The sequence below is a fragment of the Oceanobacter mangrovi genome, assembly GCF_019740315.1.
Taxonomy (GTDB): Bacteria; Pseudomonadota; Gammaproteobacteria; order Pseudomonadales; family Oceanobacteraceae; genus Oceanobacter; species Oceanobacter mangrovi.
The window spans coordinates 1-57671 of sequence record NZ_JAHXZR010000008.1; the positions used below are offsets into that span (position 1 = coordinate 1).

Annotated in this window: 49 protein-coding genes (1 of these 49 running past the window's edge); 22 read left to right on the forward strand and 27 right to left on the reverse strand. The window is 54.8% G+C overall.

From position 1 onward, the window contains the following. Positions 1 to 235: 235 nt before the first annotated feature. Positions 236 to 502 carry a hypothetical protein gene (locus K6123_RS15825; RefSeq protein ID WP_221799479.1) on the forward strand — a complete coding sequence of 89 codons (267 nt, stop codon included), beginning with the start codon at positions 236 to 238 and terminating at the stop codon, positions 500 to 502. 50 nt (positions 503 to 552) lie between these two features. Here K6123_RS15825 and K6123_RS23515 read toward each other — a convergent pair whose 3' ends face one another. Beyond that, the gene (locus K6123_RS23515; protein ID WP_221799863.1) at positions 553 to 666 is read right to left on the reverse strand and encodes a SymE family type I addiction module toxin; all 114 of its coding nucleotides are present in this window, start codon (positions 664 to 666) and stop codon (positions 553 to 555) included. 368 nt (positions 667 to 1034) lie between these two features. Then, positions 1035 to 1235 (reverse strand): hypothetical protein, encoded by a 201-nt coding sequence (locus tag K6123_RS15835; RefSeq protein ID WP_221799481.1) that lies wholly within the window; start codon positions 1233 to 1235, stop codon positions 1035 to 1037. Positions 1236 to 1362: 127 nt separating this feature from the next. Between K6123_RS15835 and K6123_RS15840 the strand changes: the two genes are divergently transcribed. Continuing rightward, a complete protein-coding gene (locus tag K6123_RS15840; RefSeq protein WP_221799483.1) occupies positions 1363 to 1911 on the forward strand; it encodes a hypothetical protein in 549 nt (182 codons plus the stop codon). Between the two features lie 471 nt (positions 1912 to 2382). Here K6123_RS15840 and K6123_RS15845 read toward each other — a convergent pair whose 3' ends face one another. After that, positions 2383 to 2982, reverse strand: coding sequence for a YajG family lipoprotein (locus K6123_RS15845; RefSeq protein ID WP_221799485.1), 600 nt, complete (start codon positions 2980 to 2982; stop codon positions 2383 to 2385). Next, complete coding sequence (gene yaaA, locus K6123_RS15850) at positions 2975 to 3763, reverse strand: peroxide stress protein YaaA (RefSeq protein ID WP_221799487.1); 789 nt, start codon at positions 3761 to 3763, stop codon at positions 2975 to 2977. The genes K6123_RS15845 and yaaA overlap by 8 nt, the downstream gene beginning before the upstream one ends. A gap of 487 nt (positions 3764 to 4250) precedes the next feature. Between yaaA and purE the strand changes: the two genes are divergently transcribed. The 3 genes from purE to K6123_RS15865 all read left to right on the forward strand — a co-directional run bounded on the left by purE (position 4251) and on the right by K6123_RS15865 (position 6532). Further along, positions 4251 to 4745: a 5-(carboxyamino)imidazole ribonucleotide mutase gene (gene purE / locus K6123_RS15855; RefSeq protein ID WP_221799489.1), complete on the forward strand. Its 495-nt coding sequence runs from the start codon at positions 4251 to 4253 to the stop codon at positions 4743 to 4745. A gap of 150 nt (positions 4746 to 4895) precedes the next feature. Further along, positions 4896 to 5966 carry a 5-(carboxyamino)imidazole ribonucleotide synthase gene (locus K6123_RS15860; protein ID WP_221799491.1) on the forward strand — a complete coding sequence of 357 codons (1071 nt, stop codon included), beginning with the start codon at positions 4896 to 4898 and terminating at the stop codon, positions 5964 to 5966. A gap of 11 nt (positions 5967 to 5977) precedes the next feature. Further along, positions 5978 to 6532, forward strand: coding sequence for a DUF2058 domain-containing protein (locus K6123_RS15865; RefSeq protein ID WP_221799493.1), 555 nt, complete (start codon positions 5978 to 5980; stop codon positions 6530 to 6532). Positions 6533 to 6663: 131 nt separating this feature from the next. Here K6123_RS15865 and K6123_RS15870 read toward each other — a convergent pair whose 3' ends face one another. Continuing rightward, entirely contained in the window at positions 6664 to 6996 is a 333-nt protein-coding gene (locus tag K6123_RS15870; RefSeq protein ID WP_221799495.1) for a DMT family transporter, read from the reverse strand. 220 nt (positions 6997 to 7216) lie between these two features. Next, positions 7217 to 7981, reverse strand: coding sequence for a sulfite exporter TauE/SafE family protein (locus K6123_RS15875; RefSeq protein ID WP_221799497.1), 765 nt, complete (start codon positions 7979 to 7981; stop codon positions 7217 to 7219). Between the two features lie 70 nt (positions 7982 to 8051). Between K6123_RS15875 and K6123_RS15880 the strand changes: the two genes are divergently transcribed. Further along, positions 8052 to 8294 carry a glutaredoxin family protein gene (locus K6123_RS15880; RefSeq protein WP_221799499.1) on the forward strand — a complete coding sequence of 81 codons (243 nt, stop codon included), beginning with the start codon at positions 8052 to 8054 and terminating at the stop codon, positions 8292 to 8294. Here K6123_RS15880 and K6123_RS15885 read toward each other — a convergent pair. Then, positions 8269 to 8925, reverse strand: a complete 657-nt coding sequence (locus K6123_RS15885) for a riboflavin synthase subunit alpha (RefSeq protein ID WP_221799501.1) — start codon at positions 8923 to 8925, stop codon at positions 8269 to 8271. The two genes, K6123_RS15880 and K6123_RS15885, sit on opposite strands and share 26 nt — an antisense overlap. 167 nt (positions 8926 to 9092) lie before the next feature. Here K6123_RS15885 and K6123_RS15890 point away from each other — a divergent pair, with 167 nt between their 5' ends. Next, entirely contained in the window at positions 9093 to 10253 is a 1161-nt protein-coding gene (locus tag K6123_RS15890; RefSeq protein ID WP_221799503.1) for a patatin-like phospholipase family protein, read from the forward strand. Continuing rightward, a complete protein-coding gene (gene cobB / locus K6123_RS15895; protein ID WP_221799505.1) occupies positions 10234 to 10965 on the forward strand; it encodes a Sir2 family NAD+-dependent deacetylase in 732 nt (243 codons plus the stop codon). The genes K6123_RS15890 and cobB overlap by 20 nt, the downstream gene beginning before the upstream one ends. A 34-nt stretch (positions 10966 to 10999) precedes the next feature. On the opposite strand, the gene K6123_RS15900 is transcribed toward cobB, so the two are convergent. After that, positions 11000 to 12283: a tetratricopeptide repeat protein gene (locus K6123_RS15900; protein WP_221799507.1), complete on the reverse strand. Its 1284-nt coding sequence runs from the start codon at positions 12281 to 12283 to the stop codon at positions 11000 to 11002. A 105-nt stretch (positions 12284 to 12388) separates the two neighbouring features. Next, the gene (locus K6123_RS15905) at positions 12389 to 13519 is read right to left on the reverse strand and encodes a DNA alkylation repair protein (RefSeq protein ID WP_221799509.1); all 1131 of its coding nucleotides are present in this window, start codon (positions 13517 to 13519) and stop codon (positions 12389 to 12391) included. 175 nt (positions 13520 to 13694) lie between these two features. Between K6123_RS15905 and pgm the strand changes: the two genes are divergently transcribed. Beyond that, entirely contained in the window at positions 13695 to 15344 is a 1650-nt protein-coding gene (gene pgm / locus K6123_RS15910; RefSeq protein WP_221799511.1) for a phosphoglucomutase (alpha-D-glucose-1,6-bisphosphate-dependent), read from the forward strand. A 136-nt stretch (positions 15345 to 15480) separates the two neighbouring features. Here pgm and K6123_RS15915 read toward each other — a convergent pair whose 3' ends face one another. The 6 genes from K6123_RS15915 to K6123_RS15940 form a co-directional block, all read right to left on the reverse strand. After that, entirely contained in the window at positions 15481 to 17010 is a 1530-nt protein-coding gene (locus tag K6123_RS15915) for a DHA2 family efflux MFS transporter permease subunit (RefSeq protein ID WP_221799513.1), read from the reverse strand. Between the two features lie 6 nt (positions 17011 to 17016). Beyond that, the gene (locus K6123_RS15920) at positions 17017 to 18108 is read right to left on the reverse strand and encodes an HlyD family secretion protein (RefSeq protein WP_221799515.1); all 1092 of its coding nucleotides are present in this window, start codon (positions 18106 to 18108) and stop codon (positions 17017 to 17019) included. A gap of 8 nt (positions 18109 to 18116) precedes the next feature. Continuing rightward, entirely contained in the window at positions 18117 to 18617 is a 501-nt protein-coding gene (locus K6123_RS15925; protein ID WP_221799517.1) for a MarR family winged helix-turn-helix transcriptional regulator, read from the reverse strand. Positions 18618 to 18828: 211 nt separating this feature from the next. Continuing rightward, a complete protein-coding gene (locus tag K6123_RS15930) occupies positions 18829 to 20721 on the reverse strand; it encodes a TRAP transporter permease (protein ID WP_246624854.1) in 1893 nt (630 codons plus the stop codon). Between the two features lie 68 nt (positions 20722 to 20789). Beyond that, positions 20790 to 21722 (reverse strand): TAXI family TRAP transporter solute-binding subunit, encoded by a 933-nt coding sequence (locus tag K6123_RS15935; RefSeq protein WP_221799519.1) that lies wholly within the window; start codon positions 21720 to 21722, stop codon positions 20790 to 20792. A 257-nt stretch (positions 21723 to 21979) separates the two neighbouring features. Next, positions 21980 to 23128, reverse strand: a complete 1149-nt coding sequence (locus K6123_RS15940) for a PilT/PilU family type 4a pilus ATPase (RefSeq protein WP_221799521.1) — start codon at positions 23126 to 23128, stop codon at positions 21980 to 21982. A 279-nt stretch (positions 23129 to 23407) separates the two neighbouring features. Between K6123_RS15940 and hmuQ the strand changes: the two genes are divergently transcribed. Further along, positions 23408 to 23713 (forward strand): heme-degrading protein HmuQ, encoded by a 306-nt coding sequence (gene hmuQ / locus K6123_RS15945; protein WP_221799523.1) that lies wholly within the window; start codon positions 23408 to 23410, stop codon positions 23711 to 23713. A gap of 1 nt (position 23714) precedes the next feature. On the opposite strand, the gene K6123_RS15950 is transcribed toward hmuQ, so the two are convergent. The 3 genes from K6123_RS15950 to rlmKL all read right to left on the reverse strand — a co-directional run bounded on the left by K6123_RS15950 (position 23715) and on the right by rlmKL (position 28136). Then, entirely contained in the window at positions 23715 to 24065 is a 351-nt protein-coding gene (locus K6123_RS15950) for a hypothetical protein (protein ID WP_221799525.1), read from the reverse strand. Positions 24066 to 24328: 263 nt separating this feature from the next. After that, positions 24329 to 25540: an ammonium transporter gene (locus K6123_RS15955; RefSeq protein WP_221799867.1), complete on the reverse strand. Its 1212-nt coding sequence runs from the start codon at positions 25538 to 25540 to the stop codon at positions 24329 to 24331. A gap of 388 nt (positions 25541 to 25928) precedes the next feature. Beyond that, on the reverse strand, positions 25929 to 28136 hold the full coding sequence (rlmKL, locus tag K6123_RS15960; protein WP_221799527.1) for a bifunctional 23S rRNA (guanine(2069)-N(7))-methyltransferase RlmK/23S rRNA (guanine(2445)-N(2))-methyltransferase RlmL: 2208 nt from the start codon (positions 28134 to 28136) through the stop codon (positions 25929 to 25931). Between the two features lie 177 nt (positions 28137 to 28313). Here rlmKL and rmf point away from each other — a divergent pair, with 177 nt between their 5' ends. Next, complete coding sequence (rmf, locus tag K6123_RS15965) at positions 28314 to 28511, forward strand: ribosome modulation factor (protein ID WP_221799529.1); 198 nt, start codon at positions 28314 to 28316, stop codon at positions 28509 to 28511. A 181-nt stretch (positions 28512 to 28692) separates the two neighbouring features. Here the strand turns inward: rmf and K6123_RS15970 are convergent, their stop codons facing one another. From K6123_RS15970 to K6123_RS15980, 3 genes are all read right to left on the reverse strand, one after another. Beyond that, positions 28693 to 29715: a quinone-dependent dihydroorotate dehydrogenase gene (locus K6123_RS15970; RefSeq protein ID WP_221799531.1), complete on the reverse strand. Its 1023-nt coding sequence runs from the start codon at positions 29713 to 29715 to the stop codon at positions 28693 to 28695. Positions 29716 to 29781: 66 nt separating this feature from the next. Next, positions 29782 to 30009, reverse strand: a complete 228-nt coding sequence (locus K6123_RS15975) for a DUF2835 domain-containing protein (protein WP_221799533.1) — start codon at positions 30007 to 30009, stop codon at positions 29782 to 29784. 115 nt (positions 30010 to 30124) lie between these two features. Further along, a complete protein-coding gene (locus tag K6123_RS15980) occupies positions 30125 to 31000 on the reverse strand; it encodes a MurR/RpiR family transcriptional regulator (RefSeq protein WP_221799535.1) in 876 nt (291 codons plus the stop codon). 307 nt (positions 31001 to 31307) lie between these two features. Here K6123_RS15980 and K6123_RS15985 point away from each other — a divergent pair, with 307 nt between their 5' ends. From K6123_RS15985 to K6123_RS16005, 5 genes are all read left to right on the forward strand, one after another. Then, a complete protein-coding gene (locus K6123_RS15985; protein ID WP_221799537.1) occupies positions 31308 to 32378 on the forward strand; it encodes a polyamine ABC transporter substrate-binding protein in 1071 nt (356 codons plus the stop codon). Positions 32379 to 32462: 84 nt separating this feature from the next. Next, positions 32463 to 33605, forward strand: a complete 1143-nt coding sequence (locus K6123_RS15990; RefSeq protein ID WP_221799539.1) for an ABC transporter ATP-binding protein — start codon at positions 32463 to 32465, stop codon at positions 33603 to 33605. Beyond that, complete coding sequence (locus K6123_RS15995; protein ID WP_221799541.1) at positions 33605 to 34492, forward strand: ABC transporter permease; 888 nt, start codon at positions 33605 to 33607, stop codon at positions 34490 to 34492. The genes K6123_RS15990 and K6123_RS15995 overlap by 1 nt, the downstream gene beginning before the upstream one ends. A 9-nt stretch (positions 34493 to 34501) precedes the next feature. Then, entirely contained in the window at positions 34502 to 35341 is an 840-nt protein-coding gene (locus K6123_RS16000) for an ABC transporter permease (protein ID WP_221799543.1), read from the forward strand. A gap of 15 nt (positions 35342 to 35356) precedes the next feature. Further along, complete coding sequence (locus K6123_RS16005) at positions 35357 to 36475, forward strand: DmpA family aminopeptidase (protein ID WP_221799545.1); 1119 nt, start codon at positions 35357 to 35359, stop codon at positions 36473 to 36475. A gap of 44 nt (positions 36476 to 36519) precedes the next feature. Here K6123_RS16005 and K6123_RS16010 read toward each other — a convergent pair whose 3' ends face one another. From K6123_RS16010 to K6123_RS16020, 3 genes are all read right to left on the reverse strand, one after another. Next, positions 36520 to 37425, reverse strand: a complete 906-nt coding sequence (locus tag K6123_RS16010) for a DUF2799 domain-containing protein (RefSeq protein ID WP_221799546.1) — start codon at positions 37423 to 37425, stop codon at positions 36520 to 36522. Between the two features lie 331 nt (positions 37426 to 37756). Beyond that, positions 37757 to 38209, reverse strand: a complete 453-nt coding sequence (locus K6123_RS16015; protein WP_221799548.1) for an NUDIX hydrolase — start codon at positions 38207 to 38209, stop codon at positions 37757 to 37759. Positions 38210 to 38409: 200 nt separating this feature from the next. Next, the gene (locus tag K6123_RS16020; protein WP_221799550.1) at positions 38410 to 43269 is read right to left on the reverse strand and encodes an NAD-glutamate dehydrogenase; all 4860 of its coding nucleotides are present in this window, start codon (positions 43267 to 43269) and stop codon (positions 38410 to 38412) included. 213 nt (positions 43270 to 43482) lie between these two features. Between K6123_RS16020 and K6123_RS16025 the strand changes: the two genes are divergently transcribed. Genes K6123_RS16025 through K6123_RS16050 form a run of 6 tightly spaced genes read left to right on the forward strand, consistent with a single transcriptional unit; the run spans position 43483 to position 51020 of the window. Next, positions 43483 to 44442, forward strand: a complete 960-nt coding sequence (locus K6123_RS16025) for an AAA family ATPase (RefSeq protein ID WP_221799552.1) — start codon at positions 43483 to 43485, stop codon at positions 44440 to 44442. 30 nt (positions 44443 to 44472) lie between these two features. Continuing rightward, complete coding sequence (locus K6123_RS16030; RefSeq protein ID WP_221799554.1) at positions 44473 to 45534, forward strand: DUF58 domain-containing protein; 1062 nt, start codon at positions 44473 to 44475, stop codon at positions 45532 to 45534. Continuing rightward, positions 45531 to 46112 carry a DUF4381 domain-containing protein gene (locus tag K6123_RS16035; protein WP_221799556.1) on the forward strand — a complete coding sequence of 194 codons (582 nt, stop codon included), beginning with the start codon at positions 45531 to 45533 and terminating at the stop codon, positions 46110 to 46112. The genes K6123_RS16030 and K6123_RS16035 overlap by 4 nt, the downstream gene beginning before the upstream one ends. After that, positions 46112 to 47146, forward strand: a complete 1035-nt coding sequence (locus K6123_RS16040) for a vWA domain-containing protein (RefSeq protein WP_221799558.1) — start codon at positions 46112 to 46114, stop codon at positions 47144 to 47146. Before K6123_RS16035 ends, K6123_RS16040 begins: the two co-directional genes overlap by 1 nt. After that, positions 47146 to 49203 carry a vWA domain-containing protein gene (locus tag K6123_RS16045; protein WP_221799560.1) on the forward strand — a complete coding sequence of 686 codons (2058 nt, stop codon included), beginning with the start codon at positions 47146 to 47148 and terminating at the stop codon, positions 49201 to 49203. Before K6123_RS16040 ends, K6123_RS16045 begins: the two co-directional genes overlap by 1 nt. Next, a complete protein-coding gene (locus tag K6123_RS16050; protein WP_221799562.1) occupies positions 49197 to 51020 on the forward strand; it encodes a BatD family protein in 1824 nt (607 codons plus the stop codon). The genes K6123_RS16045 and K6123_RS16050 overlap by 7 nt, the downstream gene beginning before the upstream one ends. An 88-nt stretch (positions 51021 to 51108) precedes the next feature. Here the strand turns inward: K6123_RS16050 and ligA are convergent, their stop codons facing one another. The 3 genes from ligA to smc all read right to left on the reverse strand — a co-directional run. Next, a complete protein-coding gene (gene ligA, locus K6123_RS16055; RefSeq protein ID WP_221799564.1) occupies positions 51109 to 53169 on the reverse strand; it encodes an NAD-dependent DNA ligase LigA in 2061 nt (686 codons plus the stop codon). A 91-nt stretch (positions 53170 to 53260) separates the two neighbouring features. Continuing rightward, positions 53261 to 54664, reverse strand: a complete 1404-nt coding sequence (locus K6123_RS16060) for a cell division protein ZipA (RefSeq protein WP_221799566.1) — start codon at positions 54662 to 54664, stop codon at positions 53261 to 53263. A 78-nt stretch (positions 54665 to 54742) separates the two neighbouring features. Beyond that, on the reverse strand, positions 54743 to 57671 hold the 3' portion of the coding sequence (gene smc, locus K6123_RS16065) for a chromosome segregation protein SMC (protein WP_221799568.1). It continues 584 nt past the right edge of the window; the window shows 2929 of its 3513 coding nt (coding positions 585-3513); its start codon lies off the right edge, out of view — the gene reads right to left on this strand; it ends in the stop codon at positions 54743 to 54745.

Sequence of the window (57671 nt, forward strand, 5' to 3'; positions counted from 1 at the left end):
GAGCAACGGCTTCATCCTTAAATTCTTGTGGGTACTGTTTGTAACTGCGTTTCTGACTCATGGTTGGCACCTCTGGCTGAGAAGAGTTTATCTCTTCTTGAGGTGTCCGGGTTATTCAACCAGAACACTCAGTCTGTGACGGCTACAGTTTCAGGCAGTAGTTTGAGGTGGCCTTCAGGTGGCGAATGGTTTAAAGGGTTTCTTGGCCAAAGAATATTGAAGTAGGAGAGAGAGAGTGCTTGATTTCAGCTTTAGTTTTTTATTTCTTGGTTTAGGAGTAGTTATAGATATTGTATCTTGCCTACTCAACTCCAAGAAAGTTATAAAACATGGTGGAATGTCTGGCATACCAGTTGTTTCGCTTGTTATTTATTTATTGGTTTTTCTGTGGGATAAAGAGCTAATTATTCTTGCTAAGTTTGTTGACATTTTGCTCTTTGCTGGGATTCATATTTTATTGCAATACGGAATACCCATTTTTTTACAGAAATTTTATCGATGAAAGAAGCTTAGTACTTAAAGCCCTAGCCTAAAAACCAGGGCTTTTTAGTTTTACGGTTCGCTAGTCAATACCAAACACCCCTCCATGACTCTGACCTTCACAGACGAATCAATCTCAAATCCTGCTTTGATTAACCAATGGCCTTTAAGATGAATCTCACCGATGGGTGTGCGTTAGTGACAGTTCTGGCTAAGCTGATAGGAGTAGTAAGCCTCCCTGACTTTTAGCTGCCGTTGTTGCTTTTTAGTTTTAGCCCGGCGTAAAGCTTGTGTATCGTGGTTTGTAGTCATAATCGATAGTCTCTTATCGTTTGTGATTAGCTGGCTGGTTGGGCTGCAACCCTTCCAGTCAGCGCCTAAAAGTTATTTACTCTCCTTTAGCGGCAGTCTGACGTTGAATGGGCTGCTTGGCCTGATGCTTCAAAATCAACCCTTCCAGTACGCCCTGAGTGAGCTGTTTGTCTTCCTCATCAAATTGGCGGTGTCCAGAATCAGGCTGCCAAGTTTGTGCTGCTCAAGGAAATGACGGAAGTTTAGGATGGTGCTTTCGCCCGCAGAGCATCTGACAACATCAGCCAGGCTAACCGCCTCATGGACTCAATTTCATACCAGGCATCTTCCATCGCCGGCCTGGCCAAGGGAATCAGCTGATCCATTTTCTCCAGAAAGACTTCGCGGTGGGTTTTGCGCTTCTTGTTCTGGTATTCGAGTTCGGCGAAGGTCATCTGGGTCATGGTCAATCGTCCTGCTGATGGATCAGGCAATTATCGCTGATTCGAGCGAGTTTTTCAGAGGATATCCAAGTATAATCATGCAGATGTGTGTTATCACTATTACAAACTATAGGCGGTGATATTCAATATGAGCTACATTTTTACGCGTAAAGCACTAGTGCTTTCTTACTTATTTTTGGCGGGGTGTGTATCAAATTTTCCAACCGATTTGACGCTCGTTGAGATCAAAGAAATTCACACTAACACAAAAAACTTTGATTTACCTGATGACATGGGTAGCGCCTTGAAAGTGAAATTTAGCACTCGAAAAGATTTAGACACTTATATATCAGAAAATAGTTTTAATATGTCAAGTACTGCTTACTTTTGTAATCGTCCTGAAATAAGTGCGTTGATTTCATTTTCTAAGGTTTATTTTATAGATAAAAACAGTGAAGAAGGTGAAAATCGCTATTTTTATGAGAGCTATTTGAGTATCGAATGGAGCAAAAGCTCAGAAATTCCTTCTGCGCTCAAAAAATCCAAGGATCAAATGTACTATGTTTTGTACGATCTATCAGTTGATCCAGAGGATATATGCTTGCAGCTAAAAGGTGGTAACGTGTCCGGTAGAGGGTTTCAGTCAAATGTTGTGACGGTAAGTAAAGATCAATTGACCAAAGCCATTTCAAAGTGATTTTCCATCAGGGTTATCATGGGCTAACTACAATTGGGAAAATGGAAAAAACCACATTGTATTTGAACTTAATTTGAGAATCCCTGGTGGTTTAGCGGTTTCAGCAACAGAAGGCCTGAAGTCATGGCAATTTATGAAGTCATGGTAATTTATATAGCGCTAACATTGTCGATAACCTACATTGTGTTAGAAACAATATTTTCGGTAAGTCTGTCAAAATAGCCCGGGGCTAGAAGTAATTTCTATATATTTTGGTTAAAATTCCAACAATCCATAGCACTCCATCTTTGGATAATGAACTCCAGGCATTATCCAATAACCAAAAGCTTCAAAAAATCAAGAGTAACTATTATTAGCTTCAACCTGGCATTATTTACACTGATAATTACTCATATGATTTTTCAGCAAGTATTGAAAAATAAATTCTATAGCCCGCCTTGGCGGGCTATTTCCAACTATCTCACCCCGCCCTTACTGACTAACCCCAAGCTTCATCAGCAGCTCTTTATCCGCAAAAATATGACTCCAGAGCTTGTCGATGGATTCGTTCAACCATTGCTGGTTGTATTCCTGCGATGGTGAGGCCACTACCGAGCGGCTTTCACTCATGGTGTACGGCTTGTCGAATTTGCTGGCGCCGTCCATCACCTCGACAGACAGGGTCATGTCGAGGCGACATTCATTCACCATCACACCTTCATCACATTCATAGTCGAAGCTGTTGATATCCAGCTGCACTTTCAGAGCTTCCTGTTGGCTGCTGCCGCCGAATCCCAGTTGTGCCATGGTGCTGCGCAGGCGGTTGGTGAGTACTTCCTTGAGTGGCGTACTGGCCAGCAGCGGGGAGTTTTCCGGCATACGACCACCGCGATAACCGAGCAAATCCTCGTCAACACCACGTTTATCTACCACCCGTATGAGTGCATTGCGCGGCTGTTGCAGCTGTTGGCTGTCAATATTGGTTTGTTCATTCAGTTCGATCACTTGCGGCGACAGTACACAGCCGCTCAGGCCCAGTGTTACAACACTGGCGATGGCTGTGGTACGCAGCAGTCTGGACAGGTCAGGCATTTGGCAGATCCTTTTCGGCTCGATTGAATACCCAGGTATTACCTTTGGAATCTTCCGGGCAGTATTTGTATCCGGCCACATTGAAGGCTTTCAGTTCCTCCGGGCTGTCGATCTGATTATCAATCAGATAACGTGCCATCATACCGCGAGCCTTTTTGGCGTAAAAACTGATGATTTTGAACTTGCCGCTTTTCTCGTCCTTGAATACCGGGGTGATCAGTTCCCCTGCCAGCTTTTTCGGCTGTACTGATTTGAAATACTCGTTAGATGCCAGATTCACCACAAACTTGCTGTTGTGGCTGGCCAACTCGCTGTTGATCGCCTCGGTCAGCTTGCCGCCCCAGAATTCATAGAGGTCTTTGCCACGACCGTTAGACAGTTTGGTGCCCATTTCAAGCCGGTATGGGGCCATCAGATCGAGAGGTTTCAGCAAGCCGTATAAACCGCTCAACATACGAATGTGCTGTTGGGCGTAGTCCAGCCCAGTGTCATCCAGTGTTTCTGCTTCAAGTCCGGTATAGACGTCGCCTTTAAAGGCCAGAATGGCCTGTTTGGCATTTTGTTCGGTGAGCGGCAGCTGCCAGCTGGAATAGCGCTCAACGTTCAGTTGCGCCAGTTTATCGCTCAGGCTCATCAGACCGCTGATTTCCGCGGGTGAATATTCTCGCAGCACATCAATCAGCTCAGCGGAGTCATCCAGAAATCCGGGCATGCTGCTGCGGCTGGTCGTTGGCGGCGTTTCGTAGTCGAGGGTTTTGGCGGGCGATAACAGGGTCAACATGGCGGCATTCGTTCCATCAATCGAATTTGCCCTGATAATAGCTCCCCGCTACCAACAACCCAAGACCAGCAGGCTTATCCGTCTGATAGCGCCAGTTAATAGAAGCTGATTATTGATGGCAAGGTCTTGTTAGTTTTTTTAATGACTGTTTATTCAATAACCATATGCTACCATCCCTGCCCTTTCCAAAACCGGCCTCGCCAGAGACCGGCTCCTGATGGTCACCCGGCCTGAATCTTGACTCGGCAAGCAGCCGCGCAAGTCTCCCAATGCCAACCAGACCAGCCCGGACAATTTCCGTTGTCATGGGTCACGGAGTTATTTTTGCTGGCGAGAGAACAACACGTTGGCAAACCATGTAGAAACGCCAGCGTTAACGCAAATGGGTACAGACCTGCAGACACCCAGCAGAAGCAACTGCCAGTATGAAGGCAACTTGCCGCTAACCGTCGATTGGACTGGCCCAAGAAGCTAGAGGGTTTTCCCTATGACAGTACAAGTTGGCATCATCATGGGCTCCAAGAGCGACTGGCCAACCATGCAGCACGCAGCCGAGATGCTCGACAAACTGGGCGTCGCCTACGAAGTCAAGGTGGTATCGGCTCACCGTACTCCGGACTTGCTGTTTGAATATGCCAAAAGCGCCCACGACCGTGGCCTCAAGGTGATTATCGCCGGTGCCGGTGGTGCGGCGCATTTGCCAGGCATGGTTGCTTCCCAGACGTCCTTGCCGGTACTGGGTGTGCCAGTGCAATCACGGGCTTTGAAAGGTCTGGATTCACTGCTGTCGATTGTACAAATGCCAGGTGGCGTGGCCGTTGGTACACTGGCCATCGGTGATGCCGGTGCCAAGAATGCCGGTCTGCTGGCCTCACAGATTCTGGCCACCAGCGATGCCGCACTGATGAGTCGCATTGACGAATTCCGTGCCAAGCAAACAGAAACTGTTTTGTCAGAACCAGATCCACGCGACGCCTTCTGATTCAGCAGGTACAATTCGCGACCAGGTTCGCAATGAAGCAAAAGCGGCTGAATCAGCCGCTTTTTGTTTTTCAGGCTTTTATTTTGGAATCCTGCCCGGCCCCGGCGCGGACAGGTGTCCATCCGTATTTAAAGAAGGTATTTGCTAGATATGAAGATCGGTATTCTGGGTAACGGCCAGCTCGGCCAGATGCTGGAAGCCAGCGTCACTGACCTGACAGACCTCGACATCAGCCTGTATGACCTGCGGGCACACTCTGATGAAGCATTGGAAGCCTTTATTGCTGCCAATGACCTGATCTCCTATGAAACCGAAAACATTCCGGCTCATATCGTTGCGGTGCTGGAAGGCCACGCCGACAAGCTGGCTCCCGGCCTGAACGCCCTCAAGGTGTTCCAGAACCGCTTGTTGGAAAAGAATGCCCTGCGTGCTGCCGGTATTGCCACCGCAGACTTCTGTGCGGTCAACTCGCTGGCAGACGTCAAGGCGGCTGTCGAGCAGCTGGGTCTGCCGATCGTGCTGAAAACCACCACCGAAGGCTATGACGGCAAGGGCCAGTTTGTACTGCGCTCCCCGGATGATGCCGAACCAGCCTGGCAAGCCATCGGTGGCCGTGAGCTGATCGCTGAAGCCTTCGTCACCTTTTCCCGGGAAACCTCGGTGATTGCCAGCCGCAGCGCGGATGGCAAGGTAGTGATCTGGCCAATGACCGAAAACGTTCACCATGAAGGGATTCTGCGCTATTCACTGTACCCATGCGCGGGTTTGAGCGACGCCAAGGCCGAGCAAGCACGCACCTACATCACCGACCTGGCCAACAGCCTCAACTACGTGGGCACCATCACGCTGGAGCTGTTCGATACCGAAACCGGCCTGGTAGCCAACGAAGTGGCACCACGCGTGCACAATTCCGGCCACTGGTCGATCGAGGGCGCTGAAGCCAGCCAGTTCCGCAACCACATGCTGGCAATTTCCGGCAAGCCACTGGGCGCGACGGATGCACTCTATCCGGCCGTTGCCATGCTTAACGTGATTGGTGATGAAACACCAACGTCTGCCGCCGCCGGTCTGGACGGTGTGTATGTGCACTCCTACGGCAAGGAAGCGCGTCCGGCGCGCAAACTGGGCCACGTTACCGTGACCGCCCAAACCGTCGCCGAACGCGATGCTTCCATCACCAAACTGGCCGGATTGATGCCTGCAGGCGTCTGGAACCAATAAGGAACAAGATTATGGCAAAGTCACTGCAAGATCAGATGCTGGCTCTGGGTCTGACCAATCAGAAGAAGGCCAAGAAAAACGCCAAGGAAATGAAAAAGACCGCTCACGCCAAGCGTACCGGTAACGACGAAGGCCTTGAAGATACCGCTGCCGAAGCCGAAGCCGCCCGCAAGGACAAGGCAGCCCGCGACAAGGAACTCAACCGTCAGCGCGACGACGCCGCCAAACTGAAAGCCATTGCCGCCCAGATCAAACAGCTGATCAGCAGCAATGCCGTCGATGCCGCTGGCGACATCAAGTACAACTTCGTGCATGACAAGAAGGTCAAGCAGATGTACGTCAACCAGGCCGTCTGGGATCGTCTCAGCCGTGGTCAGCTGGCAATTATTCTGCTGGAAGTCGTAAAAGAAGAAGCGGTTTACAAGGTCGTCCCACTGCAGGTGGCCGAGAAGATCCGCGAACGCGGCCCGGACCACTTCATTATGATTGCCGATGCCTCCGGCGATGTGATGGATGAAGATGATCCATACGCGGCGTATCAGATCCCTGATGATTTGATGTGGTAAGTCCGGGCTCCGTCGGCCTACTCGTTCCCACGTTCCAGGTGGGAACGCTGCTCAAACAGGTAGGTTGGGCCATGCCCAGCGATTGCCGGGCAAGGTCCATCCTTCAAGAATGTTGCCGACTCCAGACGTTACTAATGCGCGCTGATTTTTGAAAACAGGTTAATCACCAGCACCCCGCCACCAATCATGGCAATGCCCGCCGCTGCAGGAGCATCCAGCTTCTGGCCAAACCAGACCCAGCCAATCAGGGTAATCGCCAGAATACCGACCCCCGCCCAAATGGCGTAGGCAATGCCCATCGGAATGGTTTTCAGCGACAGTGCCAACAACCAGAATGCGCCGACATAACCCAACACAGACACCACCGTTGGCAGCAGTTTGGCAAAGCCGTTGGATTGTTTCAGCGCCGAGGTCGCAACAACTTCAAGCGCAATGGCGATAGCCAGATAGATCCAGTGATTCATACTCAAGCCCTCACAACATCGTACGAAAAAACGTCAGACAGCCGTGAAGTATGCCTATCGGAGAAATTAGTAGGGAAGCAATTTCGTGTGCGGGAAACGCCGTTGCATGGTATGGACAGTGGGATACCTATTTAAAGGTAACCCATTGTTTCTAAAGTTATTTTATTGCCGCTTTCAGTCCTGAAAAGGTCGTAGTGAGAGCTTGCCAAAAGCCAGACTGTCAGAGCAAATCGCCAATCAGAAGCTTCAGCGCGACCACAAGGGTTACCGTCTCGTACAGGCGTTTGATGGTAATGTTACCCGCCTTGATGGACGTATTCGCACCCAGGTATCCGCCAATCATGGAGCCCAGCAGCAGAGCCGGAATCCAGCTCCACTGCACATCTGCTACGGTGCCCATGGTGATGGCTCCGGCACCGTTCCACCCCAGCCCAACCGCCACCAGCGTATGAGCCACCGCCAGCTTGTATTGGCAACCAAACCAGTACACCAGCCACAGGGTCACAAACAATCCGCTACCGGCTGACAAGGCGCCATTCATTACGCCAATCAGGAACAGCACCAGCGCACCGATAACATAGCCCATTGGCGTGCGATGCTTTGCCTGTTCCTGCAAGCCCAGCTCTGGCTTGAAAATCGAATAGGCCGACAAACACAGCATCAGCATACCCAGCGCGATTTCCGCGCTGCGATCATCAACACCAATAATAAACAGCGCGCCGCCCACCACCCCGGGAATGCCGCTGACGGCGACCAGGGCCAGCAGCCAGGGCATCAAATGCCCCTCGCGAAGATGACGGCCGGTAGCTCCAACACCCAGCGCGACCGTTGCAATCTTGTGGGTCGCCAGCGCCAGCGGGAACGGCAAGCCCAGAAAAATCAACATCGGCAACTGAATCAAACCGGCACCACCACCAGCCAATGCAGAAAACCAATTGGCGACAATTGCCAATACCAGCAGAATCAGTTGTTCAAGAAAATCCATGATGTTTACACTGTTGGGGTATACCGGAGCTGTTTACACAACTCCGCCAATGACCAGCCCGAGGAAGACTATGAAGTACTCGCTCTACTATTACGACATGTGCCCATTCTGCCAAATGGTGCTGCGCAGCCTGCCTGCCGTAAAAGTCGACGTTGAAAAACGCAATGTGTTGCAGAACCCGGCCTTTCGCAAACAGCAGCAACAGGCAACCGGACGCACCACCGTTCCCTGCCTGCTGATTGAAAATGACCAGGGCGAGGAACAGTGGATGTTTGAGTCGATGGATATTATCCGTTATTTGCAGTCGCTGTAAGACGCGCGGTCAACTCGCCCAGCAGCGCCGGATCAGCCAGTACCCGGGTGACGGTATCAACAATCGCCTGGGTCTGCGGATCCACTTCCAGATTGATCTTGTCACCTGGCTGTGAGGTTCCAAAGGTAGTGACTTCACGGGTTTCCGGAATCAGGTGTACCGAAAAACGATCTTCCTGCACTGCCGCTATGGTCAGGCTGCAGCCATTGAGGGCGACATAGCCCTTGTCGAGCAAATACGGCGCCAGTTCTGACGGCCGTTCGAACCACAACACCAGGTTATTCGCCGATTCGATCCGCTCCAGCACCGCCACCTGTGCCATCACATGGCCGGAAATCATATGGCCACCAATTTCGTCCCCCACTTTGGCCGCCCGTTCGATATTCACCTCTGTACCCTGTTCAACCGCTCCCAGGTTGGTGACTGCCAGGGTCTGGCCAATGGCATCAAAGCTGATCAGGTCGTTATCCATGGTCCGTACGGTCAGGCAGGTGCCATTCAGCGCAACCGAGGCCCCGAGTTTCAGTCCGGCTGCCAGTTCGGTCGGGAATTGTAATGTAAAGGTCGCAAAATCTGCTTTACGATCAACAGCATAGACAGGCAAACGGGTTTGGACGATTCCAGTGAACATGACGGCCTCCTCAAAGTCAGGCAAGCATTATGCACTATACTGAAAGCGCTGAAACACGACCTGTATCATCCGCTTTGATGGTGTCGGCGCAGCGCCGCTAACATCGCCATCCCGGATCAAACAGTCCTTGTCTGCCGGCATGGAGACAAATGGAAAGTGGAGATTCTATGAAAACGCAGCGAACCGGACTGATCCTGTCCGGTGGTGGTGCCAGGGCGGCCTATCAGGTCGGTGTACTGAAAGCCGTGCATGAAATCCTTCCGAAAGGGCACTACAACCCGTTCGATATTATTTCCGGCACCTCGGCCGGCGCCATTAACGGCATTGCCCTGGCCAGTTACGCCGCTGACTATCGCCGCGGTATTCGTCAACTGGAACGGATCTGGCGTCACTTCACCCCGGACCAGATTTACCGCACCGATTTCTGGGGCATTTCCAGTTCGCTGGCCAGGGTCAGTCGCAGCCTGTTCTTTGGACGCCGCGGCACCAGCGACCCGGCATCCCTGCTGGACAATTCCCCGCTGCGCGAACTGCTGGAGGAAGTCACCAATTTTGAACGGCTGCAGCAGGCTATCGACGACCAGCATCTGTATGCCATCGCGGTCAATTGCTCGGGTGTCGACAGCGGCGAATCCACCGCCTTTTTTCAGGGGCATCCGGAAATCGAAAACTGGCAACGGCAACGCCGGGTTGGCGTGCGCAGTCTGCTTTCCATCGACCATCTGATGGCATCATCAGCCATCCCGATGATTTTCCCGTCGGTTTTTCTGGGTGACCAGTTTTACGCCGATGGCGCCGTACGTCAGCTGGCTCCCATCAGTCCGGCGCTGCATCTGGGGGCGGAAAAAGTCATGGTGATTGGGGTCAGTGCCATCACCCATCGTAATAAACCCGCAATCCCCAATACCCGCTATCCGACGCCCGCCAAAATGATGGGCCATATGCTCAATGCCGCTTTCCTCGACAGTATGGAAAGCGACATCGAACGGCTGCAACGAATCAATCGTACACTGCAGCATATTCCCCGTTCGGTGCGCCAGCACTATGATATGGAACTGAAACCCATCCAGTTGCTGGAAATCAGCCCCAGTCGCTCACTGGATGAGCTGGCGGGCGAACATGCTGATGAAGTACCAAAAGCCTTGCGGCTGGTAATCAACGGCAACACTAACAGTCGTTCTAACGGCTCCGGCATTCTCAGTTACCTGCTGTTTTCAGAAGGTTACTGCCGCCGGCTTATTTGTCTCGGCTTTGACGATGCGATGGCCAAAGCCGCCGAAATCAGGGATTTTTTCAGGGACCATTTTGATGACAGCCAACTCAGCTAGCCAGGGCGAAGCTCACCGTTACCGCCGTATTGTGGTGTTAACCGGTGCTGGTATTTCCGCCGAATCCGGCGTGCGCACCTTCCGCGATAATGACGGCCTGTGGGAAAACCACCACATTGAAGACGTCGCCACGCCAGAAGCCTTTGATCGCAACCCGGAGCTGGTACAGCGTTTCTACAACGCCCGTCGGGCACAATTGAAAGAAGTTGAACCCAACAAGGCACATCAGGCACTGGCTGCTTTCGAACAAGCGTTCGATGGCGAGTTTTTGCTGGTTACCCAGAACGTCGACGATCTGCACGAACGGGCTGGCAGCCACAAGTTGCTGCACATGCACGGCGAATTGAAAAAAGTTCGCTGCCTGCAAACCCGCAAGGTGTTCGACTGGGATCAGGACATTACCAAAGAAAGCTATTGTGACTGCTGCGACCTGCCCGGCTTGAGGCCGCACATCGTCTGGTTTGGTGAAATGCCATTGTTTATGGATGAGATCTATCGGGCGCTGGAGCAATGCGATCTGTTTATCAGCATTGGCACCTCTGGCCACGTCTACCCGGCTGCAGGCTTCGTTCAGATTGCCAACGAAGCCGGTGCTCACACGATCGAAATCAATCTGGAACCCAGCCAGGTGAAAGACAGCTTTGCCGAACACCTGTACGGCAAGGCTGGCGATGTTTTACCCGGTTATCTGCAAGGCTTATTGTCAGCCTGACAGCCCGCTAAACGTTGAAAACAGCCGGGCAAGATTATTTGCCCAGCTGCTCCGACAAACTGGATGCCGCCATCAACAAGCTGGTGTCATTGGGGTTGAATTCCGCCGCCAGCTGCACCATTTGCAATGCTTCTGCCAGCGCGGCAGGCGTCTCATGCTGCTTGAGTTTTTCAGCTCGATCAGAGAGCTTCTCTGCGGCCCACTGTTGCCAGTTATCGGTCAAACCCGCCGCCATCAGATTACGCGCCCACTGCAAATGCTTCAGCGCGCTCTGATAGTTGCCACGACTGAACTCCAGCCGCGACTGAATCAGGTGCGGTTCAGGTTGCGCCGATGCCAATGCCAGCGCCTGCTCGACATACACTGCGGCAGCGGCCTTGTCACGATCAAAGAAATACGCCAGCCGTGCCAGCTCGTAACGGGTCTGCCAGCGACTGCCGTACTGCAACGACAGCTCCAGCAAATGACGGGCATGGTCACTACGTTTGGCTTTTAACTCACTGGTAGCAGCCTGTTCCAGCACGACCCCATACAGCCATTGCCAGTCCTGCGGTTTGGTTTGGCTGCCGACCAGCGCCTGCGCCAGTTCCAGCATTTGCTGATAGGAACCACCCTGCAGCGGGCTGGCGGAGCGCAGCACAGCATCAGCCAAAGCCGCAGAGCCGTTAAAGGAATGAATGATTTGCTGCGCCAGAGTCGCTTCTTCTTCACGCTGACCAAGATAATCATGCAGTTGCAATTGCAGGATCAGTGACGCAGAAGAGTCTGGTTTTGCGGCCAGCAGCTGCTGATTAATCACCATGGCTTGTGCCAGCGACTGGGCCATTTCATCAAGCGAAAACTGCCGCTGATTCACCGCCTTGCCAAACAGATACCAGGCTTTGGCCAGCCGTGGCGTGTGATTCTCTGGAGCCGATTTGATCCACAGGTCAAAGTCTTCTTCGGTGTAACTGGCTGCCGCCTGACGCCAGAGCTCAAAGGCATCCATTGCCTTGAGATCCTGCCCGGGATGCAAAACCGCCGCCTTATCAAGCTGTAAATAGGCCTGATTAAGGCCAGCAAAATCACGCTGGGCCAGCAATTCCAGTAATTGTGAGGCTTGCTGCTGTTCCAGCCGGGGGAAGTCATGCTGCACGCGGGTATCCGGTGCTGGCAGCTGATCCAGCCAGGAGCCTTGCTCAGGCTGAGGCTGGGCAGCCGTCGCCGGCAAGATGACTGAAGCACACAGGCACCCCAATAACCACTGCCGCCAGATTTTCAGATGCCTGGACTTCCAGTGTCGCCGACGGTCTGTTTGCTGAATGCATAAAGTACTCATACGATGTCCCTCTCCCGCCAGTAGCCGTGTTGCTACCAGTCTGTCTGACTGCCTTGTCCGTATTCTTGTATTAGCGCAGTAATGTTACCGTTCTGATACGAGTTGTTACGTGACCGACAAATCAAAACTGCCAACCGGGTAAGTTGTGCCATTTACGACCAGCTCCACCCGATGCTCCCCGGCGTACAATTTGCGGGTCGTCATCGGCACCAAAGCCAGACGCTTACTGAGCTGCAGCTGTTCTCCAGGGGAAATGGTGAGCTTTTTCAGCTTGAATACCCTGGCAGCCTGCTTGCCATTAGCTTTCAAAAACCATACCCGGAAATCGATCATTAGCTGAAGGTCGGACTGACTCTCTGACGCCCCGGCGGGCAGCCTGCATTGCGCCTGAATTTCAATCGAATCACCCAGCTGCACCCTCTGCTTATCGAGATTGGCAATGATTTCCAGTTCGTCTGCCGCTGCACCATATCCAAGCAGCGCCAACGCTTGTGGGTCACAGCGCTTGATTGCCGAACGCAAGGCGTGACGCACCAGCCAACGCCGATCTTCCGAACCATCTCGCCACCAGTCGCGGCAAATATCGACCAATAATTCAGGATGATCCTTGCCAATATCGTTGAGGTTATTGGCTACCGAGCGTCGTACGTACAATTCAGGGTCATCCTTCAGTCGTTGCAGCAATTCGACCACCGGAGCCGGATCATCAATAAACTGATACAGACGTTTGCCCCACGGCAGCCGCGGCCGGGTGCCTTCAGATACCAGCCGTCGCACATGGTGGTTGGCATCGGCGCTCCACTGGTGCAGTAATTCGAGGGTTTGCTGCGGATAGCGCTCAAGAAACGGACGAATACTGAATTCGGCCGTAAAACGCTGGGTCAGTTCATACTGGGCCCGCATGGATTGCTCAAAATGATCCAAACCGTATTCCGCAACAAAGCAGGTGTGTGGCAAATAATAGAAGGCTGACATCGAAAAACTGCGGTCAATGCTGAGCGGTTGGCCCAGCGAAGCCAGCAGGATCTCCACCGCTTGTGGGTAATCGGCGGGCAGAAATTTGCCCAGCCAATGACCAAGATGACGGCCACGATCCATCAGTTCAAGCGCGTCATAACCGTCACTGACAGCCGTCATAAAACCTTCGCGATCAAACTCCGGCCAGCTGGCTGTCAGCTGCTGCGCCAGCATTTCCGCCACTTCCAGGCCGTAACGATTTTTTAATGGCTCCGCCATACCTTTCTCCGCCAACGCCAATAACCATCAACCCGGTCATGCGACCGGCAAACAGTCCAAACAAACAGGATATACTGCTGCCACTTTGGCCTAACTGCCGGGCAATTGCATCACAGCCGATAATCCAGCAGCATGACGACCACGAGCTTTACATAACAATTGAAGGATACGACCTATGGCAACTCACCCGGATGCCGGCAAGCAAGCCCCTCGCGACACCCTGGTTAACGTTCCGGCCCTGATGGCCGCCTATTACCGTCATCAACCCGAAATTCTGGATAACCCTGGCCACAAGGTTGAATTCGGCACCTCAGGACATCGCGGTTCAGCTCTGAATACCACCTTCAATGAAAACCATATCGCCGCCATTTGTCAGGCGATTGCTGAATACCGCGCCGAAGCCGGTATCAAGGGCCCACTGTACCTGGGCAAAGACACCCATGCGCTGTCGGAAGCCGCCTTTGGCACAGCGCTGGAAGTACTGGTTGCCAACGACGTGCGTGTGCGTATCCAGGACGGCGATGGCTACACCCCGACGCCAGTGATTTCCCACGCCATTCTGACCCACAACCGTGACGCCGACGCCGATGACCTGGCCGACGGCATTGTCATCACACCATCCCACAATCCACCAGAAGACGGTGGTATCAAATACAACCCGGCCAAAGGTGGCCCGGCAGATACCGACATCACCGGCTGGATTGCCCAGCGCGCCAACGAGCTGCTGGCCAACGATCTCGAAGAAGTGGAGTGGATTCCGGCCGAAGCCGTTGATGAAAGCCCGCTGGTAGAAGATTTCGACTATATCTCCCACTACGTCAACGACCTCGGCAGCGTGGTTGATATGGAAGCCATCGCCAAAGCCGGCATCCGTATTGGTGTTGACCCGATGGGCGGTTCCGGCCTGCACTTCTGGAAACCCATTGCAGAAAAATATCAACTGGATATCACCGTGGTTAACGAAGCCGTCGACCCGACCTTCAGCTTTATGCCGCTGGATAAAGACGGCCGCATCCGCATGGACTGCTCGTCCCCATACGCCATGCAAAACCTGCTGGCAATCAAGGACCAGTTTGATATTTCCGTGGGTAACGACCCGGACTACGACCGTCACGGTATCGTCTGCAAAAGCACCGGCCTGATGAATCCGAATGCCTACCTGGCAGTGGCAATTGAATATCTGGCCACTCACCGGCCGCAATGGAAACAGGACATCAAGTTCGGCAAAACCCTGGTGTCTTCAGCCATGATTGACCGCGTCGTGAATGGCCTCGGCCGTGAGCTGTGTGAAGTACCGGTCGGCTTCAAGTGGTATGTCGACGGCATGTTCGACGGTGACATGGCCTTTGGTGGCGAGGAAAGTGCTGGCGCGTCTTTCCTGCGTAAAGACGGCAGCGTCTGGAGCACCGATAAAGACGGCATCATCATGTCACTGCTGGCCGCGGAAATTCTGGCGGTTACCGGCAAAGACCCGCAGGCGTTGTACGAAGAGCAGGTCGCCCGTTATGGCCGTCCGTATTACAAGCGTATCGACGTACCTTGTACTGCCGAGCAGAAAACTGTGCTGAAAGGTCTGAGCCCGGAAGCGGTTAAGGGCGATACCCTGGCTGGCGATGCCATCACCCGTATCCTGACCCGCGCGCCGGGTAACGATGCACCGATTGGCGGTCTCAAGGTCGAAACCGCCAACGGCTGGTTCGCCGCTCGTCCGTCCGGTACTGAAAACGTCTACAAGATCTATCTGGAAAGCTTCGTCTCGGAAGAGCACGTCAGCCAGCTGGAAACCGATGCCAAGGCACTGGTCGACAGCGTACTGGGCGCCTGATGCGATTGTAACGGCCTGATCAGAGCCACAATGTGTAAACCAAACAGCCCGCCAGGTCCGTGATCTGACGGGCTGTTTGGCAAGAGCGGGTTTTCCTGGAGCTGTTTGGGCAAGCCATGCCTTGCCCCTACGAGCACTAGCTTTGCATCTTCACCTTAGCCGGTGCTTTCAACAGCAACACCAGGGGTAACGCCGCCAGTGTCACCCACATCATCACCCGAAAATCCTGCAGATAGGCAATCGTCAGGGCCTGCCGGGTAACCTGATCATTAATCGCAATCAGCCCCTGTACCGTCGTTGGGTCCCAGCTGCTGACCTGTTCCAGCGCCTGACTAAACGGCGTCACCTGTTCGCTCAACACGGCATGATTGACCTGGGTGTTACGGCTTAGCAGCGTCATCATCCAGGAAATGCCAATACTGCTGCCCAGGTTGCGTAACAGGCTGAACATGGCCGTGCCTTCATTGCGATAGCGCGGTGCCAGCGTGGCAAAGGTAATGGTGCTCAGCGGTACAAAAATCAGCCCCAGGCCAAGCCCTTGGACGATACCGGTATACACCAGTGTGAGTTCACTGACTTCAGTGGTAAAAGCCGTCATTTGCCACAACGACAACGAGGTAAACAATAGCCCCAGCGTGATCATCAAACGGGTGTCCACCTTGCCGCTCAGGCGTCCGACCACCATCATGGATACCATGGTGCCAACACCTCGAGGGGCCAGCACCATGCCGGTATCCAGCACCGGATACCCCATTAATCCTTGCAGGAATGGCGGCAACAACGCCATGGTCGCCAGCAGAATAATGCCGATCAGGAAGATAAAGATCAGCCCCACCGAAAAATTGCGATCGAGAAACAGCCCGGGTTCGATAAACGGATGTTTGGCCGTGAACATCTGCACCAGAAACAGGTAAGCAAACAGCACCACCATCACGGCTTCAACAAGAATTTCCGGCGAGGAAAACCAGTCCAGCGACTGGCCCCGGTCGAGCAGCATCTGCATGGCACCAACCGCCAGACTTAATACCGCAAAGCCAAACAGGTCGAAGCGCCGGGAATTGTCTTTGGGGGTTTCCGACACAAAGGCAAAAATCCCCGCCAGCGCCATCAGGCCAAATGGCAGGTTAATAAAAAACACCCAGCGCCAGTTGTAGTACTCAGTCAGATAGCCACCCAGAGTTGGGCCCAGAATCGGCCCAACCATCACCCCAACGCCCCACATCGCCATGGCAGAGCCATGCTGTTCACGCGGATAGGTATCCAGTAGCACCGACTGTGACAGCGGCACCAGTGCAGCACCAAAAATCCCCTGCAACAAACGGAACAGCACCAGCTCCGGCAAGCTCGTCGCGGCACCACACAACATGGATGTCAGTGTAAAACCCGCTACCGACCACAGGAACAGGCGCTTGCGACCAAAACGAGCGGCCAGAAACCCGGTCATCGGCATCATGATGGCGGCCGCCACTATGTATGAGGTCAGCACCCAGGAAATCTGCTCCTGGGTGGCCGACAAGGTGCCCTGCATGTTCGGCAGCGCAACGTTGGCAATGGTGGTGTCCAGTGCCTGCATAATGGTCGCAAGCATGATGGAAATCGTGATCAGGCCACGTTTTGGTTCTGCCGAACGGGTTTCCGAAACCGGCGAAGCAGTCACAGCCGACATGGCATCTTATCCCTTGGCCGCGACGACAGAGTCACCTAACAGTTGATCGGCACGGCTATGGCCGGTATCAACTTCTACCACAGTGCTGGCGCCCGCCCGCAGTGGCAGAGCGTCCTGGCCCTGCTCAATGCTGATACGCACTGGCACTCGCTGTACCACCTTGACCCAGTTACCGGTCGAGTTTTGCGCTGGTAACACCGAGAATTCAGCGCCGGTCGCCTGACTGATGCTTTCGACATGGCCCTGCCAGGTTTTACCCGCATAGCTGTCGATATGAATATCGACCGGCTGACCCGGACGCATGTTATCCAGCTGGGTTTCCTTGAAGTTGGCTTCGATCCAGACATCGGTATCCGACACCAGACTCATCACCGCCTGACCGGATTCAATGTATTTGCCGGGCTTCGGCATATTACTGACAACACCGGCAAAAGGAGCCTGCACGCGGGTATGTTGCAGATCCAGTTCGGCCTGTTCGCGATTAGCCTGAGCCAGCAAGACTCGCGGCTGTTGTTCCAATGCCAGCTCCGGGTTGCCGCCAAGCCCGGCGCGCAAGGTCGCCAGCGCCTGACGCACGACCACAATCTGTTGTTTGGCACTGACCAATTGGTGCTTGGCCTGATCCAGCTGTGCCTGGGATGCCACATGCTGTTTGACCAGCTGCTGCTGACGACGGAACTCACTGTCGGCGTAGTCCCGGTCTTCAATCAACAGTGCCAGTTCATCCTGCTTTTGCTGATAACTGTGCATCAGCCCTTCGACTTCTGCACGAGTATCCAGCAGGGCTGCAACTGCCGCATCACGGGCAATTTCGTAGGGTCGCGGATCCAGACTAAACAACACCTCACCCTGTTCCACCCGGCTGTTCTCGCGGACCAGCACCTGATTAACCGAACCCTTAACTTCGGCGCTGATATTAACCTTGCTGGCTTTCAGATAGGCATTTTCAGTTTCGACATAACGACCACCCGCCAGATAAAAATAACCGCCAACCAGCAGCATCAGCAGTGGCCCGCCGATCAGCAAAGCCCGTCTTTTTGAGCCTCTGGAAGAAACAGGCTGGTCGGTCGTTGGCGTGTTTGATGCGCTGTTACTCATGGTGATTGTTACTCATGGTTATTTTTATCCTGATGACTCCTGACCGGGTTAGCAGCCCCGTCAGTGTTTTTGAGCTGGGGCTTTAGCAGATTGGTTTTCAGATCCTGTAGCAGGCTGACGATTTGCAACTGCTCGGCATTTGTCAGACCACCGAGGGCCTGCTGGCGGGTTTCTGCGCCACGGGACGCCATTTCATCCAGCAAAGGCTGTGAAGCAGGTGTCAGATACAGACGAGAGACCCGCCGGTCAGCCGGATCCCGCCGCCGTTCAACCCAGCCGGCCTGTTCCATCTTGTCGAGCTGGCGCGCCAGCGTGATCGGCTTGATTTCCAGCACGTCGGCCAGCGCCACCTGATTCATGCCTTCATTGCGGGATAAATACGACAGCGCCCGCCACTGGGCGATGGTCAAGCCCAGGTCCTGGGCACGGACTTCAAAATCCCGCCGATATAGACGGGCAACCTCATGAATCAGAATCCCGAGGTAACGGGTTGGATCGTCGTTTTCCATTGAATCTGGCAACACCGGCAATTAATAAGCTTTGCTTATTATATGTTTTACTTATCAATAGACAAGCCGACACTTTGCCGCAGCGCCTGACTTCTCGGTCCCGCCAAAATGCCAGCCAATAAAAAAACGCCCGTTGCAATCAATGCACCGGGCGTTTCAGAAGGGCCGTCAGCGACTGAATTTGAGCCGGAACGGAGCCTGCCAGCCGGACTCAAGCCACAGCTGTGGCCTTTTTATGGCGCACGATATCGAATACCACCAGTACCGAGACAATCGCCACCAGAATGATGCGATAGTCATTGGGGATAAACAGCATCACAACAGCCAATACCAGCAGCACAATACGCAGCATCTTACCCAGGCGGGTCGCCCACTGACCTTCAATCGCACCAGCAAACGCAACCACCAGCGCGATGGTGCCAATGACGGCTTCGGCGTAGCCCCAGATCGAATCACCTGCCGTCCAGATCAGAGGTGAAAACGCCATCATGGCGGGAATCAGGAAAAAGCCCTGCGCCAGTTTGAAGGCCTGTACGGCCGTTGGCATCGGCTTCGAGCCGGCAATACCGGCTCCGGCAAAGGCCGCTAGTGCAATGGGAGGTGTCACGTTGGAGGTCTGCGACAACCAGAACACAATCATATGGGCAGCCAGCAGGCTGACCCCCAGATCCATCATTGCCGGTACCGCCATAATCGACAGCACGATATACGCTGCGGTTACCGGCAAGCCCATGCCCAGCACAATTGCTGCTGCACCAATCAGCAACAACACCGACCACAGGTACCCCCCGGACATCGCCAGCAGGAACTGGGTGAATTGAAGCCCCAGACCGGTCTGGCCAACCACCCCCACCACAATACCGGCAGTGGCACAGGCGACTGAAATGGGCAGCGCCATCAGCGCACCTTCTTTCAGACCTTCAAAGAATTTCGCCACCGAAATACGGCTGTGAGCCCGTACCATGGCTGCGACCAGAATCGCCGCACAACCGGCGATGCCCACCAACACCGGTGAATAGGCCATTAACAGCAAGGTGGTGATCAGCACCAATGGCAACAGAAAATGCCAGCCCTGAGCCATGACAGTACGAATCGCCTCGGTCTGACTCATGCCTTTGAGATCGAGTTTGACCGCCATCAGATGGACGTACAGCAGCGTACAGGCGAAATACAGAATCGCCGGAATAATCGATACCAGCAGAATTTCGCTGTAGGCAATGCCGGTAAACTGCGCCATTACAAAAGCGCCAGCCCCCATCACTGGTGGCATGATCTGCCCACCAGTGGAGGCAGCTGCTTCAATACCAGCCGCCTGCTCCGGCTTGTAGCCGAGCTTTTTCATCATCGGAATGGTCAGGGCGCCAGTGGTGACGGTATTGGCAATCGCGGAACCGGAAATCGAACCCAGCGCCGCAGATGCCACCACACTGGCCTTGGCAGGGCCGCCACGATATTTCCCCGCCACCGCAAACGCAGCATCAATAAAGAACTGGCCTGCGCCGGTCACCTGCAGGAAGGCGCCGAACAGCACAAAGATAAACACCACCCCGGCAGCAATCGCCAGCGGCGCGCCATAGACGCCGTTGGTGGAGAAAATATGGAAGCGAATCATCTCTTCCAACGTAAAGCCCTTACTGGCCACGGCATCTGGCAAAGCATCACCAAACAGCGCGTAGACAATAAAGATCCCGGCGACCACCACCATGGTCATGCCCACCGTGCGACGCGTCGCTTCCAGCAGCAACACAACCATCAAAGTGCCAGCAATCTGATCTGTCAGTTGCAGGCCATCGAGCAAAAAGCCGATATCGTCGTAATCAAACACGGCAATGCGGGCCGCCGCCCAGCCACTGGCAACCACCAGCAGCAGATCGAACAGCCGACTGACCACAAATAAACTGGAGTTAACATGATCCCTGGGCAGCAACGGATACATCAGGAATACCAGCACCAGCACCCAACCCAGGTGAATGGTACGAAACATGGGGGCAGACAGTTCGGCACTGATCCCCTGCCAGATCTGAAAGACAGATAATCCAACCGCCAGAATGGTGGCCAAGAGCAATAGCAAGCGCAGCGGGCTGCTCATCTTCTCGGTGGACATTAAGATCTCCTCTAAACACAAACGCCCGCCGGTTTATGCCGACGGGCGCTCGAAAAGGTTGGCGATGATTACTTGTTGCGCTGTTCGTTCATGTAACGCAGGGCGCCAGGATGCAAAGGCACGCCTTTCAGGATATCCATGTTTTCCAGCGTGGTGTATTTGGCGTCACTGATTGCACGACGGATTTCGTCCATATGATCAAAAGCAACCTTGGTCATTTCATAAGCCAGCTTATCGTCCAGATCCTTGTTCACCACCAGCACGTTCCAGATCGCCGCGGTAGTGAACGCAGGTACCTTGTTGTAGCTGTTGGCAGGCGCATCAAACTTCATGTAGGCAGGCGCGGCGGCTTCGATTTTGGCCAGTTCATCAGCAGAGAAAGACAGGATGCGAATATCACGGGTCAGTGCCAGTTCAGTGATCGCGCCAACCCCCAGGCTGCCGACAATCACACCGGCATCAATCTGACCGTTAGCCAGCGCTTCAGTCGTCGCGGTGTAGTTCAGTGACTGTGCCTTGATATCATCCTCCTTGACGCCAAGGATATCGAGAATATTGGTAGCACTGACGCGAGTACCGGAGCCTGGTGCTCCCAGAGAGACTTTTTTGCCTTTCAGCTGGGTAACAGACGTAATGCTGGAATTGGCTGGCACCATAAACTGCACCACGTTCGGATACAGCGCAAACAGTACAGCGGCAGGCATCTGGCGCGGGAACGGCTTTTCACCCTGCTCGGCTTTCAAAGCCACGTTGCCCATGGCGATACCGGCAATCTGCTTGTTGGTCGAAACCTTGATGATGTTTTCAACCGAGGCAGCTGTCACTTCAGCACGAACGTTCATGCCCGGAATGTTTTCACTCCAGATTTTCCCCAGAATGCCACCTAACGGATAATAGGTTCCGCTCTGACTGCCGGTACCGATGGAATAATTTTCAGCGCTGGCTGGCAGCGACAGCACAAAGGCAAAAGCCAGCAGGGTCTTACCGAGGAATTTTTTCATACCGTCTCCGGATCATCGACTTGTGATTATTGTTGTACAGCTGATTGAATCTCATTATGGCATGGCTGCCAGAGCAGGCCAGCATACCAAAGTTACATCCCAATAATTGGCCGGATTCGGCACCTTAATAGTGGGAGTTGGGTGTTCTGCGGGCCACGCAGGCTCGAGTGTCAGGAGTTAGCCGCACAGGCTTATAAGTTGGAGGGATGTGTCTCTGCAGCCGCTGCAGGCCACAGAGACAGGATTTCAGCTAACGATCAGGATTCTTCCTCTTTCTCATCGTCATCCATCATCAGGCTCAGCCCAGCCAGAACAGAACCTGATTTGCTTTCATCCGGCAAATTACCATCATTTTCAGCCAGTTTGATTCGCAGACGCAGGTTGTTGGGCGAGTCGGCGTTTTTGATAGCTTCTTCCAAAGAAATACGACCTTCGCGATAGAGTTTGAACATAGCCGCGTCGAAGGTTTGCATGCCAAGGTTTTCCGACTTTTCCATCACTTCCTTAATTGAAGGAATGTCTCCCTTCATGATCATATCTTCAATGGTTTTGGTACCCAGCATGACTTCCACGGCAGCACAACGCTTACCATCAACCGTGCGCAACAAACGCTGGGAGACAAACGCCCGCAGGTTCTGGCCGAGCCCCATCAATAATTGCTGACGACGCTCTTCCGGGAACATGTTGATAATCCGCTCCAGCGCCTGGTTGGCGTTGTTGGCGTGCAGAGTCGAAATCGCCAGGTGGCCGGTTTCAGCGAAAGCTAACGCATGTTCCATGGTTTCGCGGTCACGAATCTCACCAATCAGAATTACGTCCGGCGCCTGACGCAGGGTGTTTTTCAGCGCGGCATGGAAGCTCTTGGTATCGGTGCCGACTTCGCGCTGATTAACAATGCACTTCTTGTGCTTATGCATGAACTCCACCGGGTCTTCGATGGTAATGATATGACCACCGGCACTGGCGTTACGGTGGTCGATCAGTGCTGCCAATGAGGTCGACTTACCTGAGCCGGTCCCCCCCACAAACAGGATCAGGCCACGTTTCGACATCACCACTTCCTTGAGGATCGGTGGCAGATTGAGCTGTTCCAGATTGGGAATTTCGGTATTGATGTTACGGGCAACAATCGATACCTGATTACGCTGACGGAAAATGTTGATACGGAAACGACCGAACGGCCGAGAGATAGCCAAGTTCATCTCGAGCTCTTCCTCGAACTCAAGCTTCTGGTTTTTGGTCATCAAGGAGTCGGCGATAGCTTCCACTTCACCACTGGCCAGTACCTCTTTTGCCAACGGTTTTAATTGCCCCTGGAATTTTGCACAAGGCGGAGCCCCGGTGCTCAGATAGAGGTCAGAACCATCTTTGTGTGCCAGGATGGCCAACCACTGATCCATACTCATCGACATACCTCATAAACTGCTAATGAACGACAAAAAGTCAGAAAGCGTCAATGGTAGTGAATCGCGATGACAGAAAGGATGGGCAAAATCATGATTGTCTTACAGTGACCCAAATATTGAGAACTATGTCACATTTGGTTGTATGGCCAGGAATATCGATCGATTAAGACGTATCCAACAATCTGTGGCACTCTTGGGTTTCGACAAGATTCCAGTCAGGGTCGTTGAACCAACATCGAGTAGCCAGCGTCCTGCCAACCCGAACAACCCGGAGCCAATATGTACATTGCCATGAACCGCTTCCGCATCAAGCCAGGCTGCGAAGCAGACTTTATCGAAATCTGGAAAAGCCGTGACACCTATCTGGACGAAGTACCAGGTTTTCAGAGCTTTAACCTGCTGCAGGGTGCCAGCAATGAGGAATTTACCCTGTTTACCTCCCACTCCGTGTGGGAATCAAAAGCAGCCTTTGAAGGCTGGACCAAATCCGAAGCCTTCCGCAAGGCCCACGCCAACGCTGGCGGTACCCGCAAGGACATTTACATGGGCCCGCCCCAGCTGGAATGCTTTGAAGCGGTGATCTGATTTATTCGCCTGGTGGTTTGGGTTTCGACAACAAGGCGACGACCGCCCAGACCACCAGCAACGGAATCAGAAGCGGCAACAAAAACGGCATGCCCATCGACACAACCGCCAGTCCCAGAATCATCAAACCACCGATGATCATCAAGCCAAACCCGGCGAACACCAGCGTCAGCACAATCAGTAAACAGAAACCGATTACGGTGGAGACCACCAGCGCCCAGGACGACATCATGCCGGCCATCGGCCCGTGGAACTCATGACCGTTGACTATTACCACAACATCACTGCTGATAGCGCCCCAAATGGCGACCGCAACAGCAACCAGAATTCCGATCAGCACAATTTGCTTCATGAGCCTTACCTCCTTATCTGAGGCTAGGACAGCAAAAGCAGCCAAGCGTTACATCAACGGCGACTCGCGCCGCCGTACTGATACTGCCTGAGACAAACGGGCCCATGCTCTCGTAGCAGAGCCAGACGCCAGCATATAACAGCGTCATCCCAAACGAGCCTGCGAAATTTGGGATCCATGCGGCTTGCCAATTCCTGGCCGTATGGATCCTGAATCGCTACGCGTTCAGGATGATGGGTATTATTCAGCAGACTCCATGATATTTAATCCAGCGAGGTCGACCCGATCTTGTGAATGCTGAGGTCAGCGCCGTTAAATTCAGACTCCTCATCCAAACGCAATCCCGCTACTACCTTGATCAGCCCATACACCAGCAAGCCGCCGACCAGAGCAACCACTACGCCAGCCAGCGAACCAATCAGTTGGGAAACCAGACTGACACCGCCCAGACCACCCAGGCTGCTTGCCCCAAAGATACCGGTGGCCACACCACCCCAGACACCGCACAATCCGTGCAGCGGCCATACACCTAACACATCATCGAACTTGGTGAAGCGGTTCTGCGCCAACGTGAACACATATACGAACAGGGCACCCGCCACGCCACCAACCAACAGTGCACCGATCGGATGCATGATGTCGGAACCCGCACACACCGCCACCAGACCCGCCAGCGGACCATTGTGAATAAAGCCCGGGTCATTCTTGCCAACCACCATGGCCACCAGCGTACCGCCGACCATTGCCATCAGGCTGTTCACCGCTACCAAACCGGAAATACCATCCACCGTCTGGGCTGACATCACATTAAAGCCGAACCAGCCGACGGTCAGAATCCAGGCCCCCAGTGCCAGGAACGGGATATTGGAAGGCGCAAAAGCAACGACCTTGCCATTGCGGTAACGACCGTTACGGGAGCCCAGCAGCGTAATCGCCGCAAAGGCAATCCAGCCGCCAACGGCGTGAACCACTACAGAACCGGCAAAGTCATGGAAAGCGGCACCAAAGCTGTTCTCCAGCCAGTTCTGGAAGCCATAGTTACCATTCCAGATCATGCCTTCGAACACTGGATAGACAAATGCCACGGTCAAACCAGACGCCAGCAGGAAGGGATAAAATTTGGCCCGTTCGGCAATACCACCCGACACAATCGCCGGAATTGCCGCCGCAAAGGTCAGCAGGAAGAAGAACTTGACCAGCTCGTAACCATTATTGGCTGCCAGTGCTTCCGCCCCCACCAGAAAGTTAGTGCCGTAGGCAATCTGGTAGCCAATAAAGAAATAGGCCAGCGTCGAGATCGCAAAATCGGTCAGAATCTTGACCAGCGCGTTAACCTGGTTTTTATGGCGAACGGTTCCCAGCTCCAGAAAAGCAAAGCCGCCGTGCATCAGCAGCACCATAATGGCGCCCAGCAGGATAAAAAGCGTATTGGTGCCGGACATCAAGGTCTCGACTGCACTGTTTACGCCGGTCAAATCCAGACTTGTCACAATAACTACTCCCACAATTTCAACAACACCGGGTCTCCATCAGCCTGAACCAATGTTGAGCCGTTAGCACTGTTTTAGTGCTCTTATTATTCAGAGGGGAAATCGGAAGCAGTTTACATACCAGAATTGTCGCCTTTGTTACAAAAACACATGATATATTTGTCAACATTGGCACCATGCCAAGATTTATGCGCTCTGTAGATGAACACAATTTTCGCTCAGGTTTTCCTTGATAGCGCAAAATTCAACGCCAGATGACATTTATCGCACCACAGGAAAACATTTTTAAATTAAACGCACGATTTAAGTGCAAACAGAAATCAAGAATTCAAGGCGCACCACAACGATGCGCCTTGACTGAGAAGCAGCCTGATCAGGCCTTCTGGATGTGGAAACAGTGGTGAATATTGGGGCGACGAGCGTAGTCCGTTGGCACCGACCACTTGCTGACATTACGGATATTGAGCGCGGTTTCGGCACTTTCCTGCAGTGCTTTCTCGTCCATCACAAAGGTCCGCAGGTTGGTTGAGAAGATCAGCAAACCACCGGGCCGCAAACAGTCCATCGCCTGCTCAATCAGACGCACGTGATCACGCTGGATATCCAGCACCCCTTCCATCCGCTTGGAGTTGGAGAAAGTTGGCGGGTCCATAAAGATCAGGTCGTACTGCTCCTTACAATCACCCAGCCACTGCAAACAGTCCGCCTGAATAAACTCATGTTTGGCCGGATTAATACCGTTCAACTCGAAGTTGTCCTTGCCCCAGTTCAGATAGGTACGCGACATATCCACACTGGTACAAACCGCACCGGCGTTCGCGGCATGAACACTGGCGCTGGCGGTATAGCAGAACAGGTTGAGGAACTTTGGTGCGGTCATCGCCGCACAACGTTTGGCGATCTCCAGACGGGTTGGCCGGTGATCAAGGAACAGGCCGGTATCGAGATAATCCTTCAGATTGACCCAAACCTGAATCTGGCCTTCGCGGCTCGGGAAGCGGTGGCGAACCAGACCATCACTGGACTGCTTTTCATATTGCTTCTTGCCCGCCTGACGCTCACGACGCTTCAGCACAATCTGCTCTGCCGGTACGCCAGTGACTTCCGGCAACACGGCCAGGACATCCAGCAAACGGCGTTCAGCCTTGGCTTCGTCAATGGACTTTGGCGGTACATATTCCTGCACGTGCAACCAATCACGGCTGACCGTCATTCCCTCGCGAGCATCGGTGTACCAGTCCACGGCCACGGCATATTCCGGCAGATCCTGGTCATAGACCCGATAGCTGGCAATACCGTCACGTTTGACCCATTTCTGGATCTGCTTGAGGTTCTTTTTCAGCCGGTTGGCGAAGGCTTCTACCGGGCCACGGATCATGGTTCCCTGCGGCTGGGCGGAGCGTTCGTCAGCAGCACCAAACACCAGCAGGCGGGTTTCGATCTTGCCGTTGAGGAACTTGTATTGCTTGTCGAGTGGACGTCGAACCGCCTTGGCCAGATCAGTATTGCCGGTGAACAGCGCCAGCTTCCATTCCGGCACCTGCATGGTGGCATCGTGCAGTTGTTGGTACAGCGGCGCCAGCTGCGGCAATTCACTCAAACGTTCGCCATACGGCGGGTTGGTAATCACCAGACCACCTTCGGCGATCACATCCTTATTAATGCGGAACTGATCAATCGGGCGCTTTTCCAGATGCACCAGACCCGCCAGACCGGAACGTGCGAGGTTGGCATTGGCCGCTTCGAGCTGGCGCGCATCCAGATCAAAACCGTAGAAACGGCTCTTGAGGTTTTTGATACCTGCAGTACGACGCTCACGCGCCTGCTCAACCATGTCGGTCCAAAGCTTGCGGTCGTGGCCACGCCAGTGTTCAAAGCCATGCTGCTGACGGTTCAAACCCGGTGCAACATCAGCCGCCATCAGGCCCGCTTCGATCAGCAAGGTGCCGGAACCACACATGGGATCAACCAGGTGCTTGCCTTGCTCGGCCAGTTCCGGCCAGCCAGCCCGCATCAGCAGCGCTGCCGCGAGCGTTTCCTTTAACGGCGCCAGACCCGGTTGCAAACGATAGCCACGACGGTGCATGCCAGGGCCACTGAAGTTCAGATACAGGGCCAGCTTGCCCTTGCGCAGTACCGCGTCGATACGCAGATCGGCTTCCTTGCTGACATTCGGCCGCGAGCCCTGGTCGGCGCGGAAACGGTCAACAATGGCATCCTTGATTTTCTGGGCGCCAAACTGGGTGTTGTTGACAAAGTCAGTACGGCCGTTGAAGTCCACCCGAATGGTAGCGTTGGCCGAAAACAAGGCTGGCCAGTCAACCGAACGTGCCACTTCGTACATTTCGTCAACCGAATTAACACTGGCTTCCTGCAACGGCATCAGCAAGCGGTTACCCAGTCGGGACCACAAGCAAAAACGGTAAGCGTCCTCAATTGACCCCTTCCAGAATACACCGAGTGGTGTTTCACGCTCGAACTCACCTCCTAATGCATTGATTTCATTAGCTAAAAGCGGCTCGATTCCCTTGCTGCAAATGGCCAGCCAGGAAAAGGTGGTTGCTGATTCAGGATTTTGCATAAAGTTCATGCCTGTCTGATGAAATAGCCATTCGTTACAAACGAGTGACATTTTATTTAAATAAAATCGTTAACAACGACTGTCCAATCGCGATACAAACGAGATGTCGCTGCTGAAGATCGTCCTGATTCGAACGACCACAGTGACTTATTGCTAATAAAAGCGAGGATGCATCGTATGAAAAAACAGAAACGCGATCTGCAAGAACGAGCTTTCAACCGCGGATACCGTGCCGGCATTGAACGGCGATCCAAAGATCTGGCCCCGCCTGAAGGCCCTATGCGTGATGCCTGGTTAGCGGGCTGGCGCTCCGGACGTGCAGACCATTGGGATGGATACACCGGCGTTTCTGGTATTCATCGAATGGTGGTTTAACCACCACTCCAGGCTCCGTCTGCAAAAGGGGGTTAACCAACTGATGCAGAGCCTGAAAAACCGAATTCCCCAGCCCATCCAGGGCTGACAAAAAAAGCAAGCCTCCTGCTCCGGGAGGCGGCCCCCAAGAGGGGCCTTTTTTATGCTTGCTGATTACTGTCGCCTGGCACCAGAGCTAAGCCTAGCGGTAGTTCGCCAGCGCCTCGACAGCCTCACGAACCAGTTCAGGGCCACGATAAATAAAGCCACTGTAGATCTGCACCAGCTGGGCACCGGCCTTGAACTTGTCGATGGCACCGGCACCGTCGCTGATACCGCCAACACCAATCACTGGCAAACGGCCGTCAAGTGCCTTGCACAGCACTTCCAGCACCTCAGTGGCTTTCTCTTCCAGCGGCGCGCCGCTCAAACCACCCTGCTCATTGGCATTCTGACAGCCCTGCACCCCTTCACGATCCAGTGTGGTGTTGGTGGCAATCACGCCATCCATACCGCACTCAACCAGGGTGTTGGCAACCAGCGCCACTTCGTCGGTATTCATGTCTGGCGCGATCTTGACGAAAATTGGCTTATAGCCGAATTGTGGTGCCAGCTCGCGTTGCTTTTCTTTCAGTGGCGTCAGCAGTTCTTTCAGCGCATCACCGTACTGCAGGGTGCGCAGTCCCGGCGTGTTCGGAGAGGAAATATTGACGGTAATATAGGTGGCGTACTGGTAAACCTTTTCCAGACAAATCAGGTAATCGTCGACCGCCCGTTCAACTGGCGTGTCGAAGTTCTTGCCGATATTGATGCCCAGCACACCCGTGAATCTGGCTTTTTTAACCCGCTCGATCAGGTAGTCCACACCCTTGTTGTTAAAGCCCATGCGATTGATGATCGCCTGACGCTCTGGAATGCGGAACAAGCGTGGCTGCGGGTTACCTGGCTGCGGACGTGGCGTAATGGTACCGATCTCGATAAAACCGAAACCCAGCCGCGCCAGCGCATCAATGTAGTCACCGTTCTTGTCGAGGCCTGCAGCCAGACCTACCGGGTTCGGAAAACGGATTCCGGCCACTTCAACCGGCTCGCCCTTGACCTCTGGCATCATGAATTTCAACAGCTGCAAACGCTCCGCCGCACCCATCAGATCAAGGCTGACTTCGTGGGCCGTTTCGGCACTCAGGCTGAATAACAGGGGGCGAATGGCACTGTACCAATCCATAGGGGTCCTCATGGGTAACGGTTGAAAAGAGAAGCACCAGCCTGGCAGCTGGTAAATTGGCGGCGATTATACGCGAGCCAGCTCAATAATGCGCTGGAACTTGCCCTGCTCATCGGTTTCGATGGCAAATCTGCCCCGAATGCCGTCATGGCGAATCACATGCCGCAGCACATTGGCCGGAAAGCGCACGGTGCGACCATCCAGAGACACCACCTGTACCGTTCGTACGGCACCGGAATAATATTGCTGGTATTCCGCCGCTGAAATCACAAGGTCAAAAACAATTCTTGGCATGGTCCTGTTAGCAATGCTGCTGGCGTTGTCGTTCTCTGGGAAAAATTGCCGTTGTCACTGCCCCAAATATAGCAGATCGACAGCCCTGAACGGCTTCGTACTGGCCTATTTCCTCTCAGAACAAATTAAGATGACGGGCAATGTCGAGCCAGGCGCGGGCGCGGGCATCACTGCCTGGATTCTTGCGGGCAACCTGATCGACCAGCATGTTGGTAGCCAGTAGCAAGCCCCAGGTGGATTCCAGAAACAGCCCGGTTTTTGACTTGGCATGGAAGATATAGGGGGTGAAATCCCGCGCCCAATAACAGAACTCATCGGTCAGAATCACTACCTGCATGCCCCGTTCGGCAGCCAGTTCACACAAGCGCCGCCCTTGCTGGGCATAAGGCACCACATCAATCAGAATGAAAGTGGTGTAGCCCTGCGCCGACTTTTGCGGCTTCGCCAGCCATTCGCCCAGATTGCTGTCGTTGGCTGACAAAAACTGCACATTGGTGCGGGCCAATGACAGGCGGCGGGCAAAGTCTTCCGCAGCACCACGAATGGTCTGAAAACCGGAGACATACACCTGATCAGCCGAGGCCACACAATTCACCAGCCCCTGCCAGCTGTCGGACTGCAGCTGCTTGTAGAGGTCGACCAGAATCTTCAGATCCTTGTCGAACAGGCTCTTCAGAAAATCGTCCGTCAACACCGTACCGTCGTCATTGCTGCGACCCTGCACCGGTGCCAGTTCCTGCTGGATTTCCTGCTTCAGTGCGGCAATGCCCTTGTAGCCAGCCCGTTTCAGAAAACGACTGACGGTAATCGAACTGACCGCTGCCTTTTCAGCAATCGAAGCGCCGGTTTCAAAGGCAATATTCGGCAGGTTCAGCAGAATGTATTGCGCCACCCGGGCTTCCGACGGTGACAGCTGCGGCATCAGTTCATGCAGGTGCTGTTCGGTGCGCCCCGGGATATAACTGTGATCCGACGAAAAGGTATTTTCCACGCCCAAGCCTCCGGCTGTTACCAGGTTTTCTGCTTTTTACTGACGTCGCCTGTTAGCCTTCCGCAACCCTGCCGCGCATTTTGTGCCGATCCGGTGCAGCTTTATCAACAAACGCACTATTACCAAGCAACAAAAACAGGAAAAGACATTAAAAGGCGCCAATAAAAACCACTAAACCACTGATTTTATTGAAATATTTAATTATGTTATAGATCTAACATATCGTGATATTGAACGATATATATCAGCATTCATAGAATTTCACCACATTGAACGGCTTGTTATTCAACGCTTGGAGGAACATCTGATGAAGGGTCTGATATCCGCTGTAACCAGCAGCAAACGCTTGAGCAAGACCGCCGCACTGGCATGTTTGGGACTGTCGGGGCTGGCTTTGTCCAGCACAACGTTGGCAGAACAAACGCTCAACCTGTACAACTGGGGTGATTACATCAACCCGGAAGTCATCGAACGCTTCACAGCCGAAACCGGCATCAAGGTAACACTCGACACCTACTCGTCCAACGAAGAGATGCTGGCCAAGTTGCAGGCTGGTGCAACCGGCTACGACATCATTTTCCCGTCTGTGCACATGCAGGATGTGATGACCAGCCTCAACATGCTGGAAAAAACCAACATCAACAAAGCGCCCGGCTTTGAAAACATCCTCAAGGACCACCTGATCGCCGAATCCGACCCCAAGGGTGAATACTGTTTGCCATACGCCTGGGGCAGCGTCGGCATCGTCTACAACAAGAAGCTGGTGCCTGAACTGAACTCCTGGCAGGAGTTTTTCGCGCTGCCTTCACAGGGCAAAAAAATCACCCTGCTGGACGATATGCGTGAAGACATCGGTATCGGCCTGATCATGAATGGCAAAAACGTTAACTCCACTGATTCTCAGGACCTGAAGGCCGCGCAGCAGTTCCTGCTCGACCAAAAGCCTAATATCTCGGCACTGACCTACGACACCATCCCGATGGTGCAGTCCGGTGATATCGCTGCGGGCCACTACTATGTCGGCGCCATGATGTATGTGAACGAAGACCCGGACACCCTCGCATACGTAATCCCGAAAGAAGGCGCCACCATGTATCAGGAAGATATGTGTGTACTGAAAAGCGCGCCCAACAAAAGCAACGCCCGCAAGTTCATGGAATTTTTCCTGCAACCAGAAATTTCTGCCATGAACACCATTCAACAGACCAATGGCTCGGTTAACAAGGCCGCCATCTCACTGTTGCCTGCGGCAATGCGTGACAACCCCAACATGAATCCGCCAGTAGAAACCATGGAAAAACTGCAGGTGTTCAAGGATCTCGGCAAGGGCATCAAGTTGTACGACCGCGTCTGGACCAAATTCCGCACCGCATCCTGATCAACCACTGACCCCGAGCGCGGGCCGACGGCCCGCGCCTCCCACAGCTGAAGTTTTCGAACGACGTTTCCTTGAGGTTTCACTATGTCTGAACGAAATAGCGCACCGGACTTTCTGAAAATAAAAAACGCCATGCGTCATTTCCAGACGCCGGAAGGCAGCCTGGTCAAGGCGCTGGACGGCATCAACCTGACCATCGCCCAAAGCGAATTTATTACCTTGCTGGGGCCATCCGGCTGCGGCAAAACCACCCTGCTGAACATCATTGCCGGTTTTGAACGGCTCGACAGCGGCAAGATTCTGCTCGACAACAGCCCATTGCTGGAACTACCCGCCCACAAACGGCCGGTCAATACCGTGTTCCAGTCCTACGCCCTGTTCCCACATCTGAACATAGGTGACAACGTCGGTTACGGCCTCGACATCCATGGCGTCGCCAAACAGGAACGTAACAAACGCGTGGCAGAAGCGCTGGAAATGGTGGGTCTGCAAGGTGTCGAAAAGCGCCGTCCGACCCAGCTTTCAGGTGGTCAACAACAGCGTGTGGCGCTGGCACGGGCGATTGTGAATCGGCCGAAAATGTTGTTGCTGGACGAACCCCTGTCGGCCCTCGACCGCAACCTGCGCATGAAGATGCAGATCGAATTGAAAAATCTGCAGGCCGAGCTGGGTATCTGCTTCCTGTTTGTCACCCATGATCAGGAAGAAGCGCTCACCATGTCCGACCGCATCGTCGTGCTCAACGGTGGCAAGGTCGAACAGGTTGGTACACCGGATGAAATTTATCATCGTCCGGCCAGCCGTTTTGTCAGCGAGTTTATTGGTGAAAGCAATATTTTCAGCGGTACCGTCAGCCGTTGCGAAAACGGTCTCGCCCTGGTTAATGCCGACGGCAGCGAGATTGTCTGCCAGAGCCAGCAGCTGCGTGTTGGCCAACCAGTGTCGCTGTTGCTGCGCCCGGAGCACTTCCAGCTGGTTGCGGGTTCTCCAGCCAGCGGCACAAGCAGCCAGGCCATGATCCAGGCCCGACTGCAACAGTCCGTTTTTATCGGCCGCGACCACCAGCTGCATTGTCAGATGGCCAATGGTCAGCCGATTTCCGCGCTGATTCGCAGTGCCATGGCGGCAGTGCAGCCAGGTCAGGCAATTGAACTGCACTATGATCCCGCAGCGGTGCATGTGATTCCTGCTGCAGCACAGCAGTCTGCCGACGAAGAGGCTGCCTGATGAAATCCTTCAGCCGCCAGCAAAAGCAGCTGGTATTACTGCTGGCTCCGGCCACCCTGTTCCTCGGTATCTTTTTTATCGGCCCACTGTTGATCATGGCCGTATACAGCTTCCTCGAACCAGGCCTTTACGGTGGTGTGGAATGGAATTTCTACCACTGGAACTACGGCCGGGTGCTGGGCTGGGCCGACGGTTTCTATGAAGAATTCGACCTGGTATATCTGGAGATTCTGGCCCGCTCGGCCGGACTGGCACTGGCGACTACACTGTTGACCTTGCTGGTGTGTTACCCGGCGGCGTTCTGGATCAGCCGTATGTCGACGCGTGGCAAGGCACTGTGCCTGTTCCTGATCACACTGCCGTTCTTCTCCAGCATGATCATCCGGTTGTACGCCTGGATTCTGATCCTGCGTGACTCCGGCTTTGCCAACCAGATTCTCGACGCGCTGGGACTGATTTCCGAGCCACTCGGGCTGATGTACTCCAGCACCGCCGTGGTGATCGGCATGATCTACATCTTTGTGCCTTTTATGTTCCTGCCGCTGTACTCCAGCGTCGAAAAGATCGACGGCAAGCTGATTCAGGCCTCGCAGGACCTCGGCGCTGCGCCCTTGACCACCTTCCGGAAAGTGATTCTGCCACTGACCTTGCCTGGTGTGATCGCCGGTAGCGTACTGGTCTTTATCCCTTCACTCGGCAACTTTGTGGTGCCTTCGATGCTGGGCGGCGCCAAGGTGGTGATGATCGGCAACCTGGTCGAACAGCAGTTCCTCTATGCCCGCAACTGGCCGTTCGGCGCGACCCTGTCGATGCTGATGATTGTGTCAATGCTGGTGATCGTTTCGTTTTACCTGTTCAAGGTAATGAAAAATCAGCCCCAGAGCTGAGGTGTTCCGATGACTACAGCCTTTCTACGCAAACTGTTTAACCCCCTGCTCTCCGGCTACGGCGCGCTGTTCATGCTGTTTTTGTACGCGCCGGTGATTCTGGTGGTGGTGTATTCCTTCAACTCCAACCCGGTCAATCTGATGATCTGGGACCATTTCACCTTCGACTGGTACATCAACCTGTTTGGCGGTGATACCCCATTAAAAGATGACATCAGCTATGTCGACTCCACCGACCAGCTGCTGGCCGCGCTGGGCACCAGTCTGACCGTGGCGGCGTTGGCCACCATTACCGCCACCGTACTGGGAACCAGCACAGCAGTAGCGATGGCTCGCTACCGGTTCCGGATGCAGGGTTTCTACCGCCTGCTGCTGTTTGTGCCGATGGTGATGCCGGACATTGTGCTGGGCATTGCGCTGCTGATCTTTTTTGTTGGTGCCGGTATTCATCTGGGCGTCATCTCCATTGTGATTGGCCACTGCACCTTCCTGACCAGCTACGTGTTTATTGTTGTCAGCGCCCGTCTGGCCGGTATGAACCCGCTGATTGAATCCGCCTCTGCCGACCTCGGTGCCAACGAATGGCAGACCTTCCGCCGCGTCACCCTGCCGCTGATTCTGCCCGGTGTGATTGGTGGAGCCTTGCTGAGTTTCATTATTTCGATGGACGACCTGGTGATTACCTACTTCATCAGCGGAGTCGACTCCACCACCTTACCGGTTTTCATCATGGGGCTGATTCGGCGTGGCATTAAACCCGAAATCAATGCCATCGCCACACTGATGCTGGTGTTCTCAATTGTGATTGCTTCTGCGGGGATCTATTTCAAATCCCGCAATGCCGATTAAACAGGAAGTGTTGTTATGACTATCAAACGCGCCCGTGACTATGGAATTCCATTTGCCGGAACTCCAGGTGCCTTTAACGCCATCACCGACGTTGCCGGTGTTGAGGTCGGCTATCAGACGCTAATCAAGGATGACCCGCACAGCCCGGCCCGAACAGGCGTGACCGCCATTCTGCCACGCGGCAAAAAAGCCGAGCCACAACCGGTCTGGGCGGGTATGTACGCCCTCAACGGCAACGGCGAAATGACCGGTACCCACTGGATTCAGGACGGCGGCTATTTTGTTGGCCCGATCATGATCACCAACAGCCACGGCGTTGGCATCACTCACCACGCCGCCTGCAAGTGGATGATCAACCACTACCGCAAGGACTGGACCGAACATCACCTGTGGGCCATGCCGGTGGTGGCCGAAACCTATGACGGCGTGCTCAACGACATCAACGCCATGCATGTCACCGAGGCCGATGCGCTGGCGGCGCTGGACAACACCTGCAGCGGCGTACTGGCCGAAGGCAACGTTGGTGGCGGTACCGGCATGATCGCCTACGAATTCAAGGGCGGCACCGGCACCTCATCCCGGCTGATCGAACTGGATGGTAAAACCTACACCGTTGCTGCGCTGGTACAGGCCAATCATGGCCTGCGCCCCTGGCTCAATGTTGCCGGTGTGCCTCTCGGTCAACTGATGCCGGAACATGGACTGATGCGCGAACATGAAAGCGGCTCCATCATTGTGATTCTGGCCACCGACGCGCCAATGCTGCCACACCAGCTCAAGCGTATGGCCAAACGGGCGGCGATTGGTATCGGCCGCAACGGCACTCCCGGCGGTAACAATTCCGGCGATATTTTTATGGCCTTCAGCACCGCCAACGAAAAGCCGTTGCCCCAGCAGGACGTCAGCCACAGCTCCATGGCCTACCTGAATGACGAAGTCTTTGATGATTTCTACATGGCTGCCGTACAGGCGGTAGAGGAGTCCGTTGTTAACGCCATGGTAGCCGCCGAAGATACGCCGATTTTTAAATTGCCGGGCGTTGAAACCTGCAAGGCGATAGACGCGGAAAAAGCCGCCGCGCTGGTGCAACGCTTCCACAGCGCACTGGCTGAGGATGTGAAGCAAGCCGGTTGAGCTTTATATTCCAGGCTGCTATCGCGGTTGCCGCGTTCTGTTCGCTACTGCGGGCGCACCATTGGCGGCGGCGACCGTTTCAGCGGTAGCTCTTGATCCGGTTGTTCTGGCTCAGGTTGCTGTTCCGAGCGGTCTTTGGGTTTCTTTATTGGTTGTTTTGGGGTTGGTTGTTTGGGAACAGCTGGCTGTTTTGGCACCTCCGGATGATCGGGTTTGGGCAACGGCCGCGAAACCGGTACAGGCCAATTAATTCCCAGCAACGACTGATATTCCATATTCAGCAACCGCTGGCGGGTTTGCAGCTCACGCAGCCGTTTGTGAAAATCCTTTCGGTCACTGTCGAGACGGGCGATCTCAGCGTCAAGATGCTGCAGTTCCTCCACCAGCTGCTGCTTGCGATCATCCCGCTGTTTCTGTTGGCTACCTTGCAGCCAGGCTTGATGAAACGTCGGGTATTGCGAACCATCACACACTGAACTTTGCTGGCCGTTCAGGCCCAGCTGGTAACCCTCGGCAGGCACGCAATAACGCCGCAAACCCTGGTTGTAATACGCTTCCAGCTCGGCAGTTTGTTGTGCAGGACAGACATAACGAAAACGACTGCCGCTTTCCCCCAGCCAAAGGGCGTTGTCGATGGTGCAGTATTCCAGCAAACCTGCCTGATAACCCTGGTTATAGGCTTCGCGGTCGGTCGCAATACCGTATTCGGAACACTGGTTGTGGTAACGCTCAAAGTTACTGCGAGAATCAGCCTGACGGCCGTCCGAATAGCCAATCTGGTAATAATTGGCTTCTTCACAGGTGGATTTTGAAATTGAAGAACAACCGCCGACCAGCAAGGCAAGACTAACCAAGGTTAGAGAAGCAGCTCGCGCTGCCAATGCAGTATGACTATATGAAGCTGAAGCCGCTGAAGTTGAAACAAATGAAGCCTGAATAATTCTTGCCATAACAACATCCTGAACAAGCGAATGGTGACTGTAGGGGGCATCTATTTAATCCTGCACGACTCTGCGCGAGTGTTGCCAGTGTTCAGAGCAAGGCGGCGAATGCAGCGAAATGACCAGCCTGTCCGGCCGAGTCTTTTCAAATTCGCCAACACCGCTCTGGGCAGTGGCAACCCGCGCCCTGCGGGGACTGCCGGATGATCCCGACTCGGTGTCGCCGGTTTTTGACTTGACCCGCCAGGCCTGCAAACCGGCTTCGGGATTCGAAACCATCCGGAAGCCCAGAGCGAGCACCGGATTAAATAGATGCCCCCTATAGCAACCCCTCAGCAGATTAGTGATTCGGCAGCCAGTGAGCGTGGGAATCCAGCAATTGCAGCAGGTTTTCCGGAACCAGGGTCAATTTTCCAGAGCGGAAGTCAGCCAGCGGAATCCATTTGGCGGTGAACGCGCTGTTACTGCCCTCGTCACAGGAAGTGAATTCCCGATGGCTGTAGAACTCTGGGTCAACAAAACTGGCCTTGAACACAAAAACAATTTCATGACAGGGCCGACCATAAAGCTCAAAGCGGTTTTCCATCACCCGGGGTTTGGATTCAATCGTAATACGGGTATTCAGCTCTTCCTGAAACTCCCGCACCAGCGCTTCCTGAGCCAGTTCGCCAAAATCAATGCCACCACCTAATGGTCGGTAGAAAACCGAGTTATCGGCCGGATCAAAGCCTTCAAAGACGAAGATACGATCGTTGTCTTCGATGACGCCAATGGCGATATTGCGAATCTGCATACTGTTTTCTCCCTGATTCATGGTCGCTACTCAACACGAATATTAACCACCTGCGTGAGCATCCGGCCCACACAGGCAGGCCAGACGGCTGTCCCCCCGGATATGTCCCGGATAGGTTCCAGCTGCCTGTCCAGCCAGCACCTTTCCAGCCGCTGGCAAGGCATGTCACTGGCAAGGCAAGCCTTGCCCCTACGATTATGTTATTCAGTCTCCAGCGGCTCACACGGAGGACAATCCAGCGGTAAACGGCTGACCTGGGCGAGGTCGAGCAGTTCCCGCAATGCCACCGCGATCATGGCAAATTCTACCGTGTCGGCAGACTTGAGTTCTGCCAGCATCGACATCCAGCGTTCAACCATATGGTTCTGCTCGGTTTTCCATCGTTCGACAGCGTCACTGGTGGATTCGCCGTCAGACTGGTTATTCAGCACACCGATGGTGAGTGCCCGCTGTTGCCAGTCGAGGTCATCACGCAAGGTTTCCCGTGCCAGTGCTTCCCAGTGGCTATTGGTTGGCAAGGTGTTGATCTGCTGGCCGACCCAGCTGAGTGACAACTGCTCCCCCACCTCAAAATAGGTGGCAGCGACTTCTGCCAGCGGCAAGCCGGTTTCTGCGGCCGCTTCAATCACACCTAACGCGGAATAGAGGTAGACAGCACCGGCGGTGTAAGCCGCCAGCTCTTCCGGCACACCTTGCTCCAGTCGCACCTTGTAACTGCGCTCCCAACGCTCCAGCGCACTGCCCCGAACCGCACTGCCAAGGTTGGCAGCAATATCCGCCACCGCAGGCTGGAAGTGTTTCACTTCGGCTTCGATGTTGATGGAGGCCCGACGATTACGCAGGAACCAGCGGGTTGCCCGCCGTACCAGCCGCATCAGTTCCGCCATCATGTCTTCCTGAATGTCGGTCGGAATCTGATAGTCCAGCTCAGTCAGCTGTTGCCAGTATTTGTCGAGCTGGAAGATGTCGCGGGCGGCAACATAACAACGGGCAATATCCGCCACGCTGGCGCCGGTGGATTTATGCAGCCGGTGCATAAAGGTGATGCCCATGTAGTTGACCATATCGTTGGCCAGCTGGGTGGCAATGATTTCACGGCGCAGGCGGTGCTGACGCAGCTGTTCGGCGAAACGCTCGTCCAGTGCCTGCGGGAAAGCCGTGGTGAGGATTTCAGCCACATAACTGTCGCCATAAATTTCCTCAGTATTGAGCTGTTCCTTGAGGTCCGCCTTGGTGTAGGAAATCAGCACCGACAATTCCGGGCAGGTCAGTCCGGCTGCCTGATTCTTACGCTCGTTCAGCAGTTCGTCGTCGGGCAGGAATTCCAGCGCCCGGTTGAGCTTGCCGTGGCTTTCATACGACTTCATCAGGCGGGCGTATTCGTCCAGCCGGGTCATGCAGTCCTTGTAAGCCAGCGCAATCGCCTGGGTCTGGCGATAGTTGTTGTTGAGTACCAGCGCCGCAACATCGTCAGTCAGATCGAGGAAGATCTTGTTGCGCTGCTTGCGGGTGAGGTCGCCGTTGTCCATCACCTCGTTGAGCATGATCTTGATGTTGACCTCGTGGTCGGAGCAGTCCACCCCACCGGCGTTGTCGATAAAGTCGGTGTAGCTGGCACCGCCATTAAGAGCGTATTCGATCCGCCCCAGCTGGGTCATACCGAGGTTACCGCCTTCGCCAATCACCTTGGCACGCAGTTCCTTACCGCACACCCGCAAGCCATCGTTGGCCTTGTCACCCACTTGCGAATCCCGCTCGCTGCTGGCTTTCACATAGGTACCGATACCGCCATTCCAGATCAGATCCACTGGCGCTTTCAGAATCACATTGATCAGGTCGTTGGGCGCCAGCCGATCAGCACTGATACCGAACACCTGTTTCATCTCGATGGAAATCGGAATGCTCTTGGCCGAGCGTTCAAAAATACCGCCACCACGGGAAATCAGTTCGCGGTTGTAGTCAGTCCAGCTTGAACGTGGCAGCTCGAACAGCCGTTTGCGCTCGGCAAAGCTGGCCGCCGCGTTGGGAGTTGGGTCAACAAAGATATGCAAATGGTTAAAGGCCGCCACCAGACAAATATGTTCGGACTGCAGCATGCCGTTACCAAATACGTCACCGGCCATGTCACCGATACCCACCACGGTGAAGTCTTCGTTCTGGGTGTTATGGCCGCGCTCACGGAAATGACGCTGCACCGAGACCCAGGCACCGCGGGCGGTAATGCCCATTTTCTTGTGGTCGTAACCAATCGAACCGCCAGAGGCAAAGGCATCACCCAGCCAGAAGCCACGGGAAACCGCAATTTCGTTGGCAATATCCGAGAAAGTCGCAGTGCCCTTGTCAGCGGCGACCACCAGATAGGGATCATCGCCATCGTGGCGAATCACGTTGAGCGGCGGAACCGGTTTGCCTTCAACCAGGTTGTCGGTGACGTCCAGCAAGGCGCTGATAAAGGTTTTGTAGCAGGCAATGCCTTCGGCCATAAAAGCGTCGCGGCCGCCGTCAGTGGGCAGTTGTTTGGCAACAAATCCACCCTTGGCACCAACCGGCACAATCACGGCGTTTTTCACCTGCTGGGCTTTTACCAGCCCCAGCACTTCCGTGCGGAAGTCATCAATACGGTCGGACCAGCGCAAACCTCCACGAGCAACCCGACCACCGCGCAGATGCACACCTTCAATGCGTGGCGAATAGACGAAGATTTCAAACATCGGCCGTGGCAGCGGCATGTCGCTGATCAGCGCCGGATTCATTTTCAGGGAAATATACGGTTTGGTCTGGCCGTCGTCGTCGAGCTGGAAGAAGTTGGTCCGCAGGGTTGCCTTCATCAGTTCCACATAACGGCGAATGGTGCGGTCTTCGTTGAGCTGGCTGACGTCATCCAGGCTGGCCAGAATCTGTTGTTCCAGCTCGTTGGCCTGCTCCTGCCGCTCGTCTTCAGACAGATTGAGGCCAAAACGGGTGTTAAAGAACTTCACCAGCAAGGCACTGATATGAATGTAACGGCTGAGGGTTTCGGCAATGTAGCTTTCGGAAATGCCAAAGCGGATTTGCTTCATATAACGGGCGTAAGCACGCAACAGGGCAATTTCTTTCCAGCCCAACTGACCACCGAGCACCAGCCGGTTGAAGCGGTCGTTTTCGGCCCGGCCACTCCAGATCGACTGGAAGGCGTCCTGAAACAACGCTTTTACTTCGGCAATACTGATGCTGTCAGACAGGGTGTATTGCAGCAGGAAGTTGTGAATCCAGATGGTGTCACCGTTACGGGTAACAATCTCGTACGGGTGTTCGCCCAGTACCCGCAAGCCAAGGTTTTCCAGCACCGGAATCACGTCCGACAGCGGCAGAATGGTGTCGCGGTGGAACAGCTTGAAATGCAGGTGGTTGGCGTCTTCTTCCAGCTCACGATAGAACACCATCGCCAAATCGCGGGCATTGGCATTTGCCGTGGTGCCATTCAGCAATGACTCCATCAACTGGATATCGGCAACGGCGGTGCGGGAACCAAAGCTTTCACGGTAACCAGCCGGGAACGCCGCCCGGTAGCTGTGGAACTGGCGGTTACCCATTTCCTCACCAACCTGCTCGACCAGTGCGTCGTGCATGTCGTCAGCCCAGGAGCGCACCACGCTCTGGATCTTGCGGGCAACTATGGCCTCGTCGTAGCCGTTGTCACGGGCCGGATCAAGCCGCAGCGTGTATTGGGCACGCGCCAGTACCGATTCCGAGAAATAGGTGGTCGATTCAATATCGAGTGGCTCGAATTCAACCTTCAGCACACCTTCAATACGCTGGCGCAACTCGGTGTTGTAGATATCACGCGGCACATACACCAGACAGGAAACAAACTTGCTGTAGGTGTCCTTGCGCAGGTATACGCGGGTCTGCCGACGTTCCTGGATATTGAGAATGCTGATGGCGGTCTTGTAGAGCTGGTCTACCGAAGACTGAAACAGCTCATCACGCGGATACACTTCCAGAATTCGGTTGAGTTCCTTGCCGCTGTGGCTGATCGGGTCGAAGTTAGCGCGTTCCCGCAGGGCTTTTAACTTGTTGCGGACGAGCGGAATATTGTTAGGGGTTTCGGTATAAACAATGGACGTGTAGAGGCCCATAAAGCGCACGCCGCCGACCACTTCCCCTTGCTCGTTGTAGCGTTTCACCACCACATAGTCCGGGTAGGCTGGCCGATGCACCCGGCTGCGCACACCGGATTTCATAAAACTCACCGGGCTGGTGCTGGTAATAAAATCCTGGATTTCCCCCGGCAGATCCTGCAATTTCAGGCGCGTACGTTCAGTGCGGTTAAACCGGAAAGTGCCCAGATCATGGTTGGGGTCACGCACCACCCAGCCTTCATCAGCATCCTGTTCGAAATGGAATTCGTCCGCCGCCAGAAAGGTGAAGTGGTTGGTGCCGAGCCAGCGAATAAAGGCTTCGGCTTCGGCAGCTTCTTCTACACCGGATTTGTTCAGCTGGTCGGCCAGCTCCACCGCCCGTTCACAAATGGTCGGGAAATCCGTCACGCAGCAAGCAACTTCATCCAGTACGGAATAGAGTGCGTCGGTCAGCTCCTGCAGCACCTGCTTGTCGGAATGATGGTCAAACTCGATGTAGATGATGGCTTCTGGCTGCTTGTTTTTGCCCGGCTTGTTCCAGTCAACATTGGTCTTGAGATTGTGGTTGCTGTCGCGACTGGCGTTGAGCACACAATACTGGATCGCGTGTAACGACATCTGCCGGGCGTTCAGCTGCATCCGCACCGAATCCACCAGAAACGGCATATCGTCACACACCACTTCCACCACCGAGTGCAGACTTTGCCAGCCGTGATTTTCATAGTCGGGGTTAAACACACGGATCTTGGCTTCGCCCGGCTTACGCTGCTGGATAAAGTGCCAGGACGACAGTGTAGCGCCGTAAACATCGGCCACCGGTCTGGCCAGCAACTCATCCAGAGGAGCATTGGCGTAGTAAAGTTCTGCAAATTTGCCCAGAATCTTGGCCTGGGCAGCGGAATTACGTTCTTCGATCAAATTCAGCAAGGCAGTGAGCATACAAGGGGTCCCGTGTGTCTACTCTTTGGTTTCAGACTAGCAGTCCAGCATCAGCTTTTCGTGACAAAAAACATCTTACTGCGTTCACTGGCGTCTATTTCACCATTGCGACCTTGAACTTAGTGGATCTGCCCCAATCTGACCAAGCGTTCTGGCCGAAACCGACTGTCTTGTGTTCGGCTTTCTGAGTTGTTTTTATTACCGGAAAACATCATGTCCCTACAGCAAGGATTCCAGCAGCTGCGTGATGCGTTGCAACACCGGATTATTGGTCAACCACACCTTGTCGATCGTCTTATTATTGCCCTGTTAAGCGACGGCCACCTGTTGGTCGAAGGGGCTCCAGGTCTGGCCAAAACCAAGGCGATTAACGCCCTCGCCGACCATCTTGAAGGCGATTTCAAACGCATTCAGTTCACCCCGGATTTATTGCCGGGCGATATAACCGGCACCGAAATCTACCGCCCGGAACAGCACAATTTTGAATTCCAGGCCGGGCCGATTTTCCACAACCTGATTCTGGCCGATGAAATCAACCGTGCCCCTGCCAAGGTTCAAAGTGCCTTGTTGGAAGCCATGGCTGAACGTCAGATCACAGTCGCCGGCGTGACCCGCAAATTGCCGCCACTGTTTCTGGTTATGGCGACCCAGAACCCGATTGAGCAGGAAGGCACCTACCCGCTGCCAGAAGCCCAGCTCGACCGTTTTATGATGCATGTAAAAATTGATTACCCGGATGCCGATGCCGAATTGCAGATTCTGCGGCTGGCCCGTGGTGAAGCCATGCAGCAACCACTGGAGCAGGTACCCGAACTGACCCAGCAGGCTATTTTTGCCGCCCGCCAGGAAACCCTGGCGCTGCATATGAGCGAAGCGGTTGAGCAATACATAGTGCAGATCATTATGGCGACCCGTGAACCGGGCCATTATGACCAGCAACTGGCCAGCCAGCTGGAGTTCGGTGCCAGCCCTCGTGGCACCATTGCGCTGGAACGTTGCGCCCGCGCCCATGCCTGGTTAATTGGTCGTGACTACGTCAGCCCTAACGACGTGCAGGCGGTGGTTCACGATGTATTGCGTCATCGCTTGTTACTGAGTTTCGAAGCCGAAGCCAGTGGTGTCACCACCGATAACGTGATTGATCGGGTGTTGCACCTGGTGCCGGTAATCTGATTCGACCAACCGCAGTAAGGGTTGCTACTCATGAGCAATGTGCAGGATTCCCGCTTGCCGCAGGTGTTCGGATTTGAGCTGTTTCAACATGGCCCGAAACTCGACGTCAGCAAGCTGATCGGCCTCGGCCAGCTGGCCGCCCGGCTGCCGTTGCGTAAGCAGCAGCGCCGCCTGGCCGCCAATGCCGGAGGTCATACTTCCAGCATTCGTGGTCGTGGTCTCGACTACGCCGAAAATCGCCAATACCAGCCCGGCGATGATATCCGGGCAATGGACTGGCGCGTCACCGCCCGTACCGGCCAGCCGCATATCAAGGTGTATCAGGAAGAACGTGAACGGCCGGTATTGCTGGTTGGCGACTTCCGTTCCAGCATGAATTTCGGCACTCGCCGCACCCTCAAGCAACTGGTCGCCGCCGAAGTGCTGGCGCTGCTGGGCTGGGCGGCGATCCACGAAGGCGACCGGCTCGGCTGTTTGCTGTTCAACGACCAGCAGGAACTGGACTTACGGCCACGCCCCGGCCACAAACAAATGCTGCAACTGATTCATTCGCTGGCAGACTTCAGCCCTTGTCAGCAGCCCGGAGAAACGCAAAAAGCAGAGCAAAAATCAGCACAAAAAGCAGCGCAAAAACAGCAACACGAGCAGCAACCGCTCACCGCCAATCAGCGACTGCTGGATATTTGCATGCACCTGAAACGGGTCGCCAAACCCGGCAGCTCCATTTATATCGTCAGTGACTGGCACGGCATGGACAGCCAGGTCGAAGCCCGGCTGGCGCCATTACGGCGTCACTGCGACCTCACCGCCATTCAGATCAGTGACCCGCTGGAGGCAGAATTACCCGACCTCGGCTGGATGGCGCTGACCGATGGCCAACAACGCCGACACTTACGTACCGACAGCAGCCAGCGCCAGCTCTATCAACAGGCCTGGCAACACAAACAGCAGCTGCTGGAAGAACACCTGAACCGGCTGGCGATGCCACTGATTCAGCTGGCCACACCAGAACACCCTCTGGAAGTGCTGCGTAACGGCATGGGGCTGAACAGCGGCCAGAAGAAATCCGCATCACGCAGGAGCAAGGCATGAATCCTGTGAGCACACCCACTGCGGCTGTAGCCCCCATGGCACCAGCAGCTACCCCACAAAGTTCGCTACCGCTGGCGGATATTCATCTGCCGGAGCCGGTTTCATTCTGGCCACTGGCCCCCGGTTGGTGGCTGCTGGCGGGCTTGATTCTGTTGGCCGCCATCGCCATTGGTTGGTGGTTTTACCACCACCAACCCAAAGAGCGGCAACCACGCTTTAACGACAAGCTGTTCCGTCAGCAACTGCAGCAGCAGCTGGACAGCGCCTGGCAAACATTGCAGCAGCAACCGGATCAGCCACAGCATTATCTGGTGCAGCTGCAAACCGTGCTGAAACTGTTCGCGCGCCAGTTTGCGCCCGCCCGGCTGAGTCATTTTGGTAACGACTGGAGCCAATGGCTGCAAGCCTGCAAGCCGGGCCAGTTCAGCGACAGCAGCTTGCAGCTGCTCAGCGAAGGTTTGTACCTACCACCACATTTATTGAACAACGAGGAGCTGGCCCAATTGCATCAGCAAGCAGTCGGCTGGCTGCAGCAGGCAGACGTGACAACGCCCGCCCCCGCACAGGAGAAGCCTTGATGAGCCTGCTCGAATCACTGCAGTGGCACTGGCTCTGGGCTTTTGTACTGCTACCGCTGCCCCTGCTGATGCGCTGGTTCAGCAAACCTGTGCAAACCGAACAGGCGGCATTGCGAGTCAGCAACTTGCAGGACTGGAGCAATCTGCAGCAGTACGATCACGCTGACGCCAACGACAACCGTCTGCGACTGATCATCGCCAGTCTGGCCTGGCTGGCGCTGGTCACGGCACTGGCTCGCCCCTATCAGCTGGGCGATGCGGTTGCGGTGCCAACCAGCGGCCGCGACCTGTTATTGGCGGTGGATATTTCCGGCAGTATGCAAATGGAAGACATGGTCATTCAGGGGATGCAAACCGACCGCCTGAAAGCGGTGAAAAACGTGGTTAATGGCTTTATCGACCAGCGTTCCGGCGACCGTCTCGGGCTGATCCTGTTTGGTACCAACGCTTACGTACAGGCGCCGCTGACCTTCGACCGAGAAACCGTGCGGCAATACCTGATGGAAGCCCAGATAGGTCTGGCCGGTGAAAACACCGCCATCGGCGATGCACTGGGGTTGTCGATCAAGCGTCTGCTAGCCCAGCCGGAAGAAAGCCGGGTCATAATCCTGCTGACTGACGGTGCCAACACCGCAGGCGAAATCGACCCGTTAAAAGCCGCTGATCTCGCCGCTGAAAACAAGGTGCGGGTCTATACCGTGGCCCTGGGAGCCGATTCAATGGTGATCAACAGCCTGTTTGGCAGCCGACAGGTAAACCCGTCACGGGATCTGGATGAAGGCACCCTGACCGCGATTGCCAAAAAGACCGGCGGGGCTTTCTTCCGCGCCCGCAACTACGAAGAGTTGCAGCAGATTTATGGCCTCATCGACCAGCTCGAACCGACGGAAAAAGACCCTGAATTGTATCGCCCGCAGCACAGCCTCTATCAATGGCCACTGGCCAGCGCGCTGCTGCTGGCAGGGTTATTGGCACTGATGCAATGGCTGCCCGGCTTCAGCGGCGGCCGCTCTGGCACAGGATTCACTGACTGATGGCAAACACCATGCTGGAAGCCTTTCACTTTATTCGCCCGCTGTGGCTGCTGGCGCTGTTGCCGCTGCTATTTGTGTTTATTGGCCAACGCCGTCGCCGCCTGAGCCAGCAACAATGGCAACGGGCAATTGACCCGGCGTTACTCGAACACATGATCGAACAGGCCCCCGAACAACAACACAACCGCAGCCACTGGTGGCTGAGCCTGGGCTGGTTACTGGCGGTTATTGCCATCGCCGGGCCAAGTTGGAAACAGCTGCCACAGCCGATCTACAAGAACCAGAACGTGCTGGTGATCATGCTCGACATGTCGTATTCAATGGCCGCAGAAGACATCAAACCGTCCCGTGCTGAACGTGCCAAACAGAAGATCACTGATATTCTTAACAGCCGTCGTGATGGCCTGGTCGCCATGGTCGCCTACGCCGGTGATGCCCATACCGTCACGCCGGTCACCAACGACAACCGTACCGTGATTAACCTGCTGCCAGCGCTGTCGCCCTACATCATGCCAGCACCGGGCAGTCGGCCAGATCGCGCCATTCAGCTGGCCCAGCAACTGGTACACGACAGCGGCCACAACCGCGCCGACCTGCTGCTGATTACCGATGGCATTCAGTCAAAAGACAGTGAACGTATCGCCAGCGTGCTCGACAAAACGCACTTCTCGCTCGGCGTGATTGCACTGGGCAGCAGCCAGGGAGCGCCAATTCCGCTGCCGAAAGGCGGTTTCCTGCAAGACAGTCAGGGCACCATCGTGTTGCCGAAACTGGATACCGCACCATTGCAGCAATTACACAGTGAAGTGGGTATCCCATGGCGCATGATCAGCTTGATGGATGATGACTGGCAGTCGCTGGTGCACGGCGCGGAAGCCACCGACAACAACAACGCGGAGGCCGCCGACAGCAGCCCGTCGCCAAATATGGACCAATGGCAGGATGAAGGTTTCTGGCTGATTCCGCTGCTGATCCCACTGGCACTGTTGGCATTCCGCCGTGGTGTGCTGGCGAGCTTGTTGGTTGGTATTTTGTTGTTGCCGTTGTTGGCTCACTCGCCTGAGGTGATGGCAGCAGAAGACTCCCCGGCAGCATCCGCCAGTCAATGGAATAACCTCTGGGCCACCCCCGACCAGCAAGGTGCCCAACTGCTGGAAAGCGATCCGGCCGCCGCGGCCCGCACCTTTGAAGACCCATCCTGGAAAGGCACCGCCGCCTACCGTGCGGGCGACTACGAAGCCGCCGCCCAGGCCTTTGCTAACGACCATTCAGCGAGCGGCCAGTACAACCGCGCCAACGCGCTGGCCCAGCAAGGCAAATATCAGCAAGCCCTGCAGGCTTATGACGAAGCCTTGAAACAACAGCCGGATATGCAAGACGCCCAAAACAACCGCAAGGTCGTTGAAGAAGCCCTGAAAAAGCAGCAACAGCAGCAAAACCAGAACGGCGATCAGAACCAGAACGGCGATCAGAACCAGAACGGCGAGCAGGATAACCAGCAACAGCAGGACGGTTCCCAGCAAAATCAGCAGGGCCAGTCCGGTCAAAATCAGCAGAACCAGCAAGGTGAACAGGGTCAGCAAGACTCCCAAAACCCCGACTCACAAAACCAGGACAGCTCGCAGTCGTCTGATCAGAACCATCAGAGTGGTCAGTCAGGCCAAAATCAGCAACAGGACGACGAAGCCTTCCAGCAGCGTCTGCAACAGCAGCAAGAACAGGCCAGCGGCGACCAGAACAAAGACAAGGATTCAGAAAACGGCCAGCAGCAAGATGCTGATCAACAAGACCCACAAGCTGAGCAGTCCCAAGCTAAACAAGGCAATCAACAGCAAGACAATCAGCAAGGGGATGGCCAGGATTCCCAACCCCGGGCCATGCTCGGTGATATTCCGGAAGACAGCCTGAAAGACCTGACACCAGAACAGCAGGCGCACCTGCGCCAATGGCTTAACCGCGTGCCTGACCAGCCCGGTGAACTGCTGAAACGCAAATTCCTGTACCAGTATTCCCGCCAAGCCCAGCAACCTGACGATAACGAGGATGTTTTATGGTAACCCGAGCTTTGTCTCCGCTTTTCCACTGGCTGGAGTCTGGCACCGCAACAGCGAAACGTACATCAGTGTGGCTAACGGCCGTGCTGCTGACGCTGCTGACCGTGTCTGCTCAGGCTGCCGACAGCTTCACCGCCGCCGTTGACCGTGCCATGTTGTCGGAACAGGAAACCCTGCAGCTGACACTGACCTACAGCCCACAGGTATTGATGGCATCACCGGACTTCGCGCCGCTGCGCAAGGATTTTGATATTGTCGGTGGCCCCAGTCGGTTGAACAGCATGCGCTCAATTAACGGCCAGTCCAGCTCCAGCACCGAATGGACACTGACACTGCTGCCGAAACGCACCGGCCAGCTGAAAATCCCTTCGTTGCAGGTTGATGATCTGGCCAGTAACAGCATCGACATCACCGTCAAGCCCATGTCTGCTGCAGTCCGCGAGCAATCCAGCAAGCTGGCATTTTTCGACATCAATATCAGTGAGCAACCGGCCTATTACGTTCAGGGCCAGATTCTCTACACCGAAAAACTCTACTACCGGGTAAATCACCGTGATGCCGATCTGTCTGATCTGGAGGTGGAAGATGCCAGAGTTGAACCTCTGGGCGAACCACGCAATTACGTATCCGTAGTGGATGGTGAAAAGGTCGGTGTTTACGAACGGGACTATCTGATCCAGCCAGAAAAAGCGGGCAAGCTGGTGATTCCCGGCCAGCGTTTTCAGGCCATGGCCACCATCATGCCGGACCCCAGTCAGCCCTGGAACGGCCGTCGCCAGATGATTTCAGCGGTGACCAAGCCCATTACGCTGGACGTCAAACCCATCCCGGCAGAGTACCCCACCGCTCCCTGGTTACCGGCAGAAAAGCTGACCCTGAAAGAAGAATTCAGTGCTGATCCACATGAATGGAAAGTCGGCGACCCAATCACCCGCACCCTGGTAATCCAGACCCAGGGACTGTCAGCCAACCAGATCGTCTTGCCGAATTTGCCGATTCCGGATGGCCTCAAACAATACCCGGATCAATCCGTGCAACAGGATCAAACCACCAACGCAGGCATCGCCGGAACTTTCCGCCAGCCAATGGCGCTGGTACCTACCCGCACGGGGAACATCACCTTGCCGGAAGTGCGGATTCCCTGGTGGAACACCAAACTCAACAAGCTTGAATATGCCGTGATCCCGGCCAAAACCGTCAGCATTCTGGCCAACCCGAATCAGCAAACGAGCAACAACAGCACAGCAGCTCAGAATCAGATTCCACCGCCAGCAGCGCAAATGTCGGCAACTCCCACGCCAGCAGCCCTGAACCAATCCACGACCAACCCTGCGGCTGTCTCAACAAACACACAACCCGGCTGGTTGTTCTGGCTTGGCTGGGCACTCGCTGCGCTCGGCTGGCTGATGGTGATCATCTTGCTGGCAACTCGTCGTCGTCCGGCACCAGTGGCGACTGAAACAGCCGACCAACCTCACAGCGGCATGAACTGGCAAGACCTCAAAAAAGCCTGTGAAAGCAACAATGCAGCCGCCATTCATCAGGCCCTGCAAGGCTGGTTAAACAGCGAAGGCAAACAGCTGGGAATCCACAGCCCTGACCAGCTCAGCCAACAAAACCCTCACCTGGCCCAGCAACTTAACCTGCTCGATCAGGCGCTGTTTGCAGGCACTGCCGAAGGCACAGAACTGAACGGCCGTCAGCTGCTGCAGTTACTGGAAGAAGTGCGCAAGCAAGGCGCTAAAAAAAGGCCAGGAAATGGCGGGATTGCTGGAAATGGGGTTGGAGGAGATGAGATTGCAGGGCTTTATCCATCTTGATCAAGAACCACCGTTCTCTCTCTGACAACAAAAAACCCCGGCTATTGCTAGCAGGGGCTTTTTGTTAACCAGGCGTTCAGGCAATAAGTCAGCCTTCAATCACAATCCCGTGCTCTGCCAGCAACGCCAGCAGTGCCGCTTCGTCTTTGACGTCGACATTGAGCTGGTTGGCTTTGGTCAGCTTGGAACCGGCTTTTTCTCCGGCAACAAGGAAGTCGGTTTTGGCGGAGACGCTGCCGGTGACCTTGGCACCGAGGGTTTGCAGGTGTTGTTTGGCTTCGTCGCGGGTTAACGCTGACAGCGTGCCGGTGATCACCACCACCTGACCGTCAAGTGGTAGCTCGCCTTCAGCGGCGGCGACCGGTTCAGCTTCCTGCCAATGCACACCCGCTTTTTGCAGCTGTTCAATCACAGTACGGTTATGGGCTTCGCTGAAGAAGTTCAGCAGGTGTTTGGCCACCACTTCACCAACGTCCGGCACCGCCAGCAGTTGCTCCAGTGAGGCGTCCATAATGCGTTGCAGGAAGCCAAAATGAATGGCGAGATTCTGGGCGGTAACCACGCCAACTTCACGAATCCCCAGTGCGTAGAGGAACCGTCCCAATGTGGTCGCTTTGGCTTTTTCAAGAGCGTCGAGTACGTTACGGGCGGATTTTTCGCCCATCCGTTCGAGCCCGGACAGCTGCTCCAGCGTCAGGTGGAAAAGATCATCAACGGAATCAATCAGGCTGGCTTCAACCAGCTGGTCGACCAGTTTGTCGCCCAGGCCTTCTACATCCAGCGCCTTGCGGGAGGCGAAGTGTTTGATGGCTTCCTTGCGTTGCGCAGCGCAGACAAGGCCACCTGTACAACGAGCAACCGCTTCACCTTCCACCCGTTCGACCAACGAGTCGCACACCGGGCAGGCAGCCGGCATCTCAATTGCTTCGGTGATTTCAGGGCGCTGTTCAACAACCACAGAGACCACTTGCGGAATCACGTCACCGGCACGGCGAATAATCACCATGTCACCAATCCGTACGCCAAGACGCTCGATTTCATCCATGTTGTGCAGGGTGGCGTTGCTGACAACCACACCGGCTACCTGAACAGGATCGAGTCGGGCAACCGGGGTCAGGGCACCGGTACGGCCAACCTGAAAATCGACACCGGACAAGCGAGTCATTTGTTCCACTGCGGGGAATTTAAAGGCTATCGCCCAGCGCGGGGCGCGAGCAACAAAACCCAGTTGCTGCTGCAAGGCCAGAGAGTTGACCTTGAATACCGAGCCGTCGATTTCATAATCCAGGCTCATGCGTTTTTCACCTAACGCACGGTAGCATTCCAATGCGGCTTCAACACCGACGGCGACCCGGGTTTCCGGGTTGATCTTGACACCCCAGTCGCGAATCTGGTCCAGCACCAGACGGTGGGTCGCCGGTAGAGTGAATTCTTCCGAAACCACACCCACACTATAGGCGCAAAACTCCAGCGGCCGTTTGGCGGTGATACGAGAGTCCAGTTGACGCAATGAGCCCGCCGCAGCGTTACGCGGGTTAGCGAACACCTTTTCACCGGCTGCGCGTGCCCTGTCGTTCCAGGCATCAAAACCGGCTTTCGGCATATAGACTTCACCACGAATCTCGATGCGCTCTGGTACCCCCTCACCCACAGTACCATTGAGCAGTAGAGGTACGTTTTTAATGGTACGGACGTTTTGGGTAATGTCTTCGCCAGTCGTGCCATCGCCACGAGTCGCCGCCCGTACCAGTTTGCCCTGTTCGTACAACAGGCTGACCGCCAGTCCATCGAGCTTGGGTTCGAACGCCAGTTCGATTTCATCGCTGGTTTTCAGGCGGTCCTGCACACGCTGGTAAAAAGCCCGGAACTCTTCTTCGTTCATGGCGTTGTCGAGCGACAGCATGGCCAACTCATGTTGCACTTCATCGAAAGCAGACAGCGGTGCAGCACCAACGCGCTGGGTCGGCGAATCACTACTGACCAGCTCAGGATGTTCGGCTTCCAGCGCCTGTAGCTCACGCATCAGGCGATCGTATTCAGCATCCGGGATCGAAGGTTCATCGAGCGTGTAATAACGATAGTTATGGTCGTTGATCTGTTGGCGCAGGGCGTCGATACGTTCGGCGGCGGAGACAGTGGCAGAGCACATGGGGCGGTATTTCCTGGCATTTGCTAACGCCGCCAGTGCTGATCCTCAGCAACTGGCGGCGGCGTTCAATAGATGGATCCTGCAAGCAGAACTAGCGACGGCGGCCGGCGGCCTGCTTTTTCGCCAGCAAGGCCTGGCGACGTTCGTATTCCTGAATCTGCTGACGATCGTGTTCAGTAGTTTGTTTGCTGAAGGTACTGAGGGTGCCGTCCTTGAGGTCGGCATCCAGATGATCCGCCAGTACCCGCGCCATCTCGGACATCGCCTGATAGGCTTCCAACGGTCGTTTGGCACCCGGCAAACTCATAAAGAAAGTCAGTCCAGCAAAATATTCGTCTTCCATGGTACGCGGGTCAAACACTCCCGGTTCGTAGGTCTGGGCGATGGAGAACTGGATCGGCCCTTTGCCATCGGCTTCTTCATAACGGTGGAAGATACGTTCAGTACCGTAGCGCAGGTCGCAACCATCGAACAGGTGTAACAGGGAACGGCCTGGGAAACCGTTTTCATCACGGGCGACGGCATGAATCACCAGTACCACTTCCGCTTGCGAGCGGCTGGACAGCTGTTCGGCATCGTCACCGGCATAGATGATCAGTTCGCTACCCTGGTCTTCACCCTGCTCTTCCTGCAGTTCGATTTCTTCATCCATATGGGTCGGTTGTTCGACTTCTTCAGCGACCCAGTCATGCGGCCCTTGTGCTGCAACTTCAGCGTCTTCTGCTGCGGTTTTGTCAGCCATTGCTTCCGCAGCATCAATAGCCTTCGCAACCGGTTGCTGCAGTTGATCGTCTTCGATCACCACTTCACGGTCACCGAGGGTTTCTACTGCCATCAGTACAGGTACTTCTTCGTCCAGGTTAACCGGTTTGGCACGCGGAATAATCGAAGCCGTTTGCTGCAGTGGCAACAGTTCCTCTTCAATTTCACGAGTACGGGTGTTCAGCCAGGACTGAATGTCTTCCTGAAAACGCGGATCGTCATCAGCGATTTCTGATGAGTCTGGTTGCGTAGACAAAGGCTGATCCAGCGTCTCACTCCATGTGGGTTCAAGGATGTCATCCTGCGGCACATCCCGTTCGCTGGCATCCGCCGATTTGTCAGCACCGGTACGTACCCGCACTTCACCGAGTTCTTCGAAACCGTCAACCTTATAGCTGTCAGCAACTGTCGCCACATTAACAGCTGCTGCTGGCCGTGGTGCCGGCTTACTCACCGGCCTGGTTGCCGCTTTTGGCAGTTCAATGGTGGGCTTGGCTTGTTCGCGGTTCACGTCCGCCGGTGTCGCGTCAGCGGCAGCACCACCCTTGACCCGAAAACCACCACTTGGCAGTTCAGGGTTGGAGTCCTTGTCCGGAAATTTGAAGTCCTTGCTGATATCCAGCTTGAGTGCTTCCGCACGGGCACGGCGCATCCGCCGGATACCATCCAGTACAACGATGACCACTGCCAGTAACCCCAGCAGAATCATCACAGTTCGCCAACTCAGTTCCATAATGTCCTCTTCATTGCCAGCCGGGCCGGATGGGTGTAGCAGTCATCCGATAACAAGGCCCTGCAGCGCAGTTCGTTTTTATTGGTCAATCATTTCTGCCGCTTCTTCCACATCGACCGAGACAAGTCGTGAAACGCCAGGTTCCTGCATGGTCACCCCCATAAGCTGAGATGCCATCTCCATCGCAATTTTGTTATGCGTAATGTAAATAAACTGGACCTTTTCTGACATTGCCTTAACCAATCGGGCATAACGGCCGACGTTAGCATCGTCCAGCGGTGCATCTACTTCATCCAACATACAAAACGGTGCCGGATTGAGCTGGAAAATAGAAAATACCAGCGCAATCGCGGTGAGTGCCTTTTCACCACCCGACAACAGGTGGATGGTGCTGTTTTTCTTGCCCGGTGGCCGCGCCATAATCGCTACGCCGGTCACCAGCATGTCTTCATCAGTGAGATCAAGCCAGGCGTGACCACCACCGAAGACCTTTGGAAACAGTTCTGCTAAACCAGCGTTAATTTTATCAAAGGTCTCTTTAAAACGGGTACGGGTCTCGCGGTCAATTTTATGGATCGCATTTTCCAGCGTTGCCAGCGCCGTCTCAAGATCGGCGTGCTGGGCATCCAGATAGGTTTTGCGTTCCGATTGCACCTTGTATTCATCAATCGCGGCCAGGTTGATGTTGCCAAGTCGACGAATTTTTTCGGCAATATCTTCAAGATCCTGCTGCCAACGCTCTACTGCCGCTTCTTCCGGCATGTTTTCCAGCACGTCTTTCAGCGTCAGTTTTTCTTCCTGCAACTGTTCGATCAGAGCCTGCCGACGAATATCCAGTGCCTGACATTCCATCCGCACCGCTTCGAGCTGGTTACGAATTTCGAGAATCAGCTGTTCCTGCCGACTGCGTTCGTTTTCAAGCTGACGCATCCGCGCTTCGGTTTCATCCAGCAGGCGTCGGGCGTCCTGCATCTGCAGCTCCGCCTGTTGCCGCTGTTCGAGCATTTCCTGCAATTCTTCTTTTAATAATTGCAGGTCGGCGGTGTGATCCTGCTGCTGACTATCGAGTACCAGCTGACGGCGCTGACGCCATTGCTGCAATTGTAGTTCAAGCCGCTGCAGGGCCGTTTCCAGCGCCTGTTTGCGACTGCTGCTTTCCCGCTGGCCCAGTTCGAACTGATGCCAGTTTTGCTGTTGTTGCTGTACTAACGCCCGTGCGTCTTCCAATTGTAGCTTGAGATCACTTTGTTGCTGCAGCAATTGGTCTCGCTCGTCGGCGTGAGTCTCAATGGCGTCGTGAGCCAGCTGGCGTTCGATTCGCAGTTCTTCAACTTCCTGTTGTTGTAACAGCCGCTGTTCACTGGCTTCTTCGAGATCGGCGTCGATGCGTTCACGCCGCTGGCCAAATTGTTCCGCTCGCGCCTGTTTGGCAGCCAGCTGGGATTTCAGCTGGGTTAACTGCTGGCTGGCTTGTTGCCACTCCCGCTGGGCGGCTTCCCGCTGCTGTTCCTGGCTGTGCAGTCGTAATTGCGCCGATTCCAGTTCCGCTTCCCACTCCTCGACGTCCATATCGAGCTGGTCCCACTGATCGTGGAGTAATTCCAGCTCTTGCTGACGGGCCAGCAGGCTGCCCTGCTCTTCCGCTGCCCGGGCGACCCGCACCCACTGGCGGCCAATACGACTGCCATCCGGGGTAATCCAGAATTCGCCCCGGGCCAGTTGACTGCGTTGAGCCAGCGCCAGTTCCAGCGAATCACAACAGCGGGCATTGGCCAGCAGATCAGACAGGTCCTGGCTGGCATTAACCTTGTGCAGCAGGGAATCACTCGCCAAAGAGCCAGGCGGCTGGCTACTTGCGGCTTTATCCCGCAATACCAGTCGGCCTTCTTTGAGGCTTTTGAGCCACTGGGCTGCGTGTGGCAAATCATCCACCAGCAGTGCGTGCAGCTGGTCGTCCAGTACCACCTCTACCGCTTGTTCCCAGCCACTCTCAACCTGCAGATGCTGCGCCAGTCGTGGCGCGCGAGCCAGCTGGTGAGTTTCGAGCCAGCGTGCGACAGCTTCGTTACTTTGCCCCAATGCCGCTTTCTGCAAGGCTTCAAGCGTGGCTTTACGGCTGCTGAGTTGACTCAGTTGCTCACGCCCGGCAGTCACCTGCCGACGTTGCTCTTCAATATGGGCACGCGCCGTTTCAAGCTGGCCTCGAGCCTGCTCGGCTCGCATTTGCTGTTCTTCTGACTGCAACTCAAACTCACTGACCTCTTCGGCCAGCAGTTCAATTTCTTCCAGCTCCGGATTATCCAGCAGCTGTTGTTTTTCGGCCTGCAGTTTCTGGATCTGCTGATCCAGCCGCAGCAGTTGCTGTTCCAGCGACTGAATACGGGTTTGCGCAACTTCCGCCTGGCGCGCCGGTTCACCGGCTCGCTGGGTAAATTGTTGCCACTGGTCTTGCCAGCGGGATTGCGCCAGCTCGACGTCTTCCAGTTCCAGCCGGGCCTGTTCCAGCTGTTCGCGCAGCAGTTCCTGTTCAAGGTCCAGATCAAACGAGCTATTTTGCAATTGCTCCAGCTCGAACTGGTCGGATTCTATCGACTGTTGTAATTCGAGAATCTGACGCTCGGCTTCCTGCAGGTTACGATCGAGTTCCAGCGACATTTGCGACTGGTGCTCAATCTTCTGTTCCTGGCGGGCAATACGGGCACCGATTTCGTAAAAACGCCCCTGATGAGTCTGAAAGTCGTCGTTACGCTCCTGCTGCTGCAGTCGCAGGGATTCATTTTCGGCATCGATATGAGTCTGACGCGCCTGATGCTCGTCCATGCGCGTCTGATGCTGGGCAATTTGTAATTCGCGCTGGCGGTAGTCCTGATCCAGCAGCTGCCATTTCAGTGCTTGCAGCTGGGCCTTCTTTTGCCGCTCTTCGGTTTTTAATGCCTTGTATTTTTCAGCAGCATCGGCCTGCCGTTGCAGGTGTCCCAACTGCCGTTCAAGCTCATCACGAATATCC

Bases quoted from the DNA above. Each gene is read 5' to 3' on its own strand.
- K6123_RS15885 (WP_221799501.1), bottom strand. From the start codon at position 8,925: ATGTTCACTGGAATCGTCCAAACCCGTTTGCCTGTCTATGCTGTTGAT.
- K6123_RS15985 (WP_221799537.1), top strand. From the start codon at position 31,308: ATGAAGGGTCTGATATCCGCTGTAACCAGCAGCAAACGCTTGAGCAAG.
- K6123_RS16020 (WP_221799550.1), bottom strand. From the start codon at position 43,269: ATGCTCACTGCCTTGCTGAATTTGATCGAAGAACGTAATTCCGCTGCC.
- K6123_RS15875 (WP_221799497.1), bottom strand. From the start codon at position 7,981: ATGGATTTTCTTGAACAACTGATTCTGCTGGTATTGGCAATTGTCGCC.
- K6123_RS15970 (WP_221799531.1), bottom strand. From the start codon at position 29,715: ATGGATTGGTACAGTGCCATTCGCCCCCTGTTATTCAGCCTGAGTGCC.
- K6123_RS16000 (WP_221799543.1), top strand. From the start codon at position 34,502: ATGACTACAGCCTTTCTACGCAAACTGTTTAACCCCCTGCTCTCCGGC.
- K6123_RS16035 (WP_221799556.1), top strand. From the start codon at position 45,531: ATGAATCCTGTGAGCACACCCACTGCGGCTGTAGCCCCCATGGCACCA.
- pgm (WP_221799511.1), top strand. From the start codon at position 13,695: ATGGCAACTCACCCGGATGCCGGCAAGCAAGCCCCTCGCGACACCCTG.
- K6123_RS15995 (WP_221799541.1), top strand. From the start codon at position 33,605: ATGAAATCCTTCAGCCGCCAGCAAAAGCAGCTGGTATTACTGCTGGCT.
- K6123_RS15950 (WP_221799525.1), bottom strand. From the start codon at position 24,065: ATGAAGCAAATTGTGCTGATCGGAATTCTGGTTGCTGTTGCGGTCGCC.
- hmuQ (WP_221799523.1), top strand. From the start codon at position 23,408: ATGTACATTGCCATGAACCGCTTCCGCATCAAGCCAGGCTGCGAAGCA.
- rmf (WP_221799529.1), top strand. From the start codon at position 28,314: ATGAAAAAACAGAAACGCGATCTGCAAGAACGAGCTTTCAACCGCGGA.
- K6123_RS16050 (WP_221799562.1), top strand. From the start codon at position 49,197: ATGGTAACCCGAGCTTTGTCTCCGCTTTTCCACTGGCTGGAGTCTGGC.
- K6123_RS16015 (WP_221799548.1), bottom strand. From the start codon at position 38,209: ATGCAGATTCGCAATATCGCCATTGGCGTCATCGAAGACAACGATCGT.
- K6123_RS15925 (WP_221799517.1), bottom strand. From the start codon at position 18,617: ATGGAAAACGACGATCCAACCCGTTACCTCGGGATTCTGATTCATGAG.
- K6123_RS15920 (WP_221799515.1), bottom strand. From the start codon at position 18,108: ATGAGTAACAGCGCATCAAACACGCCAACGACCGACCAGCCTGTTTCT.
- cobB (WP_221799505.1), top strand. From the start codon at position 10,234: ATGACAGCCAACTCAGCTAGCCAGGGCGAAGCTCACCGTTACCGCCGT.
- yaaA (WP_221799487.1), bottom strand. From the start codon at position 3,763: ATGTTGACCCTGTTATCGCCCGCCAAAACCCTCGACTACGAAACGCCG.
- K6123_RS15835 (WP_221799481.1), bottom strand. From the start codon at position 1,235: ATGACCCAGATGACCTTCGCCGAACTCGAATACCAGAACAAGAAGCGC.
- K6123_RS15865 (WP_221799493.1), top strand. From the start codon at position 5,978: ATGGCAAAGTCACTGCAAGATCAGATGCTGGCTCTGGGTCTGACCAAT.
- K6123_RS16010 (WP_221799546.1), bottom strand. From the start codon at position 37,425: ATGGCAAGAATTATTCAGGCTTCATTTGTTTCAACTTCAGCGGCTTCA.
- rlmKL (WP_221799527.1), bottom strand. From the start codon at position 28,136: ATGCAAAATCCTGAATCAGCAACCACCTTTTCCTGGCTGGCCATTTGC.
- K6123_RS15940 (WP_221799521.1), bottom strand. From the start codon at position 23,128: ATGAGTATGGATCAGTGGTTGGCCATCCTGGCACACAAAGATGGTTCT.
- K6123_RS15900 (WP_221799507.1), bottom strand. From the start codon at position 12,283: ATGAGTACTTTATGCATTCAGCAAACAGACCGTCGGCGACACTGGAAG.
- purE (WP_221799489.1), top strand. From the start codon at position 4,251: ATGACAGTACAAGTTGGCATCATCATGGGCTCCAAGAGCGACTGGCCA.
- K6123_RS15845 (WP_221799485.1), bottom strand. From the start codon at position 2,982: ATGCCTGACCTGTCCAGACTGCTGCGTACCACAGCCATCGCCAGTGTT.
- K6123_RS15905 (WP_221799509.1), bottom strand. From the start codon at position 13,519: ATGGCGGAGCCATTAAAAAATCGTTACGGCCTGGAAGTGGCGGAAATG.
- K6123_RS15935 (WP_221799519.1), bottom strand. From the start codon at position 21,722: ATGAAAAAATTCCTCGGTAAGACCCTGCTGGCTTTTGCCTTTGTGCTG.
- K6123_RS15840 (WP_221799483.1), top strand. From the start codon at position 1,363: ATGAGCTACATTTTTACGCGTAAAGCACTAGTGCTTTCTTACTTATTT.
- K6123_RS16040 (WP_221799558.1), top strand. From the start codon at position 46,112: ATGAGCCTGCTCGAATCACTGCAGTGGCACTGGCTCTGGGCTTTTGTA.
- K6123_RS16060 (WP_221799566.1), bottom strand. From the start codon at position 54,664: ATGGAACTGAGTTGGCGAACTGTGATGATTCTGCTGGGGTTACTGGCA.
- K6123_RS15860 (WP_221799491.1), top strand. From the start codon at position 4,896: ATGAAGATCGGTATTCTGGGTAACGGCCAGCTCGGCCAGATGCTGGAA.
- K6123_RS15915 (WP_221799513.1), bottom strand. From the start codon at position 17,010: ATGTCGGCTGTGACTGCTTCGCCGGTTTCGGAAACCCGTTCGGCAGAA.
- K6123_RS16005 (WP_221799545.1), top strand. From the start codon at position 35,357: ATGACTATCAAACGCGCCCGTGACTATGGAATTCCATTTGCCGGAACT.
- K6123_RS15930 (WP_246624854.1), bottom strand. From the start codon at position 20,721: ATGTCCACCGAGAAGATGAGCAGCCCGCTGCGCTTGCTATTGCTCTTG.
- ligA (WP_221799564.1), bottom strand. From the start codon at position 53,169: ATGTGCTCTGCCACTGTCTCCGCCGCCGAACGTATCGACGCCCTGCGC.
- K6123_RS15975 (WP_221799533.1), bottom strand. From the start codon at position 30,009: ATGCCAAGAATTGTTTTTGACCTTGTGATTTCAGCGGCGGAATACCAG.
- K6123_RS16030 (WP_221799554.1), top strand. From the start codon at position 44,473: ATGAGCAATGTGCAGGATTCCCGCTTGCCGCAGGTGTTCGGATTTGAG.
- K6123_RS15990 (WP_221799539.1), top strand. From the start codon at position 32,463: ATGTCTGAACGAAATAGCGCACCGGACTTTCTGAAAATAAAAAACGCC.
- K6123_RS16045 (WP_221799560.1), top strand. From the start codon at position 47,146: ATGGCAAACACCATGCTGGAAGCCTTTCACTTTATTCGCCCGCTGTGG.
- K6123_RS15890 (WP_221799503.1), top strand. From the start codon at position 9,093: ATGAAAACGCAGCGAACCGGACTGATCCTGTCCGGTGGTGGTGCCAGG.
- K6123_RS15880 (WP_221799499.1), top strand. From the start codon at position 8,052: ATGAAGTACTCGCTCTACTATTACGACATGTGCCCATTCTGCCAAATG.
- K6123_RS15870 (WP_221799495.1), bottom strand. From the start codon at position 6,996: ATGAATCACTGGATCTATCTGGCTATCGCCATTGCGCTTGAAGTTGTT.
- K6123_RS16025 (WP_221799552.1), top strand. From the start codon at position 43,483: ATGTCCCTACAGCAAGGATTCCAGCAGCTGCGTGATGCGTTGCAACAC.